This window comes from Bianquea renquensis (genome assembly GCF_014384895.1).
GTDB lineage: Bacteria > Bacillota > Clostridia > Lachnospirales > Bianqueaceae > Bianquea > Bianquea renquensis.
Genome location: NZ_JACRSQ010000012.1, coordinates 57,672 through 115,342 on the forward strand (window position 1 = coordinate 57,672; position 57,671 = coordinate 115,342).

Below are 57,671 nucleotides of genomic sequence, written 5' to 3' on the forward strand. Positions count from 1 at the left end.
CCCGAGGGAGCCACAGCGGGAGGAAGACGCGACCTACGCCCCCATCTTGACAAAGGAGGATGGCCGCATTGATTGGACCATGAGTGCAAGACAGATCGTAGACCGGATTCGTGCCTTTACTCCGTGGCCATCGTGTTACACCTATCTGCGAGGGCAAAAGCTGGCCATCGGGAAGGCCTCCCTTGTGGATCCAGAGAAGCAGGGAGAGCCTGGGCGAGTGCTCAAGTCTCCGAAGAAGATGTTCTGGGTTCAGACGGGAAAAGGTGTCATCGCGGTGGAAGAGTTGCAGCTTCAGGGAAAAAAGATGATGCCGGCCAGTGCATTTTTGTTGGGAAATAAAGTGGAGGGAGAAATCTTACAGGGAGAGTGATGCAGGATGTTTTATATCGACCCTTATTATCTGATTTTAGTGCTGCCCACACTGATCTTCGCCATGTATGCGCAATATAAGGTGAAGAGCACGTATCAAAGGTACAGTCAAGTTCCCTGCCGGATGGGATATACCGGTGCGCAGGCGGCGGATACCATCCTGCGCGGCGCCGGCATCTTCGATGTGGGAATCGAGCATGTGGTAGGACAGCTTTCGGACCATTATGACCCGAGAAAGAAAATGCTGCGCTTATCGGACAGCGTGTTTGACAGTACTTCCATTGCAGCGCTTGGCGTAGCGGCCCACGAAGTAGGGCATGCGATTCAGCATCATGAGGGATACCTCCCGTTAAAGCTGCGGAATGCGATTATACCCGTGACCCAGATCGCTTCCAACCTTTCGATGCCCTTGATTTTTCTTGGGATCCTTTTTGGCGGCGTGCGGGGCAATACGGATTTTGGGTATTTCTTGATTCAGATGGGAATTCTGCTCTTTGGAGCGGCGGTGGTCTTTCAGCTCATCACCCTGCCGGTGGAATTCAATGCGTCCAGGCGAGCCATCGCCATACTGGGAAGCAGCAATCTACTGCTGGAGGACGAGATTCCGCAGGCGAGACGTGTTTTGTCAGCGGCGGCCATGACCTACGTGGCAGCCGCGGCGACAGCCCTTGCAAGTTTGCTCAGGCTACTATTGCTTTTTGGCAGGAGAAATGGCAATGACCGATAACCGTTGGAGTGCCCGGCGGGAAGCTGCCCAGGCGCTTATGGAGATTTTGTATGACAAGGGGTATTCCTCCATCGTCTTAAACCGGCGGCTTCGAAATCTGCCCCCTGAGGCGGACCGAAAGGATCGAGCCTTTATTGCCAGCCTCGTCTATACCACGATATCCGAGCTGTATTATATTGACGCCGTGATCAACACCTATTCGAAAACTGCCGTTGTTAAGATGAAACCCTGGGTGGCGGTGGTTCTCCGCATGACGGTCTGCCAGCTCTTGTTTTTTGATAAAGTCCCCGACAGCGCTGCTGTCCACGAGGGCGTGGAACTCGTCAAGCAATCCCGCCTGCGAGGGCTTCAGGGCTTTGTGAATGGAGTGCTGAGGGGAATTCTGCGCGGCGATAAAAAGCCAGTGTTACCGGATTCCCAGGAGTCGCCGCTGGCCTATGTGTCCATCCGGCACTCCATTCCTGTCTGGATCTTGAAAATCTGGCTTGACGCCTATGGTTACTCCAAAATGCTGGAGCTGGCGGAGGTCTCCCACGGACCAAAGCGGCTCTGTCTGCGGTGCAATACCCTCAAGATTTCCCCGGAGGATTTTCTTGTGATGTTGCAGGACAAGGTGGGAGTGGAAAATGTCCGTCCTGGCGACGTTCTGCCGGAATGTGCATATATAACCGACGGCGGCGATATGGCGGCCTGGCCAGAATTCAAGCAGGGCTTCTTCATCGTCCAGGATGAAAGTTCTGCGCTGGCAGGACGCGCTCTGGGGGCAAAGCCCGGAGACCGAGTGCTGGACATGTGTGCCGCCCCGGGAGGAAAATCAACCCATATTGCCCAGCTCATGCAAAATACAGGCGTGATTATCAGCCGCGATATCCACGAACATAAAGTAAAGCTCATAGAAGAAAATGCAGCGCGTCTAGGGGTTTCCATCATCCAGACCCAATTTCGGGACGGCGTCGCCTGGGAGCCAGAGGAAGAGGGCAGCTTTGACGCGGTATTGCTGGATGCGCCCTGTTCGGGGCTGGGGATTCTGCGATCCAAACCGGATATCAAGCTCAATCGCTCGCCAGACCAGATGGGGGAGCTGGTCAAGCTGCAAACCGCTTTACTCGAAGCTGCATCCCATCTAGTCCGTCCCGGCGGTGCGTTGGTGTATAGCACGTGTACCATCAACCCTGCGGAGAATGAGGAAACCGTACAACTTTTTTTAGAAAAACATCAGGATTTTTTCATAGAAAATTTTGAAAAGGATTTGCCAAGGAAGCTGGAGTGTGATACTATAAAGGATGGATATGCCGTCCTTATGCCGGTGGAGGCAGGGATGGATGGCTTTTTTATTGCAAAGTTCAGGAGGAAAGCATTGGATGAACCTGGAACAACAGGACCCGCACAGTCTCCTGCCAAAAGAGTGGGAAGACCTGTGCGTGGGATGGGGGCTACCGGCATACCGGGGCCGGCAGATCTTTCAATGGCTACACCAGAAGGATGCCACATCCTTTCTGGAGATGACGGTTCTGCCGGAGGAGCTCCGCCGAAAATTGGAGTCGTCGATTCCAGTTTTCGAGATGCAGCTGGCGAAGAAGCAGCGATCGACGAAAGATGAGACAACAAAATTTTTATTTCGCCTGCGGGATGGACAGTGCATCGAATCAGTGCTTATGCGCTATGAATACGGGTATTCCCTTTGCATCTCCTCCCAGGTGGGATGCAGGATGGGGTGCCGCTTTTGCGCCTCCACTCTAGGAGGTCTGGTTCGAAACCTTACGGCGGGCGAGATGGTCCAGCAGGTATACGCGGCGTCCAAGGAGGCGTCGGTCAGAATCTCCCATGTGGTCGTGATGGGCTGCGGGGAACCATTTGACAACTATGACGCGCTGCTTCGATTTTTTTCCCTGATGCGGGAGGAGAAGGGGCGGGGACTTAGCCTTCGAAACATAACGGTATCCACCTGTGGGCTTCCCCATCGCATCCGAGAATTTGCCGATTGCCACGTGGGAGTGACGCTGGCCGTCTCTCTTCACGCGGCTGATGATGAACTCCGTAGGCAGTTGATGCCGGGGGCCGCTCGGTTTTCTCTTGACGAACTCCTCGATGCCTGTCAGTACTATACAAAGGAAACAGGGCGCCGAGTCACCTTTGAATACGCATTGATAAAGGGGTGTAACGATGGGCGGGACGATGCGGTGCGGCTTGTGCAAAGGCTGCGGGGAATGCTCGCCCATGTAAACCTCATCCCGGTTAATCCCGTGGAGGAGCGTGGGTTAGCCCGGTCATCGCCCCAGCGTGTCCGGGAATTTGCCAAGGTTTTAGAGATGGGACGAATTCCGGTGACGATACGCAGAGAGATGGGCGCCGACATTGACGGCGCTTGCGGTCAGCTCAGAAATCGGTACGCGCGTGCATAAGAGATTCGTCCAAGCCGGTTGGAATGAAAATAGTGAGGTGTTAGAATGTTTGCAGCTGCAAAATGTGATGTAGGCAAGCTTCGAAAGACTAATCAAGACTCTGTGTACTGTTCCATGGAACCAGTGGGGGATCTTCCCAACCTGTTTATCGTGGCGGATGGGATGGGCGGCCATTTAGCTGGGGAACACGCATCGTCGGAAGCGGTTCAATTTTTTGTTCAGGAAGTGGCCGAGAAGTCATTTAAAGAAGACAGCATTGTCAAGCTGCTGCGCGAAGGCGTGGAGAGCGCAAATCGATATGTCTACAAGCTATCCAAACAGTCTTCCGCCTGGACGGGCATGGGGACCACCTTTGTCGCCGCGGTTATCATGGAGGATACGCTTTTTTGCGTCAATGTCGGGGATAGCCGGCTATATCTTGTTCAGGCTGATGGACAAGGTGGCGTTGGCTTGAAGAAGCTGACCATCGATCACTCTGTCGTGGAAGAGCTAGTGCAGAAGGGAGAAATCACGGAGGAGGAGGCGAGAGTTCATCCTCAGAAGAATGTGATTACCAGAGCTGTTGGAATTGAGGAGCAAGTCAGCGTCGATGCGTTTGAGATTCCCTTGACAGGAATTCTGCGAGTGCTGCTCTGCTCCGATGGCCTCAGCAATATGGTTGAGGATACAGAACTCCTCCGCTTGTTGGGGACGACAGTGCCAAGCAGCCAGGATGAAATCGAGGGGCTAGCGGAACAGCTCATCGATAGGGCAAACGGTAACGGGGGGTATGACAATATATCGGTCATACTGATAGACTTATGGAAGGAAGGTGCGCAACATGCTTAATCCGGGAACTATTTTAGGCAACCGGTATGAGATTGTAGAGGAAATCGGTTCCGGAGGCATGGCGATTGTATATAAAGCAAAGGACTATAAGCTGCACAGGATGGTAGCGATCAAAGTTCTGCGCAAAGAGTACGCCAGTGACGAAGTGGTGTTGGCAAAGTTTCAAAAAGAGGCGCTTGCGGCTGCCAGCCTCTCCCATAACAATATTGTGGGGGTGTACGATCTAGGGCAGGAGAAGGACGTCTATTATATCATTATGGAATACATAGACGGCATCACGTTAAAGGAGTACATTCGGCGGCGCGATACCATGTCGTCGGAGGAAATCTTGAAGATCTCGTTGAAGATAGCGGACGCTCTCCGCGTTGCCCATGCGAATCATATCATTCACCGGGATATCAAGCCGCAGAATATTATGGTTACCCAAAAGGGTGCAGTGAAGGTTACGGATTTTGGAATCGCAAAGGCGGCAACCTCTACGACCATGACGAACCATATGGATACCATGGGGTCGGTGCATTACTTTTCACCTGAACAGGCGAGAGGCGGTTTTGTGGATGTCCGCAGCGATCTGTACTCTCTGGGAATCACCATGTATGAGATGGCGACGAAGAGACTTCCTTTCAATGGCGATACGCCGGTCTCGGTTGCGATGCAGCAGATTCATGATCCCATGCCCAATCCCCGGAAGGAGAATGCGGCTCTGTGGCCAGGACTCGCTGCGATAATTCGCAGGCTGACGCAAAAACGTCCGGAGCTTCGGTATCAATCGGCGGATGAGCTCATGGCGGACCTGCGAAAGGTCTATGTGGATCATGACTATATTGTGCCGCTCCCCGCACAGGTCGACGAGGAGACACCCTATGGGGAGCCACCGCGCCGCCAGGATGTTCACCCGGCGCCGCCGAAACGTCCCGTTCCCGAGACGGAGGAGGATGAGGAGGAGGAGAGGAAGCCGGATACCGCGGCAAAAAAGAAGAAGATCCTCATTTTTTCCGCCTGTGGAGCGGCGGTGTTGATTATAGCCCTTGTCTTGATCTTCAGTTTTGTGCTGAGGCAGGCTAAGAGCAATCTGATACCGAGCCTGACAGGGTATACCCTGGAGGAAGCGCAGGATAAGGTATCAGGGCTGAAGATTACAGTGGAAGTGGAGAGACAGGAATATAGCGATGAATACGACGCTGGAAAGATTACCGGACAGGATCCCGCCGTCAATACGGAAGCGGTGGAAGGCTCCGTGATCAAAGTCGTTCTCAGTATGGGAAAACGGCAGGTGGATAAGGTTCCGGATGTAACCAATCTGACCTATGCAGGTGCGGTGAAGGCTCTGGTCGATGCAGGTCTGCCCTACACCGTGGAGACAAGGGCGGACGAGACAGTTGCCATGGGCACGGTCATCTCCCAGGATCCGGTGAAAGACACGGATCTGACGGAGGGGACCATCGTTACCATCTACGTCAGCACAGGGACAGGGGAAACGCTGATTGAGGTGCCGGATCTGACCACAATGACGGAAGATCAAGCGAAGGAAGAACTGACACAGCGCAAGCTGACCATAGGCACCGTCAGCGAATCCTATCATGACTCTGTGGAAAAAGGCAAAATAATCGCCCAGGGGACGGAGAAAGGTGCGAAGGTCATGGAGGGAACGGCGGTGGATGTCACAGTCAGCCTTGGAACGCTGGACGCAGAAACGGTGGGCAAAGATGGTGGAAATATCATTCTGACCAGCCCCTTTTCAAAGAATGATACAGGTTCAAAACTTCTGACCATTCAAGCCACGGACAAGGATGGAAAGATGACGGAACTCTACAACAAGACTGTGACAGCGGCCACCTTTGGCTCCCAGGGAGGCATTTCCGTGGCCTACCCCAGAGGAACCGTGGTCATCAAGGTTTTCCTGGATAACTCGCCAGTTTTGACGCGGAATGTAAATGAATAACGGAGTGAAAGAGGACCGGCGGCGTGCGAGCGCTCCGGTCCTACTTAAGGAGGATGTATGGGGGAAGGAACCATTATCGCCGGCGTAAGTAGCTTTTATGACGTGTATCAGCAGGGCGCAGTTACGAGATGCAAGGCGCGGGGACTTTTTCGCAAAGAGAATATTACGCCAGTTATTGGAGATCATGTGCGATTTTCTGATCAAGGGTATCTGGAGGAAATTCTGCCAAGAAAAAATCAACTGGTGCGCCCCGCTGCTGCCAATGTTGATCAGGTTGTGGTTGTGTTTGCCATCAAAAATCCCAATCCGCATTATCCGCTGTTGGACCGGTTCTTGGTGGAATCTGCCCAGCAGTCCATTCAGGCCGTCATCTGCCTAAATAAATGGGACTTAAAGGAGGATGATCAGGCGGACGAAATGACAGCGGTGTACGAATCTGCTGGCTATCAGGTGATTCATACCAGCGCCTATCTCAAGGAGGGCATTGCAGAGTTGCGGCAGCTGCTGGAGGGCAAGGTCACGGTCTTTACAGGCCCTTCCGGCGCCGGCAAATCATCTCTGCTCAATGCAGTGGATAGCCGCCTTGTTCTCCAGACGGGACAATTGAGCGAGAAGGTACAGCGCGGCCGCAATACCACACGCCACGCGAAATTAATTCCTCTGGATAGTGGCAACGGCTTTGTCGCGGATACCCCTGGATTTACATCACTCCATTTGGAGCATATTCCCTATCCGGACTTGGGACAATACTATCCGGAATTCCTTCCCTGGCTGGGGGACTGTCGTTTTACCGGATGCAGCCATATCAGCGAACCGGATTGCGGCGTGAAACTCGGCGTTCGAAGGGGCGAGATTTCAGCGCAGCGCTATGACAGCTATTCGGAATTATATCAGGAGATACGGCGTGAGCAGGAAAGCAACCGATGGAAATAAAAGCAAGAAACCTTTGATTGACTGCCCACGAGGAGCTTGGAGGAAAATGAGATGATCGTATTATCACCGTCGATTTTGACGGCGGATTTTGGAAATCTGCAGGAAGAGGTGGAAAAGGCGGTCCGAGGCGGGTGTGATTGGCTACATCTGGATATCATGGACGGGCATTTTGTCCCCAATATCACCATAGGTCCCATGATTGTCAAGGCACTGCGGCGCTATGCCGCCATTCCCTTCGATGTACATCTGATGGTGGAAAATCCCGACGGCCTGTTAAAGCTGTACGCAGATGCAGGCGCGGACATCGTGACTGTCCACCAGGAGGCATCAGGGTGCCGGCATTTGCACCGGACGATTCAGCATATAAAAGAACTTGGGCTGAAGGCAGGCTGTGCTGTCAATCCGGGGACACCGGTGGAGCTGTTGGAGCCAGTCCTAATGGATTTGGACATGGTCTTGATCATGACAGTCAATCCAGGCTTTGGAGGCCAATCCTTTATCCCCTCCACGCTGCACAAAATTGCAAGATTGCGCGCCATGGCGGAGAAGTGGAAGCCAGACCTGCTGATCCAGGTGGATGGCGGCATAAATGCGGCAACCTGCGAATCCGTGATCCAGGCGGGAGCCAATGTTTTGGTGGTGGGTTCCGCGATTTTTGACGGCGTGGATCCGGAAGGCAATGTTCGAAAGTATAAAGCGCTGTTGGAACGGAGAGAAGATTAGATGAAAGTCTTAATTTTGACTGGCGGCCGGCTCAACGATTCGGGAAATCTGAGGGAGAAGGTACAGCGGTACAACCCAAAATGGGTGATCGCCGCTGACTCGGGGTTGGTACACGCCCAGCGATTTGGCCTCATACCCAACGAGATATTGGGGGATTTTGATTCCGTGGATTCAGCGCTGGTCAAGCAGTATCAGAATTTTCAGGGAGAGATAACCCAGTATCCTCCTAGGAAGGATTATACGGACACAGAGCTTGCCATAGAAGCCGCTATGGAGAAAGCCGGGCACACCGGCGAGATTTGGATCCTCGGAGGCACAGGGAGCCGGATAGACCACAGCCTGGCCAACGTTACACTTCTAAAACAGCCCACCGACGCGGGAGTGCGCTGCCGCTTACTGGATGGGCACAATACGGTTCAGATGGTCAAAGCGCCGGCGGTGTTGGACGTGGAAAAGGAAGAGGGAATGCGGTATATCTCCCTTATTCCCATGTTTGGCGATGTGGCTGGCGTTACGCTGGAAGGGTTTCTGTATCCATTGCAGGATGCGCTGTTGCCCAGTGGCCGCAGCCTTGGCATCAGCAATGAGCTGCTGTACCACCGGGGGCGGATCCGAATTATCAGCGGCTATCTCCTTATCATCCAGTCTTCCGACTGAATCAGCGATACATCTATAATGTAGTCACATGGAAGAGCCTTCCCTCATAAAATAGAGTATCAAGCTTCGGAGGGAGGGCGTCCATCGTATGGGCAGACCAGGTTGCAAGCCGTTCCGGCCCTGTTGTTCTAAGCCAGGACGGCAACAAGAATTTTTAAAACAATTGGCAGGACTTCTCCTCATCGCCGCGGGTATCGGTATCTTACTGGCCATTCTTTTCTGCAATGTTTTTATCCAATGGATTTTAGCGGTGGCGCTGATTGCCTTGGGGCTTTTTCTGCTGAAAGGGCGCCGGCGGTGCTGATTTCACGTTTTTGATTTGTCGCACAGCGAGAGCTTGCCAGGGGGCAGGCTCTTTTTGTCCTATCGGAAAGTCCGCCGAGAGCGGCAACGAGAATCGCAGGACGCCAAAGCGGGCGCCGTGCTGAGAAACTCAGCCTGGCGCCCGCCTGCCGCAATTCTTCATTTTTGTATAGGGATTGCTCTCCTCCTAAGGGCGATTACGCTCTTGTAACCTTATTGGATCTCAAACAACTGGCACATACATGAAGTGTTTTCGGGGTTCCGTTTACGATAGCTTTCACGGTACGGATATTGGGTTTCCATTGTCTGTTCGATCGTCTATGGGAATGGCTGACTTTGATGCCGAACTGTACGCCTTTTTGACAGATATCACATTTGGCCATGATTGCACCTCCTTTGTCCAACAATCAAATTCATGTTCATCACAAATACAACACTCATATTTTATCAGATTCATGAGCAGATTGCAAGGAAAATTTCTAAAAAAACGAAGAAAATTGTAGCGCCTGGGGGATGCTACAATTTTTTTGCATTTTCAAAAAAACCTTTTGCAAAATACGAAAAACTTGGTATAATACTAGTAATATGAAGTCAATAGGAGGAATGGATATGGCTGCGAAGATTAAGACGGATTTCGGTTCTGTTACGATAGATAGCGAAGTCATTGCCAGAGTCGCAGGACTGGCCGCCATGGAATGCTATGGGGTCGTGGGAATGGCCTCCATTAATGTGAAGGATGGATTTGTACAACTTTTGCTCGGTGACAGCCTGACAAAGGGGATCAAGGTGACAACCCAGGAGGATAACCAGGTCGTCTTAGAGTTCCACATTATTGTGGAGTACGGGACGAAGATTTCGGCCATCGCGGATAACCTCATGAGTACGGTTAAATACAAGGTGGAAGACATGCTGGGATTGGAAGTCGCCAACGTGGATATTTATGTGGAAGGTGTCCGCGTCGACAGTGGAGAACGCTAAATTGCAGATTGGTACCCTTAGGAGGAGAACGTTGTGTTGAAAAGCATACAGGTAGCGAAGTTTCGTCAGATGATCATTGCGGGGGCCAACCGTTTGGAGGAGCATAAACATTCGGTGGATGAGTTGAATGTTTTTCCGGTGCCAGACGGCGACACAGGGACGAACATGTCCTTAACCATGATGTCCGCAGCTCGCGAGGTCTTAAATGCCGAGGGCGCCGATATTCCCGGCGTGGCGAAGGCATTGTCGTCAGGCGCGCTGCGCGGGGCGAGAGGCAACTCTGGCGTTATCGTTTCCCAACTGTTTCGGGGATTTTATAAAGGTTTGCGTGATGTGCAGGAGATTGACACGGCCACACTGTCAACGGCATTGCAGCTTGGGGTGGAGACAGCGTACAAAGCTGTCATGAAGCCAAAGGAAGGTACAATTCTGACTGTGGCCAGGGAGATTGCAGACAAGGCGCTAGAACTGGCCATGCGGTCGGAGGACGTGGTGGAAGTTCTGGAGGAGGCACTTCGATATGGCAGTGAGACGCTGGCGAAGACGCCCGATATGCTTCCAGTTCTGAAAGAAGCTGGAGTCGTGGATGCGGGAGGACAGGGCCTTTTATATATCTATTATGGCATGTTGGATGCTTTGAAGGCGGAGGACGATACGGTTGGCAATCTGACAACTGTAGATGGAACCAAAGGTGAACATGGGAATTCATCTGCACAGGCGGTCTTCTCAACGGAGAGCATCACCTTCGGGTATTGTACAGAATTTATCGTCAATGGAGTCAAAGATGCTGAGGCAAAGGAAGATGAGTTCCGCGCCTATCTCAGCGGCATCGGGGATTCCCTTGTGGTTGTGGCGGATGAAGACCTTATCAAGATTCATGTTCACACCAACGATCCCGGACTCGCGATTCAAAAGGGATTGAGCTATGGATACCTGAGCAATATGAAAATCGACAACATGCGGCTGCAACATCAGAATACTCTGTCCATGGAGCCTGAGCACAAGAAGGAGGAGCCGCTTCCCAAGTCAAGCCCACAGGCACCCGCCAAGGAGATCGGATTTATCGCCGTGTCTCTGGGGGATGGGCTGGACGAGATATTCCGGCAGCTGGGGGTGGACTATGTGATCCCAGGCGGCCAGACGATGAATCCCAGCACAGAGGACATTTTGAATGCGGTGGACATGGTCAACGCCAAGACGATCCTGATCCTGCCCAACAACAAGAATATTATCCTGGCTGCGCAGCAGGCGGCCCTGCTTTTGGAAGAGAAAACGCTTCTCGTGGTGCCCAGCAAAAGCGTCCCGCAGGGAATCACGGCCATGCTGAATTATATGATGGATCAGGATGCCAATGCCAATTTTGAGGCGATGACCCAGAGCCTGGAGACGGTTACAACAGGTCAGGTGACCTATGCCGTGCGTGACACCCATATGGGTGACTTTGATATTAAAAAGGATGACATTCTAGCCCTTATGGACGGGGATCTACAGGAGGTCGGCAAAGAGCTGGATGAGACGTCCAAAAAGATCATGGATCGGATTATGGGGCAGGAGCCAGAACTGGTCACCATCTATTATGGGGAGGATGTCAAGGAAAGTCAGGCTCAGGAGTTAGCAAAGTATGTGTCGGACGGCTATGATGGGGTGGATGTGGAAGTACAATATGGTGGGCAGCCGCTGTACTACTACATTATCTCGGCGGAGTAAAGGCGGAGAGAGGGCGAAGGCAGCCCTCTTTTTTCCTATAGAAAAGGCCGCCGTAGGCGATAAAACTCGGGAGGAGTGAGGTGGAATGGAAGAGATACTCAGACAGCCTTTAGTTGCGATTCAGGGAATCGGACCCAGCAGAGCGGAGGCTTTTTATCACGCGGGTGTCGCATCGATCGAGGACCTTTTGAATTATTTTCCGCGAGATTACGAGGATCAGCGGAACCTCCTCTCCATCTCCCAAATCACCCTGGGGGAGGATGTGATGATCAGGGCTCGGGTCCTGTCCTCGCCTCAGAATTTTCGCAAAGGGCGGTACACCGTGTGTAAAGCCAGAATTGCAGATGAAACCGGCGCTCTTTCGGCAGTCTGGTTTAATCAGCCCTTCATCGCAAAAAATCTCAAGGCCGGTGAGACGTATTATTTTTATGGAAAGGTGGAGCGAAAATACAATCAAATCCAGATGAGCTCTCCCCAATACCGGTTGGCAGACCAGCAGAGTGAGACGCCATCCATTGAGCCGATCTACCCTTTGACAACAGCGTTGACGCAGAAGATGATACGGGGGGCCGTCAAGGAAGCGCTGCTGATGGCGGGCGACGCGCTGGAAGAATATCTCCCCTCTGCGATCTTGCAGCGGTATCACCTGGCGCAGCTGGGATTTGCCTACGCCAAAATCCACTTTCCAGATACCTTTGAAGCCGCAGGGCTGGCAAGGCGCAGACTCATTTTTGACGAATTTTTTATTCAGCAGATGGCGCTTCGGCAGATTAAAAAACTTTTGGATGACGAGACAAAGGGACAGATCATCGACTCCGAGGGAAAGGATGCAGAATTTCTGGCACAGCTGCGATTTCCCCTTACCAACGCACAGAAGCGAGTGTGGAGCGAGATACAGGAAGATCTGTGTTCGCCTCGGGCGATGAATCGGTTGATTCAGGGGGATGTAGGATCCGGGAAAACAGTTGTCGCCATGCTGGGGCTTTATGCAGCGGCGAAGGATGGCTATCAGGGGGCTATGATGGCGCCGACGGAGGTTCTAGCCCGCCAGCATTTCGCGGAGGCCATTCGACTGCTGGAACCCTTCGGGATTCGGGTGTGTCTTCTATCCGGCTCCCTGACGGCAAAGACAAAACGGCAAGTGTACGGACAGATTCAGACCCATGAGGTCGATGTGGTCATTGGAACCCACGCGCTCATACAGGAGGGGGTTCAGTTTGCGCGCCTCGGCATCGTCATAACCGATGAACAACATCGGTTTGGCGTGAGGCAGAGGGTCGCTCTGGCGGATAAGTCAGCGGCTCCCAACGTGCTGGTTATGACGGCGACGCCCATTCCCCGCACCCTAGCTATGATTCTATATGGTGATATGGACATTTCGATTCTGGACGAAATGCCGCCAGGGCGTAGTCCTGTGAAAACCTTCTGTGTGGACCACACGTATGATGAGCGCGTATACTCGTTTGTCCGCAGAGAAGTGACAGCCGGCCGGCAGGTGTATATTATTTGTCCCGCTGTGGAAGAATCGGAAGAGTCCGAGCTAAAATCAGCGGTGGAATACCAAAGTTTCCTACAGGATGTGGTCTTCCCTGATCTGAAAGTAGGGCTATTGCACGGCAAGATGAGGCCGGAGCAAAAAGACGAGGTGATGGAAGCCTTTGCATCGGGGGATATTCCAATCCTCGTGTCCACGACAGTGGTTGAGGTGGGAGTTAACGTGCCCAACGCGACACTCATGATCGTGGAAAATGCGGAGCGGTTCGGGTTGGCGCAGCTGCACCAGCTGCGCGGGCGCGTTGGACGGGGGCAGCACGAGTCATACTGCGTTTTAAAAACTGATAGCAAACAAGCGAACGTGCGAAAACGAATGAAAATTCTCGTGGATTCCCAGGATGGGTTTTATATTGCAGAAGAGGACTTGCGCCTTCGGGGGACAGGCGATGTGTTTGGACTGCGCCAGCACGGCTTGCCGGATTTTAAGCTGGCAGATTTGTATAAGGATCTGGATATTCTTAAAATCGCGCAGCAGGCCGCGGAAGAGGTATTAACCGCGGATCCGCTGTTAAGCCGCCCTGAGAATCTACGCTTAAAACAGAAGATTGAACAGTTTGTTGATGGCGACGTGTTAAAAAATTCCTTATAAAAAACCAAAAATTAGAAGCGTACGAAAAAATTAACACTTATAATGTGGAGGAATTGAGGCATTATAATAGTGAAGCCGATCCAATGCGGCTTTCCTATAAAAGATTCCGGACTTTTATAAGATTCTTAATTTAATTGTGAGCTGCCCTTTATGTGGGCAAGAAATGGAGGAACGAAACATGTCTAACAATAAGAAAGCATATCCTCAGGCCAGACAGGCTCTTGATCAGTTCAAGTATGAGGTAGCGAATGAGATTGGTGTACCTCTGAAGCAGGGGTACAATGGAGACCTGACTTCCGCTCAGAACGGATACGTTGGAGGTTATATGGTTAAGAAGATGATCGAAAAGGCTGAGCAGGAAATGGCTAGCCAGGGAACCGCGACCATGAATTCTACTCAGAAAGCTGGACAGCAGTTCTAATTGCGATTTGACGAGAGAGGCATTGCAAAGACGAAAGTCTAGCAATGCCTTTTTTTGCCTTTACTCGACGAGTTAATTTTTTTAAAACTCCTTTCATTTTAGAGAAAGACGAGGTATAATATGTGTGCGGCTTCGATTGCACACACTTTTTATATAGGATAGGAGGAACACAAGATGAAAAGATTCGCATCTCTACTTATCGCCCTTATGCTGACACTGTCGCTTGCAGCTTGCGGCGGGGAAACAACGCCAGATACAAATGATGGAACAAATCCGTCACAAAGCGAAAGCAATAAGGATGAAGAAAAAACAGACAAGAACGAAATATCGTTTACCGAGGTTGTCGCCGTTGACAATGCCGAGTGTTTGATTAAGATTACCGAAATTGATCCTGACAATATGTGGGGATTCACCTTAAAGGCACAGCTTGAAAACAAATCAACAGATAAAACATACATGTTTTCTGTTGAGAGTGCGGCAATCAATGGAGTTCAATGCGATCCGGTGTTTGCAACAGAAGTTGCAGCAGGCAAAAAGTCCAATGAAGAGATTAGTTTCTCTGACGATGAGCTTGAAGAAAATGGCGTTGGCGATTATACTGATATCGAACTGACTTTCCGTGTTTACGATAGCAATGATTGGGAAGCAGATGCAGTGGCAAAAGAAACGATCCATATTTATCCTTATGGGGAAGATAAAGCGGTTAAGTTCGTACGTGAAGCGCAGGCTTCTGACAATATCCTCATCGACAATGAATATGTTACTGTCACTGTAACAGGCTATGAAGATGATGAAATTTGGGGATATACCGTTAATCTGTTCTTGCTTAACAAAACCGATAACAATGTGATGTTTAGCGTTGATGAGGCTTCTGTAAACGGAATCATGGCAGACCCGTTCTATGCGACATCTGTATCAGCAGGAAAATGCGCATTTAGTTCTATGGCTTGGTCTGATACCACTTTAGAAGAAAACAGTATTACAGAAATTGAGGAGATTGAGTTCAATTTCCGAGCATACAATGAAGATGACTGGTCTGGCAATGATTTCGCAAACGAAACAATTACATTAAATCCGTAAGCAACAATCACGACCGAAACTCTTAAAGGGTCTTCGGTCGTGATCTCTTATCTGGAAATTTCCCGTAAAAAATGAAGCGGCAAGGGAAGCATAAACACAAATGAAATCGTATAAAGGGATAAGGCAGACACATTGCGATAAATCCTTTGTTTTCAATGGCTTTGGTTGCGGATGTAACAGTCACTTACATATATTACGAAGTTATGAAGCTTGCCATATGGCGGGGAAAAAATCCGGCGAAATCCTTGACATTTGTGGATTTTCCTATAAAATAGAAAGTAGACCACTAAATTGGTGGAGTGGAAAGGGCGATTGGATGCGAGTGATTGCCGGAAAAGCGAAGGGACGCAAGCTCGTGACGAGGGAGAGCGACGCCACGCGGCCGACGGCTGACCGTATGAAGGAAGCACTGTTCTCTTCCATTCAGTTTTCCATTGCGGGCAGCCGGTTTTTGGACATCTTTGCGGGCAGTGGCGCCATCGGAATCGAAGCCTTGTCCAGGGGTGCAGCGTACGCGGCCTTTATCGAGTCGGAAGAGGAGGCGCTGTCCTGTATCCGTCAAAATCTGAAAGCCTTGGATTTTCAAAACCAGGCGGAGCTTATAGGACGTGACGTTTATTCTGCTCTGCGTGAGCTCTCCGCGCGGGGGGAGACCTTTGATATCGTGTTTTTGGACCCGCCCTACCGACAGGGACATGAGACGCGATGCCTAGACGCGATCCGAGATTTTTCACTTTTGGCGGAGACCGGTTTTGCCGTCGTGGAGTCCGCCTCTGAGACGGAGATCGCGGTGGACGGCATGATCTGCGTTAAGGAAAAGCGGTATCGGACAACAAAATTTTCTTTTTTCGAGTTAGCGGAAGGCGGGGAATAGGTTGCGTATTGGAGTGTATCCCGGAAGTTTTGATCCCATGACCAATGGGCATTTGGATATTATCGAGCGGGGAGCCGAGGTAGTGGACAAGCTCATCGTAGGAGTTCTCGTGAATAGCACAAAGCATCCAATGTTTAACTTAGACGAGCGAATCCGAATTTTGACAGCTGGAACTGGGCACCTGGCCAATGTGGAGATCCTTCCGTTTCACGGATTGCTGGTGGATTTTCTGAGGGAGCAAGATGCCAAACTGGTCTTTCGGGGGTTGCGCGCGGTCTCAGATTTTGAATATGAGTTGCAGATGGCGCAGGCGAACCGAAATTTGTATCCGGAGATGGAGACGCTGTTTCTCTGCACGAATGTTCAGTATTCGTTCATCAGCTCTACCATCGTCAAGGATATCCTGCGCCATGGCGGTAGTATACAGCACTTTGTACCGGAAAGCGCAATCAAAATTATCGATGATATTAGGAGGAATCAAGATGGACCGGCAGATGGAAATTGAAGAAATACTGGCGAATATCGAAGAAATTCTGGAGCAGGCGAAATCCGTGCCATTTAGCGATAAGGCCATGGTGGACCGGGATGAACTCTTCGATTTAATTACCGATATACGGTTAAAACTGCCGACGGAGATCGAACAGTCCAAATGGGTTCTGGAAGAGAAGAATCGGATCATCGTTGAAGCGCAGCGGGAAGCAGAATTGAAGCTGAAGGAAGCGGAAGAAGAGCGCGGCCGGATGATCAACGAGAATGAGGTCACCAAGAAGGCGTACGCGCAATCGGAAGAGATTATCGAGACAGCTAAAAAGGTCGCTAAGGATATGCGCATGGGCGCCAAAGAATATGCGGACGACCTTCTGATGCAGATTGAAGACCAATTGAAAGAGTTGAACGCCTTCACAGAAGAGCGCCTGCGTGAGGTTTCCCTGGCCATTGAGGAAAAATCCAAAGAGTTCAATTCCATAATGGATCAGAAGATGAAGATTTTGCAGCAGAATCGCAAGGAGCTCAACATTCATCGGAAGTAATGGATCTTTCGGAACGTTATCGTCTGGCAGATTGCATATTTGCCGCCTTTGTCACATACATCTAAGATAGAAGCGTGAGGCGAGGCGAAAAAGATGATGCGAGATTCCATTCGAACGGCGTCAGCGGGGACTTGGATACTCCGGCTTGGCGCCGTCTTTTTTTTGACTGTACTGCTAGTATACCCTCAGACCGTATTTGAGGGAGCGAGGGAGGGACTGCTGCTCTGGTTTAACACGGTGTTTCCCGCACAGTTTCCATTTTTTGTTTGCATTTCGCTGTTGATCGAACTCGATGTATTGCCGATTTTTCAGCGAATCTTTGAACCGTTTATGCGGCGAGTTTTTGGTTTGCCCGGGGAGGCTTCCTTCGTATGGCTTTCAGGATGTATTTCCGGCTACCCGGTGGGGGCGAAAGCCGCCATGGAGCTCTGGAATAAGGGGGAGCTGACGAAAGGGCAATTTCAGCATCTTCTGTGCTTTTGCAATAATTCGGGCCCTCTTTTCATTCTTGGCACCATCGGTGTGGGCCTTCTACAGAATGTGACGGTGGGATACGTTCTTCTGGCGGCGCACATTCTGTCATCCCTCGTCAATGGGATCCTATTCCGGTTTGTCTACGAAAAAGGAGATGCCGGCCGGCGGGAAGGAAAACGCCGCCCGATATCCCCCCTGGAAAAGCCCTTTGGCAAAATGCTAGGGGACAGTGTCTACAGCGGTATGGAGTTGATTCTACAGATCGGCGGATTCATTATTTTATTTTCTGTCCTTCTGCGGCTTCTGGAGGGCTGGCAAGTAGCCGCGTATCCGGCAGCGCTGATCCACCGGCTTCTTCCTGTGCTCCCGGTGGATGTGGTGGAAAGTATGTTGTATGGGATTCTCGAGCTGACCAACGGGGTACGGTATGTAAGCCGGACATCCGCCGCTCTTCCTGTCATGGCCGCTGCCTGTGGTTTTTTGACGGCTTTTGGAGGACTTTCCATTCAGGCGCAGACAGCCGCTGTTTTGAAAGAGGGCCCCGTCTCCTTTGGAGCCTACCTCGGGGCGAAAGTGGTACAGGGGGTGATTGCAGGGGGATTATCGATGCTGTTGGCTCTTTTATTTCTCAGATAATATCTTCAAACTGCGGAATGCGGTTGCAATCTGACAGAAATCGTGATATAATGAAAAACCGAGAATCAACACGTAATGTTCGCTATGCGGCGCGGAAATTGTGCGATTTTGATAACGTTGACTGAAAGGATGAAGAGCTATGAGTGATACGAATTCCAAGATTGAAAAGCGCAAAGCGGAGGCGCGCAAGAGGCAAGCAAAGCTGAAGAGACGGGAGAAGCGGAAATTGAAGCCGTCTACGCGCCGGCACTTGATAACCGGGATTTGCATAGCCCTCGTCTGTATTGTAGCAGGTGGCTTGTTTTTCACTGGAACTGCCACTGCGCGGCGCGTGATTTCAGCCGTCAAGATCGGCGATGTCAATATTAGTTCCGCAGAATATAGCTATTATTACAGGACAGCATTTTCCAATTATTATACGACGATGGCCTCCTATTTTGGAGAGCAATATGTGGGGATCGACCTGACGAAACCCCTATCCAGCCAAAAATATTCGGACAACACCACCTATGCGGATTATTTCAGCCAGAGCGCGGTCCAGCAGCTGACCCAGATCGTCGTGCTGTCGGAGGAAGCTAAGGCCGCTGGTTTTACCATGCCAGAGGATGAGCAGGCCAGTGTGGATTCGCTGCTCCAGCAGATCGAGGAGAACGCAGAGTCGGAGAAGCTGTCTTTGGACAAGTACGTTGCCAAAACCTACGGAAAGGGAATGAACTACGAACTCCTCAAGAAGATCGTCGAGCGGGAATACCTTGCCAACGCCTACAGGACGGAAAAGATTGGAGAGCCGTCCTACGACGAGGCGCAGTTGGAATCCTACTATGCGGAAAATAAAGATCAATTCGCCATGGTGGACATCCGCTATCAGGCCTTCAACAAGGTAGAGGCGACGGATTCCACAGAGGGCAAGACCATAGAGGAAGCCAAGGCGGAGGCGGAGGCGTTTTTGGCGAAAGCCACAGATGAGGAAGGCTTCGCCCAGGCGGCGCTGGAATTGGCGAAGGAAAAAGCGGCGGCGCTGGCAGCGGAGGACTCCAGCAATTCTGGGTCCGATGATTCCGCAGAAGAGACGGAAGTTACGGAGACGACCCTCCACACAGCGACCAAGAAGTCGAGTCTTACATCCGTCGATGCCAACGTATCCAACTGGGCCTTTGCGGAAGGCCGGGTTGCCGGCGATAAGACAGTTTTGGAGAATGCGAGTCAGACGGGCTATTATGTAGTCTATCTTGTAGAGCCTGAGTACCGTTATGAGGAGAAGACTGTCAACGTCCGGCATATCCTGATCAAAGCGGAGGAGGGCGCGGCTCAAGACGTCAAGGATGAGGCGAAAGCCAAGGCGGAGGATATTTTGGAGCAGTGGAAAGCAGGAGCCGCCACAGAGGAGAGCTTTGCGGAGTTGGCAAAGGAATTCAGCGAGGATGGAAATGCGGCGGAGGGCGGCCTCTATGAGGACGTGAACAATGGCTATATGGTGGACAGTTTTAATGATTGGATTTTTGACCAGAGCCGCAAGCCGGGGGATACGGGTATCGTAGAGACGGAGTATGGATATCATGTCATGTACTATGTCAGCGACAGTGCTCCCTATTGGCAGGTGCAGGTGGAGAACGCCATGCGGACAGCGGATTACAATACGTTCTATGAGGGCGTAGCGGATCAATATAAAGTCAAGACCAAATGGCTGGGAGTGCAGCTCCGCGAAGAACCCTATTGAGAAAGAGAAAACGCTATGCAAGAGGTTAATCCGATGGCATAGCGTTTTTTTCAGCCCTCTCGGAAGGTGCGCCCTCCCGGTACGCCGTGGGGGTGCAGTGGTAGAGGGATTTAAATACTTTTGAGAAGTAATTGACGTTGTCAAAGCCCACATAGCCGGCGATATCTTGAATGGGGATTGCAGTTCGGCGGAGAAGTCCGGCAGCGGTTTGGGCGCGAACCTCATGAATATAGTTCACGATGGATTTTCCGGTCTGCTGTTTGAATAAGGACGAGACATAATTGGGAGACAGGCCTGTTTGTTCCGCGATTTCTGGGAGCGTCAGCGATTCACTGAGGTGGATATGAATATAATCGATGATGGTTCGTATTGTGGGGGTATAGCGGCGAAGGCCGAAACGGCGGACCAGTTGGCAATACCCGAGGATGATTTCCAACTGTAATTCTTTTACACGGCCCTGTGTAGGAGCATTTTCAATGCGCACCGCGTACTCCTCGGAGAGAATGTCAATGTGTACCGGATGGACGCCGCCCTGTTCCGCCGCTTTCCGGCAGAGGGTATTGAGTACAAAGGACAGGTTTTTGGCATTCCGCAGCGGCTCTTTTTGGCGGATCAGACGGGAGGTATCTCGAGACAGCGGCTTAAAAGCCTCGACCGCACTGGTATCATCCCCATTTTGGATCGCAGTTAACATGCGGTTTTCATATTCATAGCGCGTTTCGAGAAGATGCATTTTTGGATTCTTTTCAAGATGAAACTCTGACGTTGGTTCCCAGCTCAACAGCTGCAAAACTGGGGTGCGCCCCAGTCCAAGATGCCGGTACAACACAGAGGCGCTCTGAAATATGATATGAGGAGAGCAGATGGGAATGGTATTGCAGTAGAGAGGTAAATAGGACATGTACGAACTGGAGATACGATTTTTTGCCAGCAAAGCCTGCATACTTTGTTCTGTCAAGGCCTCCGGCAGAAAAGGGCCGAGCACAACAAATTCCTGAAGTCCTGTCAGGGGAAAGAGCATATAGTGAATCTGACAAAAATTCGTCCATTCATAGATATATCCTGATTCCAGCCGGCGTAGCTGATTGCGCAGCTGATTCATATCCGCTTCCGACGCTATATATCCAATGACAGGCACGGTACAAAGCTGTTGTAGCAGAGCAGCGGGAGATGAAGAGACATCCACTGAGACAGAGGTTAAGGTTTCTATATAATCTTTTGCGATGGTTAATTCGGTCATCATGACAATTTCCTCCAAAGAATCTGGCGAGTCGGATTTAGTTTTAGTATTCTATAATAGATTATCGTAAAATTTTGCTTTTTTCAAGAGAATTCTTCTAACGAAATGGGAAAAATGCTGATATGATAGAATCAAATATAAATTTGGTTCGTTCTAAAAAAGGAGTTGTTAGAATGTTATACCCCATCATGAATCATGCTCGCACCGCCATCAGTTTGGACGGTGTATGGCGTTTTCGAGCGCTGAGACAGCTGGAAGTGACAGAACAGGATACTTTGCGGTGGAACGGTTCCTATGATACCATGGCGGTGCCGGGATCGTATAATGACCAAAAAGAGGACGAGGCGCTGCGGGACCACTATGGCCTTGTGCTGTATCAGCGGGATGTGAGCATACCGAAGAGTTTGAGCAGGGAACGGGTAGTTTTGCGGTTTGGCAGTGTGACACATCACGCGGCCGTCTATTGGAACGGGAAGTTGATTGCCCGCCATCGGGGTGGATTTTTGCCCTTCGAAGCAGAAATCGATCCTCAGGATATGGAAAAAAACCATGTTCTGACAGTATCCGTGGACAATCGCATTGATCTGAGTACCCTGCCGGTAGGAAGCGACAATCCTGGTGGAATATTCGGCAGTGCATTGCCGGACATTCCAGGGGTTCAGCGGAAAAAGCAAAATTATCCCAACTTTGACTTTTTTAACTATGCGGGGATTGCGAGGCCGGTGCTCCTGTATTCGACGCCGAAGGACTATATTCAGGATATTCGCCTGCGATACACAGTCGAGGGCGGCGACGCGGTTGTCCAGTATGATATTGAGACTTCTGAGGAGTCCTCTGCCTGCCGGGTTGAACTGCTGGACGAAGGAGGAAATCGTATCGCGGAGGCGGAAGGAAGGCAGGGTGCGCTGAATGTACCCGGTGTGAGGCTGTGGCAGCCCCTGGACGCTTACCTCTATACACTGCGTGTCCAGTATGGAGATGACGAATACGAGGAACCCTTTGGCATCCGGACCGTGGAGGTGAAGGGAACACAATTCCTGATCAATGGCCGTCCTTTCTATTTTAAAGGATATGGCAAACACGAGGATTCGGAGTTTCGAGGTCGGGGATTGGACAATGTTCTGAATATCAAAGATATCGCCTTGATGAAATGGCAGGGAGCCAATTCCTTCCGCACCAGTCACTACCCGTATTCGGAGGAGATGATGCGCCTGTGCGACCGCGAAGGGATCGTGGTCATCGATGAGGTGCCCGCTGTGGGCGTCAATCTCAATTTTGGAAGCGCACAGGGGCGCGAGCCCGTGGATACCTTCGCCAGAATTCAGACACATGAGCATCACCGCGAAGTGATTCGGGACTTAATCCAGCGGGACAAGAATCATGCCTGCGTGGTTATGTGGTCCATCGGAAATGAATCCGATACCGCCACTTTCCCGGAAAGTGCGGTCTCCTATTACAAGCCTCTCTACGAGTTGGCCCATGAACAGGACCCGCAGAACCGTCCTGTGACATTGGTGGGCCTCCAGGGGCGGTATGGAAATGAGCCGGCGCTCCTCATGATGGATGTGATCTGCTTGAACCGCTACTATGGATGGTATGTGTACGGCGGTGATTTAGACGCGGCCAAGCAGGCACTGAAAGTCGAGATGGACTATTGGGCAACCACTGGAAAACCGGTGATGTTTACAGAATATGGAGCCGATACGGTGGCGGGACTTCGCCTTGCAACTTCGGTTATGTTTACGGAGGAATATCAGGTGGACTATTATAAAGCCAACCACGAAGTCCTGGACGAGCTGCCATTTTTTATCGGAGAACAGGCGTGGAATTTTGCAGATTTTGCCACATCCCAGGGGATTAACAGGGTAGAAGGCAACAAGAAGGGGCTGTTCACCAGAGATCGCCGGCCCAAGTTGGCAGCGCACTATTTTCGCCAGCGCTGGCATACCATCCCAGATTTTGAGTATAAAAACTGATTTGTTTGGGGAGGAGTGTTAACAATGGAAAAATCAGGTACGCAGCAGTATAATAACGCGAAAATATGGCAAATTGGACTTTTTTCATTAAATAACGCCGCGACGAATCTTGCACTGTTTTTGATGATGCAGTATTCCTACTTCACCCAAAACGTTCTAGGCCTGGTGGCGGTGGTCATTGGTCTGATTCTAACCTTTACCCGCGTATTCGACGGAATCACCGACCCCATCATGGGATTCATTGTGGATAAAACAAAGGGAAGATTCGGCCGCTTTCGCCCCTTCATGCTCGTGGGCAATATCGTCATCTGTCTCACTCTTTTGGCTATTTTTAATACGCCAACCCACTGGTCCTCGGGAGCGAAGTACGTGTATACCACAGCACTCTATTTTGTCTATGTTTTGGGATACACATGCCAAACCATCTGTACCAAGGCAGGACAAGCCGTACTGACCAACAATCCAAAACAGAGACCAATCTTTTCAGGGTTCGATGGGGTGTTGACCACGTTGATCAGCGCCTTAGTTCCACTGCTTTTAACCTCTATTCTGGCTGGAAAGTATTCCACCGGCGCGTTTGCGCCGGATAAGGGACTGATCAATCCGGCCATGTGGAAGGAAGCGGTGATCATCATCTGTGCGGTTTCGTTTGTCTTCACCATCCTAGCCATTATTGGAATCTGGAGGAAAGATCAGCCGGAATTCTACGCCAATGCCAGCGGAAGCCAGAAAGTTCGGTTTCGGGATTATTTGGATATTCTGTGCCACAACCGGCCGATTCAGATGCTGATCATCTCAGCGGCAACGGATAAGCTGGGACAGCTGCTGATGACAGGGGTTTCAACCTATATCTTTGCCAATCTCTTGCTCAATTCCAGCTTGCAGGGGACATTCTCCATGGTACAGATCATACCTTTGATCGCGGTATCCTTTGGCGGGGTTATGATTGCAAGAAAAATGGGCCTTAAGCGGACGTTTCTCATAGGCACCTGGGGATCTATGATTATGTTGGCCGTCATGTTTTTGGTGCGCCCCAATCCGTCTGCGCCCTGGCTCTTTCTGATCTGCTATTTGATTCAGAAGTGCGTCGCCAGCGTGGGAAATGCCAGCATCATCCCCATGATCGCAGACTGCACGGATTATGAAAATCTCCGGAGCGGGCGCTTTGTCCCCAGCATGATGGGAACCTTATTCTCATTTGTTGATAAGATGATCTCCTCTTTTTCATCGCTCATTCAGGGAATCGCGCTGGCCGCCGCCGGCGTTGGCAGCATCATCATAACGCCCAACGAACCGGTTGCCGGAAGTTTTAATACTTCGATCATGATCTGTTTCTGCATCGTACCGATTATCGGCCATGTTGCGACGGTCATCGCCATGCACTTCTATAAGTTGGATCACAAGAAAATGGAGGAAGTTCAACAGCAGCTGGCGGAGAGGAAAGCGATGAATGTAAAGGAAGCATAGAAAACCAAAACGTCTGGAGCGGTTCTCTGCTTGGCAGAAACCGTCCCAGACATTTTTTATCTAAAGGCCCCCTTTTTTATGAGCGCCAGATCAGCAGAGGTTGGGTTAAGTCCAACCCCCTCCGAACCTTAGCCTTGTTGGGCATATGCCCCATATAAAGGTCGGTAAAGCGAATTTCATCCTCCAACATGGAGCGAGCAGGCTCATCTAGCGAGGAAAACTGTCTGGCTAGATTCGTGATGACCGGAAGGGAAGCGCTTTGGCTGAGGCGGTGCAGCAATCCCTCCCGCTCCTTGCGAAAGCCTAATATACGAAGATAGGCTGGCCCTTCAGCGAAGGAAAGCTGCTGCCTTCGCTCTTGACTGATGTTCAACAGAATATTGAGGAGAATCCTCCGAATGCGAGCATAAGGGTAGCGCTTGCATGAAATGGCCGCCACCAATTCATCCAAATTCCATATGGTTTTCGCCTGCCTGAACAATCGATTTTCCAGGCCTTCCGCCATGTCAGCAATGCTGTGAAGTGTCTTAGGGGTATGCTGCGATAGCGCATAGTAAAAATCAGCCGACCAATCGGAAAAAAAGACGGGGCCCAGGCCTTGCGAAATGGCATCCTGGAGGGTGATGGCCGTCATGGGAGGCAGACAGGAGAGAATGTCCTCATTGCGGGCAAGGCCGAGGCGGATGGCCGAGGCCGAAGGCATGGAATGGTTCAAATCGGGATCGGAGTACCCTCCGGACATGCGCTGGACAGGAACGGGTTGGATGGGGGAGTGCAGGCGAAGGAGGGCCTTGTAGTATTCCATGGCCAGAATATTATTGGGATGCTCAATCAGAGATTGCCAGTTCACATTGGGATATTGTTGAGATAGGCAGTGGTGAAGCGCCCTTGCCCTAGCGGCGGCAAATCCAAAGCCCTGGGAGAGATACGTTTTGAGTGCACTGCGGTACGGTGCAGGCTCCTCATATAGGACGGCGGCGGCCGCTTGAAAGATATGGGAGCGATCCTCCTCGCAGCCGAAGCATAGAAAGTCGGTGATCCCTGTATGCTGGAGGAGAGACACAGCGCCGAAAGCGAAAAACTCTGCGCTGGCACAGGCATAGTAAGTCGGAAGTTCCAGTACCAGGGAGGCGCCGGCCTCCAAGGCCATGGACGTGCGGAGCCATTTATCCAGAATCGCCGGTTCACCCCGCTGGACATAATTTCCGCTCATGACACAGATAATATCGTCAGCGCCAGTTAAAAGACGGGTTTGCTCTATATGATATAGATGGCCCTTATGAAAGGGGTTATATTCACAGATAATGCCTGCGGCAGCCATACAAAACCATCCTTTCTTGATCCGATAGGAAAACCCGCCATGGGTGGACCTAGTTCTGTCTGTGGACCTGAACTTTTGATACTGTCTTTATTATACAAACCTTTTTATGTCAAGTCAATAAAAATAAGAAAAACTATAAAAATGGAAGAAAAATAAAGATAAACAGAGGATGAATGATTTAATCTGATATAATCGTTAAAAATCGGGTTTGATAACTGAAGCTAAAATGACTAAACTATACCGTAGAAATTAGCACTCGATGCAAGTGAGTGCTAACAAGATTGAAGTACCAAATCTATTATAGAGGAAATAAGGAGGTTCTTTTTCATGAAATTAATGCCTTTAGGAGACAAAGTTGTTGTTAAGCAGTTGGAAGCGATTGAGACGACGAAGTCCGGTATCGTGCTGGCTGGCAACGCGAAGGAAAAGCCCCAGGAAGCGGAGATCATCGCCGTAGGCCCCGGCGGAGTCGTCGATGGAAAAGAAATCAAGATGGAAGTTAAAGTCGGACAGAAGGTTATCTATTCCAAGTATTCCGGAACAGAAGTGAAGCTTGACGGCGAAGAGTATATCATCCTGAAACAGAGCGATATCCTGGCAATTGTAGAAGACTAATCGAGAAATCAAGGAGGAAATCAAGTCATGGCTAAGGAAATTAAATTTGGTGCAGAAGCAAGAGCTGCTCTTGAAAAAGGTGTCAATCAGCTAGCGGATACAGTTAAAGTAACATTGGGACCCAAGGGGCGCAATGTTGTATTGGACAAGAAATTCGGCACTCCCCTGATCACCAACGACGGCGTAACCATCGCAAAGGAAATCGAGCTGGACGATCCGTTTGAAAATATGGGAGCGCAGCTGGTCAAAGAAGTTGCCACAAAGACGAACGATGTCGCCGGTGATGGAACCACGACAGCGACCGTGTTGGCGCAGGCCATGATCCACGAGGGATCAAAGAACATCGCCGCCGGTGCAAACGCGATTATCCTGCGCAAAGGTATGCGCAAAGCGACAGAGAGCGCTGTGGAGGCGATCAAAGAGATCGGAATTCCCGTCAGCTCGAAGGAGCACATCGCACAGGTTGCGTCAATTTCCGCTGGGGATGAGGAAGTCGGAACGATGATCGCAGACGCCATGGAGAAAGTATCCAACGACGGCGTTATCACAGTGGAAGAGTCCAAAACCATGAACACCGAATTGGATCTTGTAGAAGGTATGCAGTTTGACAGAGGATATCTGTCCTCCTATATGGCAACCGATATGGATAAAATGGAAGCCAACCTTGACAATCCCTATATTTTGATCACCGATAAAAAGATCTCCAACATTCAGGATATTCTTCCTCTTCTGGAGCAGATCGTTCAGACGGGTTCTCGTCTGCTGATCATCGCAGAGGATGTAGAGGGAGAAGCCCTTGCCACGCTGGTTGTCAATAAGCTCCGCGGAACCTTTAACTGCGTTGCGGTCAAGGCTCCCGGATTTGGCGACAGAAGAAAGGCTATGCTGGAAGATATCGCCATCCTGACCGGTGGAACTGTCATCTCTGAGGAAGTGGGTCTGGATCTGAAGGAAGCATCTATGAGTATGCTTGGCCAGGCGAAGTCCGTTAAGGTTCAGAAGGAAAATACGGTTATCGTAGACGGCGCTGGCGACAAAGATCAGATTGCAGCCCGGATTGAGCAGATCAGAATGCAGATTGAAGAGACCACGTCGGATTTCGACCGCGAGAAGTTGCAGGAAAGACTTGCGAAGATGGCGGGTGGTGTAGCGGTTATCCGTGTCGGCGCTGCCACTGAGACAGAAATGAAAGAAAAGAAGCTCCGCATGGAAGACGCTCTGGCCGCAACCCGTGCCGCTGTTGAAGAAGGCATCGTGTGCGGTGGCGGAAGCGCATACATCCACGCAATCAAAGCCACGAAAGAGTTGGCCGAGACCTTGACTGGAGATGAAAAGACAGGTGCTATGATCATTGTGAAGTCTCTGGAAGCTCCTGTACGCCAGATTGCGTCCAACGCAGGTCTGGAAGGCTCTGTGGTTGTGAACAAACTGCTGGAGTCCCCCGCTGGTACCGGTTTCAATGCCCTGACAGAGGAATATGTCAATATGGTTGACATTGGTATCATCGACCCTGTGAAAGTAACCCGTACAGCGTTGCAGAATGCTACGTCTGTAGCGTCCACCCTGCTGACGACGGAATCCGTTGTGGCGGATAAGCCGGAGCCGGAAGCTCCCGCGCCGGCGGCAGGCGGTCCCGGAGCTGGAATGGGCATGATGTAAGTTAGAATCAATAAGACGGCGGTATGAGATTGTCTGGACAAGACGGTTTTGTACCGCCTTCGCTATATACGGGGCCGTTGAAGATTGAGGATAGATCGATGGGGCAACGGTCAGGCAAAAAAAAGGTGATGAAGAAGCGGAGGGCTTCCTCGTCACCGTTTTGCTTTTTCCATCGTCAGCTCAATTGCGCGCAGAAGGTAGGAGGCGGTATCTTGTGACTCGCTGGTTGTTGTGACAGCCTGAATATCTGTCCCCGATTCCAATTGCTTCCCTATGGAGCTGCATGTCGGCTCTACCAGAGGGTAGACAGATGAGATGCTTTCCGGGATCGCGTACTCGATGGATTGAATGCCATGGCTATCCATGACCATTTCCACGGTAAGCGCCTGAGATCCGAAGGAAACAGATGTCGTGTATACGCCGGGGTAATAGACCTCAGCTCCGTCGGAGCCCTTATTCCGACCTGTTAGAAAGAAAATCAGAACCAGCAGCAGCGCGATACCAGCCAGCGCTAACAGTGCGGCGTAGATAATCTGGTTCAGCTTGAGAGACACGATGCGCACAGACATGGGAGAACCCTCCTGTTCAAAGGAATGTGTTATAGTGTATATATATTGCCGCGCCTGGGAAAATATGCCGGAGTCCCGGAAAAAAGATGACAAGAGCAAGACATAGTGATATAATAATCGCGATAGGATGTGGTGGCGGCGGCGCGGGGGAATGCTGCCGGGCGCAAACCTGCGAAGCAATATCATGGACAAGGAGCCGACTTATGCGATTTCGATTTGTGGCCGGAGAGGCGAGAAGTGGAAAGACTTATGCTATACAGGAAGAGATCATCGCGCGTTCCATGGAGGATCCAGACCGCAAATTGATTTACATTGTGCCAGAACAGGCAACTCTACAAGTCCAGAGACAGCTGCTGGACAAGCATCCCCGCCACGGGATTCTCAATGTTGAAATCCTGAGTTTCAACCGCTTAGCACACCGGGTCTTCCAGGAGACGGGAGGGCCATCATGCGATATTCTGGATGATGTTGGGAAGAGCATGGTTCTCTACAAACTGGCCATGGATTGTCAAGAACAGCTGTCCTACTATCAGAACAGTATCCGGCAAAAAGGCTTTATCGGGCAGCTAAAGATCATGATCACAGAGATGATCCAGTATCGGATCCAGGTGGAGGACTTGGAGGCGGTGCGAAGCGGCTTGAGCCCGGACAGCGCATTGTATCACAAGCTAGGCGATATTATTGCCATCTGGAGACAGTTTGTGTCGTACACGGAAGCGCACACGGCGGCCTCTGAAAAGATACTTGACTTTTTGGCGGAGCGGATTGGTGAATCGGAATTTTTGAACCATGCGTCCCTCTATTTTGATGATTTCTATGGGTTTACGCCACAGCAATATACAGTGATCGCAGCCCTTCTGAGAAAAGTGGATGAGGTCTGGATGGCGTTGACCATGTCCAAGCGTGAATATATGGGGCTGACGCCTGGCATGTCTTGGCGAGACCTTGACAGCGGACTATTCTATGAAACGCTAAAAACCTATTTAAAGCTTGAGGAACAGTTGCGGACCGCCCATATTCCATATCGGATCCAGTGGTGCAGCCGAGATGAAGCAAATCCCATCCGGCATTTGGCCGGGCAACTTTTTCGGATTCCGCCGGCACCATGGCCAGAACCTGCAGACTGTATTACCCTTTACCAGGCCAGCACAGACGGGGATGAAGCGGATTGGATCTGCCGACAGATCCTGCATTTGGTGAGGGAAGAGGGGTATTCCTACGGGGATATCAGTGTAGTGGCGGGAGACTTGGAGGGCTGCCGTCATCTTTTGACGCGAAGATTGGAGCAGTATGGGATTCCAGCCTTTATCGATACAAAGGCGGATACGCAGGCCAATCCATTTATTCAGATGCTACAGTTCCTGTTTGGCATGGTGAACACAGGCTTTTCCTATGAGACCGTATTTGGCTTCTTCAAGACGGGTCTGACGCCGCTGTCCTTACAGGAGATTGACTACCTGGAGAATTGTGCCCTGGCACAGGGGTGGAGGGGATGGCCCAAATATAAAACAGAGTTAAGCGCGCTGCTGGAGACAGAGGACGGGGAAAGCAATTTTTTGAACGCCTTCATTTCGTTTGTGGAGGGAATGCGAGGGGCCGGACAGACAGTGGGGGAACGAGTGGAGAGACTATGGGTGTTTATGGAAGCCCTCTCCATGGAGACAATATTGGAAGAGCAGGCCGGCCGATTCCATGAACACGGCGCTTTTTTAAAGGAAATTGAATACAGACAGATCTACGAGCAGTTCCAGAAGATCTTACAGACACTTGACGCGGTGCTGGGAGACCGGACAGTCTCGGCCACCGACTTTGCCAATCTTCTGGAGGTGGGATTTGCACAGTGTCATATCGGTCTGCTTCCGCCAACCCTTGACCAGCTGTTAGTGGGGGATGTGAGCCGGTCCCGATTTCCCGAAGTGAAGGTTCTGTTTATCGCAGGCTTCACTGATAATAATTTTCCGAAGATGCAGGAAGAAAATGGTCTGCTGACACAGGAAGAAAGAGCGCAGGCCGAGCATATGATCGAAATGGTTCCCACTATGCAGAACAGAGTCTTCGAGCAGCAGTTCCTCCTGTATACGTTGATGGCCAAGCCGTCAGACAGGCTGTACATAAGCTATGGACAGAGTGATTCCGCGGGAAAAAGCAGAAGACCCTCGGCTCTATGGACACGGATAGGCAAGATTTTTCCACACGGATTGGGTAGCACAAGCGAAGAGTCAGACGTGACACTGCCAGAGCCATATTTGGCAAAGGGGGAGTGGATGACTCATAACGCGAAGGGCGCGGCGGCGCGGCGGTGGTATCGGCGGCACGGATTCCAGGAGCGGCTCCGAAAGCTTCGATGTGCCCCCCTTGAGAAGACGCCGCAGGAGCATCTTGAGCAGGAGGAGATGCGGGCATTGTTGGATATGGGAAACCGGATGTTCAGCATCACGCAGATGGAACGGTACGCCCGGTGCCCTTTCTCCTACTATCTGCGCTACGGCTTGACGCTCAAGGAGAGGCCGATTTTGCAAGTTCGGCCGCTGGATGACGGAAATGTACTCCATGAAATCTTGGAGGAAGCAGGGGAGTGGTTCGCCAAACTGTGGGATCAGGGGGCGACTCCGGAATCTTCGGCGGACATGGTAGAGGATCTGATTGCCAAACGTGAGGCGGAATACGGGGCCTATCAGAGTAGCAGCCGGTACCGGTATTATTGGAGTAAGCTCAAGCGCACGGCCCAGCGGGCCGTCCATATCATGCAGGAACAGCTGAAGGCGGGGAAGTTTCAGCCCAAATTTTTTGAATGGACCTTTGGCGCAGGGAGTGGGAGGAGCGCACGGCCTGTAGAGATTCCGCTGGACACAGGGGAGACACTGAGGCTACAGGGAAAAATCGACAGGGTGGATATTTTGCAGGAGGAAGAGAAATGCTATGTTCGCGTGATCGATTATAAATCGGGGAACACGAAGTTTGCGGAATCGGATATTTACGCGGGAATCGGACTCCAGCTGCCTGTCTATCTGGAGGCGGCTCAGGAGGCTGTAGAACAGAGCACCGGCAAGGAAGCAGTTCCAGCAGGCATATTTTATTTCCATCTTACGCCGGAGTATGTCAAAGGGCAGGAGATCAAAACGCCGCAGGAGCTGGCCGACGCGATCCTGAAAACGGGTCGCCTGGAGGGGCTCCTGTTGGAAGACCCCGCGCTTGCCCAGAAGATGGATGGGGATATCGCCGCATCTTCCAAAATTCTTCCAGTGCGCCTGAAAGCGGACGGAAGCTTCTATAAAGATGCGCCAGTGGCGAGTCAAGAAGAATTTCATATTCTGGAGGAATTTGTCCGGAAAAAGCTAAAGACCATGGGCGAGTCCATCGCCAGTGGAAATATAGAGGTGAGTCCTCTGAGGCAATCCAACAGAGAACAAACCGCCTGTGAGTATTGTGAATATAAAGGGGTCTGCCGATTTGAGCCAAAGTCTTCGCCTGATCGATACAGGCCCTTGGAAGCGGTTACGAGAGAGGAGTTCTGGGAACGGATCAAAAGGGAGGTCACATAATGGAATCACTGCGGGAACAGCAGGAAGAGCTGGAAGAGAGAATCTTGTCCCCCTATGCGGCGAAAAGCGCTGAAAGTCGTGGCAGGGATCGGAAGGAAGAGCCCTGTGAGATACGGACGGTCTATCAGCGGGACCGCGACCGCATATTGCACTGTAAAGCGTTTCGAAGGATGAAGGATAAGACGCAGGTTTTTATCAAACCGGAGGGAGATCACTACCGTACACGGCTGACGCACACGCTGGAAGTTGCGCAGATTGCCAGGACCATAGGGCGCGCCCTTCGGCTGAATGAAGATTTGGTGGAGGCAATCGCTCTCGGGCACGATCTCGGACATACGCCTTTTGGCCACAGCGGGGAGCGGGTTTTGAATCGGTTGTCCGCGAAAGGGTTTACCCATTATGAGCAGGGGATACGGACGGTGGAAGTGCTGGAGAAAAAAGGAAAGGGGTTAAATCTCACGTGGGAGGTTCGCGACGGAATCGTGAACCATTCTATGCAGCGAACTCCCGCGACTCTGGAAGGGCGCGTCGTAAGGCTTGCGGACAAGATCGCCTACATCAATCACGACATTGACGACGCTCTCAGGGGACATGTGATCACAGAAGAAGATCTGCCCAGTGAATATTTGGACGTGTTGGGGCATAGTTTTAAAGAGCGGATTAATACCATGATCCGGGACGTTATCTTTAGCAGTCTAGATCAGGATGACATCCGGATGTCACCGAGATTGATGGATGCCATGATGGCAGTTCGGGAGTATATGTTTTGCAGCGTCTACATCGGGTCAGAAGCGAAAAAAGAAGAAAAAAAGGCGGAGTTCATGATCGAGCAGCTATACAGAAAATTTATGGAGGATCCCTGTCGAATGCCGGAAGAATATGCCGCACGGGTCAGCGCGGAGGAGAAGGAAACTGTCATATGCGACTATATTGCCGGAATGTCGGATACCTACGCAATTCGGCTGTATGAACAGCTCTTTGTGCCGAAGGGCTGGGATATTTTCTGAAAATTTTCTTGAAAAAAAGGAATTTCGTTCTATTTGTCGAATAAAATACAAGGATACCAGTATTGAGGAGTGCCAAAGGGGAAAGGGGGCGTCAAGGTGTATTATCCGGAAGAGCTGATTCAGGAGATTCGGGAGCGAAACGATATCGTCGGCGTTATTTCCGAGTATGTGACCTTGACGAGAAAGGGGCATAATTATTTTGGCGTATGTCCATTTCACAATGAGAAGACGCCCTCCTTTTCCGTCAACGCTCAGGAGCAGTATTACCATTGTTTTGGGTGCGGCGCGGGAGGCAACGTCTATACGTTTCTCATGCAGATTGACAACATGAATTTCGTGGAGGCGGTCAAAGCGCTGGCGGACCGTGCCCACATGGATCTGCCGGAGGCGGAACTCTCCCCCCAGGAGAAAAAGAGGCTGATGCGGAGGAACCGGCTGTTGGAGATCACGACGGAGGCGGCGCGGTATTTTTATTATCAGCTGACGCGGACGGAGCAGGGCAAGCACGCTCTGGGATATCTGGACTCGCGGAAAGTCACAGAAGAATTTCGAAGACGCTTCGGCCTGGGTTATGCGCCCATCAGCAGAGACGGGCTCTACCGGTTCCTGCAGAGCAAAGGCTATGGTGACGACGAGATCCGGGGAGCGGGGCTGAGTAATGGCGGCGGTGAGAAGGTGTATGACCGTTTTTTTAACCGGCTGATGTTTCCCATTTTTGATGCGCAGGGGAGAGCGATTGCTTTTGGCGGACGGGTGATGGGAAGTGGAGAGCCGAAGTACCTGAACTCACCGGAGACGGAGATATTTAACAAGCGGAAGAATCTATACGGGATGCAGATTGCCAAGAAGAGCCGGCGGGGAAAGATACTCGTCGTCGAGGGATATATGGATGTCCTGTCCCTCCATCAGGCTGGATTCGATAACGCCGTTGCGTCCCTCGGGACGGCCTTGACCAAGGAACAGGCGCTCCTGATGAAAAAATATGTGTCGGATGTGGTTTTGATCTATGACAGCGATCAGGCGGGGACGAAGGCGGCGCAGAGGGCGATTCCCATACTGGAGGACACGGGCCTGTATGTCAAGGTTCTCCGCATACCCGGGTACAAAGATCCGGACGAGTTTATTAAAAATAAGAGCCGGGAAGAGTTTGAGGCGCTGATCCAGGAGGCGCTGGATCCCATCGACTTCGAGATGGTAGTCTTAAACAGCCAGACAGGCGCTGACACGGTGGAGGGCAAGGTCAAAACCTTGAAGGCTCTTGCACAGAGATTATCGGAGATTTCGAACCCTCTGGAGCGGGAGCTTCACATTCGGGATGTGGCGCAGAAAATGCAGGTCGATGAACAGTCGCTCAAGAGGGAAGTCGATGAAATCCAGCGGATGAGCGGTCTTCTAGAGCGCAGAGCGCCCGTGAATGCGGACAGGCGGCAGGAGAGGGAGGATGGGCTTGTAAAGGCGCAGAAGCTTGTGCTGGCAGTCCTTCTGCATCGTCCGGCACTGTATTCGACGCTCAAAGAGTACATAAGCCCCACAGATTTTCCGCTCAGAGAGCCGCCTACAAAAGATTTTCCCGATGGAAAGGATAATATATACAGAATTGTCGCAGACTATATCTTTGCAAAAGCGATGCAGGGAGAAACGCCCAGGTTGGCGGATGTGATCAGTCAGGTGGAGGAAGCGGCGGATCAGGAGAAAATTACGGCGCTGTCCGAGTATGAGATTCCATCCGATACGGCGGATTTAGAGAAACTGATGACGGAGACGATTCGGACCATTCGTCTGAACAGCCTGGAGGACGAGGTCCGGTCCAACGATGATTTACAGAAATTGCAGGAGATCATTAATCAAAAACGCGCGCTGCAAGCGCTGCGGATTGAAATCCTACCCTAGCGGCCCTAGCGCCATGGCGGATAGAAAAGATACTGCCTCGAAAGGATGAGAAAAATGCAGCAAGGAGATGCTCAGAAGTTCCGTGAGAAATTGAAAATGCTCCTGGAAACGGCAAAGAAGAAAAAGAATGTGCTGGAATACAGTGAGATTATGGATGCATTTCAGGACATGAACTTGAGCACCGATACAATCGAAAAGGTCTACGATTACTTTGAGAATCACAACATCGATATCATAGGATTTATTGATGAGGCGCCGGAGGAGGAAGAACTCGATCTGACGCTGCCGGAGGGGATCAGTATCGACGACCCTGTCCGGATGTATCTCAAGGAGATTGGAAAGGTTCCGCTGCTGTCCGCGGACGAGGAGATCGACCTGGCGAAGCGGATGGAGGAGGGCGATGTCACGGCAAAACAGCGCCTTGCCGAAGCGAACCTGCGCCTGGTCGTCAGCATAGCGAAGCGCTATGTAGGCCGTGGTATGCTGTTTTTGGATCTCATCCAGGAGGGCAATTTGGGTCTGATCAAGGCGGTGGAGAAGTTCGATTACCGTAAGGGCTACAAGTTTAGCACCTACGCGACGTGGTGGATACGGCAGGCGATCACCAGAGCCATCGCGGACCAAGCCCGCACCATTCGAATTCCCGTCCATATGGTGGAGACCATCAATAAGTTGATTCGAGTCTCCCGCCAGCTTCTGCAGGAGCTGGGACGGGATCCGACGCCTGAGGAGATCGCGGAGGAACTGGACATGCCTGTTGGGAAGGTGCGCGAGATTCTCAAGATTGCTCAGGAGCCGGTTTCCCTTGAGACCCCTATCGGGGAGGAGGAGGACAGCCATCTGGGGGATTTTATTCCCGACACAGAAATGATGATTCCCGCCGATGCGGCGGCCTTCACCTTGCTGAAAGAGCAGCTGTTGGATGTTTTGGGAACGCTTACGGAGCGGGAACAGAAGGTATTGCGGCTGCGATTTGGCCTGGATGATGGGAGGGCGCGGACACTGGAAGAGGTGGGGAAGGAGTTCAACGTCACGAGGGAGCGCATCCGGCAGATCGAGGCCAAGGCTCTTCGAAAACTCCGCCATCCCAGCCGGAGCAAAAAGTTAAAGGATTATCTGGAATAATCATAAGCAGCGGGATGCAAATCCCGCTTTTTCATCCTATAGGAAAGCCCACCGCAAGGTGGGCCTAGATCTAAAGTTCGCGAAGCGAATCAGGCAGGTGAATGAAGCAGATGGAGCTGACGGCGAGGCTGAAACAGATTGCGGATATGGTGCCGCAGGGGTTCTCAGTGGCGGATATCGGCACGGATCACGGATATCTCCCGATTTATTTGGTTGTAAAGGGGATCAGTCCCTGTGTGCTGGCGTGCGACCTTCGACCGGGACCGTTGGAGAGGGCGAAAGCCCATGTGCGGGAGTATGGCCTGGAAGAACAAATTCGTTGCAGACTGTCCGACGGACTGGAGGGCGTGATGTCGGGCGAAGCCAGTGTCGTGGTCATGGCTGGCATAGGGGGTCATCTATGTTCAGACCTGCTATTGCAAGAGTCACAGCGGGAAAAAAATATCTTGCCCACCCTGAAGGCGCTGCTGCTTCAGCCCCAGTCAGATTTGGCGGTGGTGCGGCATACGGTACATGGCGTGGGCTTTGGGATTGAGAAGGAAGCGATGCTCGAGGACAGGGGGAAGCGGTATACGGTCCTGTTTTGCCGTCCGGGGAATGAGGCGTATGCCCACGAGCTTGAGTACCAGTATGGCAAGAAATTGATCGAGGCAAAGGACCCAATTTTGCAGCAGGAGCTGCTGGAGCGGCGAAGAACTGTTGAGGGACTCCTGGAGCAGATCCGCCAGGGTGAAAAATGCGGCAGTGCAGCGTGTGCTGCCCGGTGTGGGGAATTAGAGCAGGAGAGGCAGGAAATCGAGGAGGTGCTGCGGCGATGGACATAACGGTTTCGCAGATTTGTCGATGGATGGAGGAGTGGGCAGATCCGACTATGGCGGAGAGCTACGATAACGTCGGGCTTCTCATAGGCCGGTGCGACCGCAAAGTTAAGACTCTCGTTACGGCGCTGGACGCCACGGAGGCGGTTATCGCCTATGCGATTGAGAAAGACGCGCAGATGATCGTCACGCATCATCCCATGCCGTTCCGGCCGGTTCGCCGGATAACGGATGAGAGCCGGGATGGCGGAAGGATTCTTTCCCTGGCGGAGCATCAGATTGCACTGTACGCGGCGCACACCAACCTGGACTGCGCTATCGGTGGCACCAACGACATGGTGGCTAGGCGGCTGGGGCTTCTGGGAGTTCACCCTCTTGTGCCAAAGCCAGAATTTGGCCAAGGGGCCGGTATGGGGCGGATCGGCACATTGCCGGAAGCCGTGAAGTTAGAGACCTTTCTTGATCATGTGAAGCGGACGCTAGCCATTCCCTATGTCCGGGTGGTTTCAGGGACGATTGACAGGGCAGTTCTGCGCGTGGCACTGTGCACGGGTTCCGGGATGGAGTTTGTGCAGAATGCGTATGAGCAAAAGGCGGATGTATATTTGACAGGCGATATCACATATCATGGTGCAGAGGAAGCATTAACCATGGATATGGTCTTAGTGGACGGGGGACATTATGGAACAGAGCAGATAGCCGCAGAAGAGATCCGCGAGTATCTCATGGGCAAAACATCGGATTTGAAAGTCATCCGGTATCCATCTGGACAGGATGTCTTCCAGATTTGCTAGGAAAGGAGAGGCGCAATGAAACAAATCCATGTACAACTGGGACAGGAGGAGATCCTTTGCCAATCGGGGATATCCCTTTTGGAACTGAGCCGTGAAAGGCAGAGGCCAGGGGCGTCTCCCATCATGATGGCGAAGGTCAATGGCAAACTGCGGGAACTCCCCTTTCAACTGGATGAGGATTGTTCGGTGGAATTTCTTGACATGGAGCATCCGGACGGTTACCGGGTGTACCGGCGCACAGTCTACTATCTGTTTATTCGCAGTGCCCATGAGGTGCTAGGCCGGCAGATTCAGATTAAGATCCGGCATTCCATCGGCCATGGCAGCTATTGTGAGATCTGGCGGCGCAAAGAGGAGGAGCAGGCGGACTGTCAACCGTGGATTACAGAGAAGGAAGTGGCGGATATTCGATCCCGCATGTGGGAGATCGTCCACAACAATGAGCCCATCATCAAGAAGGTGTATCCGCTGGAGGAAGCCATGGACCTGTTTGAAGAGGCGGGCATGGACGCGAAGGCAAGGCTGTTTCGGTATCGCCGGTTTTCCACGGTAAACCTGTATGAGTTTGGAGAAGAGAAGGATTATTTCTATGGCTTTATGCTTCCTGAAAGCGGATCCATTCAATTTTTTGACTTGATCCCGTATAAGGAAGGGGTTATTTTGTTGATGCCGGAAAAGGAATCTCCTCACCGGGTTCCGGCCTTTGCGCCAAGTGAAAAGCTGTTTCAGGTCTTCCAGCAATCCAAGGCGTGGAGCCGGATCCTGGAGGTTGAGGACGTAGGGGCATTAAACGATTCCATTGCAAAGGGGACAATCCAGGAACTGATTCACGTCTCCGAGGCGCTTCACGCCAAGCGAATCGCCAATATCGCGGAGGAAATCAAACGCCGGTCCAATAGGATCAAGCTTGTGCTCATTGCAGGTCCCTCCTCCTCCGGGAAAACGACCTTCGCCAGGAAACTTTCCATCCAGCTGCGAGCGGAAGGGATGCGGCCTCACATGATTTCAGTGGATAATTATTTTGTCGATCGGGATAAAACGCCCCTGGATCAATATGGAAAACCAGACTTTGAATCTCTGGAGGCCATCGATACAGCGCAGTTTAATGAGGACATTGTAAGGCTGATGAAGGGTGAGACCGTCGGGATCCCATACTATAATTTTAAGACGGGCAAGCGCGACGATCGGAGCAATGTATTTTCCATGGGGCCGCGGGACATCCTGGTGGTGGAGGGCATTCATGGGCTGAATGAAAAATTATCCGAGATGATCCCGCGGGATTCTAAGTTTAAGATCTATATCAGTGCGCTGACGCTGATCAATATCGACGATCACAACCGCATCCCCACAACAGACGGACGGCTGTTGCGGAGGATGGTGCGCGACAACCTGTACCGCGGCGCCTCAGCCGCCACGACAATTTCCATGTGGCCGTCGGTCCGCAGAGGGGAGGAGTCCAATATTTTCCCCTTTCAGGAGGAAGCGGATGTGATGTTCAATTCTGCACACATCTATGAGCTGGCGGTCCTGAAACAATATGCAGAGCCTTTGTTATTTGATATTGGACGCTATGAGCCAGAATACGGGGAGGCTAGGCGGCTAATCAAATTTCTCGATTATTTTCTCGGTGTCAGCTCCGAGATGGTGCCGAACAATTCCATCATCCGAGAGTTCATCGGAGGAAGCGTGTACGAAATCTAGATGAATCTGCCATGGTTTGAAAGGGTATAAAACAATTGCGTGAGGTGGGCAAATGGATAAAAATATAGACAAGACGCTGGAAGAAGAGTCACTTTTTTTAAAAGAGATTCAGGAACAGATTGGCGCCGAGATTGAAGGAAAATTGAGGGAGCTCAGCGATTTGAAGCAGGAAATCGTGGATTATCGAAAGTTCCTGTTTGAAGAGATACCGCAAAAACAGCATTTTATGATGGATCAGGACAGTCCAGTGCGGGAGGCACACTATACGGCTACCTACCAGCGAATCGGTGAACTCAGCAAAATGTACTATGCGCCGTATTTTGGTCTCATCCGTTTTCGCGATCCGGAGGAAGAGGACGAGGAGGCAGACGCATACTATATTGGGAAACACGGGTTAACGCGGGATAGTGAGCCAGTGATCCTGGACTGGAGAACACCCGCCGCATCGCTATTCTATCAGCAGAGGGTGGGCGTCCTGACCTATAAGGCGCCGTCGGGGCCGTTAACGGTGGATCTCTTGCAGAGGCGGCAGTATGTGATCAAAAATGGCGAGCTTAAAGGAATGTTTGATTCAGATATCGATATCAAAGACGACATTCTACAGATGGTTTTATCTGGAAGCAGTGGCAGCCGGCTTAAGGAAATTATCGCAACGATTCAGCGAGAGCAGGACGACATCATCCGGGAACCTCTGGAGACGAACATTATTCTCAATGGAGTGGCGGGCAGCGGCAAGACGACCATTGTTCTCCACCGCATCGCATACTTGCTCTACAATTACCGCTCAAAATTGCAGGACAATGTCCTCGTCATTGGCCCCAATCAGATCTTTATGGAATATATATCCGACGTTCTCCCGGATCTCGGGGAGCGGGAAGGAACGTTTCAGAAGACGATCAAGGGGCTTGCAAGGGAACTGATCCGGCCGAAGCGCCCGGTACTTAAAACAAGAGATTACTATGAGCGGATTTTGAGCCAGCGAGATCCAGCATTTTTAAAGGAGATCGATCGCAAGTCATCCCTTGCCTTTAAAAAGGAATTGGATACATGGTATAAGCAGCTGGAAACGCGTCAGCTCGCTGTGGAGCCCATCTGCTTCCAAGAGCATGAGCTTATGAGTGCAGAGGAGCGCAACCAACTCTTCACAAAACAGTATGCAAAGTTACCCTATCTCCGGCGATGTGAAAAGATTAAACGCCTGATCCGGCATCGGGTAAAAGAACTCCGCAATAAAACTGTCCGCTCCCTGGATAAGGCCTATCGCTTTCAGATTGCCAAGGCGAAAAAAGAGGCAGATTTTTATCGGGCCAATGATCTGGAATTTGAACGTCTGGATGTGCTGCGCAAGTATTTGAAGGAAGTGTATCACTTCTATGTCTGGCTGCGGGATCTATATACAATTCCGGATTTGGAAGACTGGTATGGCGAGATGGTGGGAAAAGGACCGGAGGACGAGTGGACGGAAGATGATCTCTGCGCTTTATTATATCTGATGTGCAAGCTGGAGGGAAAGGGCGCCTATCCCATTCGCCATCTCGTCATCGATGAGGCGCAGGATATGAGCGCGCTAGGTTTTTTGGCGGTCAAGCAGCTTACTGCCATGGATACCTTCACAGTGGTGGGAGATGTGCGGCAAAAGATCAAAGGCACCACCCATCACAGCATGATGGATGTGTGGGGGAAGGTTCTCTCCAGCGCCGAGCAGAAGCAGGTGCGGTATTATGAATTGCATCGAAGCTATCGGAGCACGAAGGAGATCATGGACTATGCCAGGGGGATTCTGGGCATCCAGGGGCAGGATCAGATTCAAGCCATCGATCGGAGCGGAAAGCCTGTGGATTTCTGGGAGGTCTCCTGTGAGGAGTCCCTTGTCCAGAAAATATCCAGTGCCCTCCAGGATATGGAGCAGAGCGGCTGTGAGCGGCGGGCGATCCTGTGCCGGACCTTGGAGGAAGCGGAGCGGATTGCAGCGATCCTGAGGGGACAAGTGGAAGTCTCCATAATTCGACAGGAGGAAGATGCCATATGCGAAGGTGTCGTTGTCCTGCCGGTATACTTTGCAAAAGGGCTAGAGTTTGATGGAGCCGTTGCGGTGGAATTAAAGGGAGTGCCGGAGAATTCACTGTTGACGTATATAATGTGTACGAGAGCACTGCATCAGTTGGCGCACATTCGAGAGATCGGGGCGCAGTAGGCGCAGTCGAGAGACAAATGCGGAATATGCCAGGCGATGGCGGATGGAGGTTACCATGAGAAAAATGTGGAAGTTCATATTTACAATCTTGCTTCTCTTTGTGATTGTGGCTCTGGTTAAGGCGTATTTTACGCCGGATCTCTTGGGGGAGGCCGTTGACAATATTCTATCCTATGATTTGCAGGCAAACCGGGTCGTACCAGAGGATTTGAATGCCACGCAGGACGGGAAGAAAGGAAAAGTCGAATACCCCATCTCGGATTCGGTTTTGGCCGATATCCAGGAATTTTCGTGGAAGAGCAAGGCTCCCGTCGCCTTATCTGAGCTCGCCCTTGTCAAAGTTCCCTATTTCGGCTTCGATGGGGAAGAGCACATGGGAGAAATTGTGGTACACCATGATTTGGCTCAGGAGGTTCTGGATATTTTTCGCGAGATGGACGATGCCCAGTATCCTATTGAGAAAGTTAAACGGATTGATGCATACCAGGGAGATGAAGAGACGAGTGTGCTGAATAATAACTCCATGGCCTTCTATTACCGGCCGTTGGTCATTCTCGAGGAAGTACAGCTCCATTCCTATGGCCGTGCCATTGACATCAATCCGTTCCAGAACCCCTATGTATCGGAGGGACTTGTATCGCCGGAGGAGGCTCAGGACTACGCGGATCGGGGGCAACAGGTGAAGGGAATGATCCAAAAGGGCGATGCATGCTATACTGCCTTTACAAGCCGTGGCTGGATATGGGGCGGTGAAGGACAAGAGTGTCAAGATTACGGACATTTTGAGAAACCTTTGTCCGCAAAATAGAAAAGAAAAACGGTATAGTCGTCAATGACTATACCGTACGCTTTGGCCTATAGGATAATTCCGATTCGCGGAACGCTCTTATGATTCCTGTTCCGGTGAGTATTTGTGTGCCAGCTCTAGGAGCTTGGCAGCGTGGTGTCCTTCATCCTCGGCAAATTTTGCAAAGATTTCCGCCACCTCTGGCTCATCGACGATTTTGGAATAGCTCTCAAAGTCGCGGACAAGTTCTTTGGAATCCTCCCAGGTCATTAAAATGCGGTCGTAAGTTGTCAATTCAAGTTTTTGAGTTGTATGCATCATAGTTTCCTCCTTATTCTTACAGTCCTCAAAAGTTCGCTCCCCGGCGATCTTTTTTATTTTGGCTGTGGAGAAAGGAAATTATGCATCTAACGCTTATTCAGATGCGTGTTAAAATACAGCTTTCGAAAGCTGGAGGGAGATAGGCCCTCATGGTAGCGAAAAAATTTTAAAAATTCTTTATAGTCATCAAAGCCGCTCATGGAAGCTATCTGTTTGATGGGATAGGAGGTGGTCAGAAGAAGTCCCTTGATTCGCTTTGTCCGCTCTTCGTTGATATAAGCCTTCATACCGATGCCAAATTGATCTTTAAACAGGCGCGTCATATAATCCTCATGGTATCCGAATTTTTGTGCGACAGTCCGGACGGTGATCTTGCTGTCTGCGTTGATGCGTATCCATTCACAGACCTTTCCTAAGGAGGCGGCACGGGTATCGGCGGCCATATCCTGCTGTGCGTTGAATTCCATTAGAATCAGGGCCGCGCAGGCATCCGAGGCTTCCACGGGATATTGAATGGTGTTGGAGTAGTGCAGCAGCTGGCGAAAGAGCAATTGAATCTGGTACGGCTGTGGAAGGGTACAGTATTTCTTTTTCCACTGGCCGCCACGAAAATGCACCCAATAAAATCCTACGGGTTCCTGCGCCTGGTTTTCTTTATATCCGCCGTGTTCTTTTCCCTTTTCCAATAACAGGGCATCGCCAGCGTGGAGCACATAGGAGGTCCCGTCCTCGTCAATATAAGCGTGTCCCTCCGTCATGACGATGATCTCATTGGAGTCTAACACGCGCCTTGGATGAATCCAACTTCCCTGGGAATGAAACTCTCCGGACGATAGATACTTCATGTCGGATTTTATCTCCTTTTTCTGATTTTTTGGGGATTGTTCGGCGGAACCGATTTCGCTATAATGATAGCAAATTTAGCTGGTTTGTCAAGAGGAGGAATGCTTTGTGATGGAATATATTCCATATTCCAGTGTTGAGATGAAGGACGGATTTTGGCACTCAAAACAGAAGCTGAACCGAGAAGTCACCATCTTCGCTGTATTGGAGCAGTTTCAGAAGACGGGACGCTTTGACGCGCTTCAGTGCAACTGGAAGCCGGGGATGCCCAATAAACCCCATATTTTTTGGGATTCCGATATTGCCAAGTGGGTGGAGTCGGCTGCGTATATTCTACAAAAGGGGCCTGATGAGAGGTTGGAGTCTATCTGCGAGTGGGTCATTGATCAAATCGAGAAGAATCGCACGTCGGAGGGGTACTTTAACAGCTTTTATCTTACGGTGGAGCCGCAGGGCCGCTGGCAGGGGCGCGGGAATCACGAGCTATACTGCGCGGGGCACTGGATTGAAGCAGCGGTAGCATACTATGAGGCGACGGGGCGCGACCGCTTTCTCCACATGATGGAAGAGTTTGCCAGGTATATTCAGCAGGTCTTTGTGAAAGAGCAAAGCGCGTCCTTTGTCACACCAGGGCATGAGGAGATTGAATTGGCCCTGTACAAGCTATACCGATGTACAGGAAAAACAGAGTATCGAGATCTATCAAAATTTTTCTTAGATAACCGTGGCGTGCGGCCTAGAGAGCCGGAAGCCATGGGGATACAGAGTCATTTGCCGGTGCGGGAGCAAAAGTCTGCGAAAGGGCACGCGGTCCGTGCCATGTATCTGTATTCCGCTATGGCGGATATCGCCAGAGACTGTTGCGACCAGAAAATGCAGGAGGCCTGTGAAGCACTGTTCCAGGATATCGTCCGGCATAAGCTGTACATTACAGGTGGGATTGGATCGTCCAAACACGGTGAGGCATTCACCATCCCTTACGATCTTCCCAATAAGGAGGCGTATACGGAGACCTGCGCTGCTATTGGATTGATCTTCTTTTCGTCGAGACTGTTGCTGTCGCAGGTGGATTCCATTTACGGGGATGTGGTGGAGCAGGTGCTGTACAATGGATTTTTGTCAGGACTTTCCCTGGATGGAAAGGCATTTTTCTACACAAATCCCTTGGAGCTATGTCCGGAATGGCTGGAAAAAGATGTAGATAAACCGAAAGAGGATCAGCCGTGGTTGCCATGGTTGACGCAGCGAGTGAAAGTATTTGGCTGTTCCTGCTGTCCACCCAATGTAACGAGACTCCTAGCTTCCCTGGGAGGCTATCAGTATACCTATGAGGGCGATGCGCTGTGGGTCCATCAGTATATGGACAGCGAAGCTGTCCACGGCGGTATGCAGATTCGTCAGGAAACACAATATCCCAATGATGGCCGGATCAGCATCACTGTAGACGGGGTGGGGAGGTTAGCATTCCGGATTCCCGGATGGTGCAGCGCCTACAAGATTTTTTTGGATGGACAACCGTGGGAGGGTGAGGAAAAAAGAGGCTATGTGTACCTTCGGCTGCCTCCTGGAAGACATAACCTTGAACTCCAGTTGGATATGCCTTGTGTCTTAGTGGAAGCTCACCCGCGGGTGCGGGAGGATGCGGGGCGAGTGGCCGTGAGACGCGGTCCGGTGGTGTACTGCGTCGAGTCGGTGGACAACGGGCCCATGGTCAGCGAGATTATGTTGGATGGAAAGGCGTTCTGGGAGGCAGAGTATGAGGAAACCTATGGAATGCACATACTCCATACTAAAGGTCTGCGGCGAAATCCGGATGGTTTTGGCGATTGTCTATATCGGGAAATGGTGGAGGACCGGCTTCCTGTCAAGATAACCATGGTTCCCTATTATGCCTTTGCCAACCGAGGTGTCAGTGAGATGCAGGTATGGCTGCTGCGTGCTTGATGAGAGAAATTATATGGAGATGCCCCGGCTGGTCCGGGGCATCTTGCATGCCGGAGAGGGGAAGAAAGGTGGAGGCCGGCGTGCATAAGGAGACAAAATCTCTGTCGGCAGAGGGGAGATGGGCAAAGCGGAGTGACAGCCGGGAAAAAAATGCACGCCGGGGATGGGAAGAAAGGTGAAGGCTGGCGTGCAAAAGGAGACAAAATCTCCGCCGACTGAGACGAAATAAGTAAGGCGGAGGAGAAACCGGGAGAAAAATCCCCGCCGGTGATGGGAAAAAAGGCGGAGGCCGGCGTGCAAAAGGAGACAAAATCTCCGTCGACAGAGGGGAGATGGGCAAAGCGGAGTGACAGCCGGGAAAAAAATGCACGCCGGTGATGGGAGGAAAGGCGTAGGCCGGCGTGCACAAGGAGACAAAATCCCCGCCGGCAGAGGGGAGATGGGCAAAGCGGAGTGACAGCCGAGAGAAAAATGCACGCCGGAGATGGGAGGAAAGGTGGAGGCCAGCGTGCAAAAGGAGACAAAATCCCCGCCGGCAGCATCGAGACGGCCAAGCCGGAGGAGAAATGGAAAGAAAAATGCACGCCGGGGAGTCGAGGAAAGGCAGGGGCGAACGTGCACATGGAGGGAAATTGCCCACCGGCATCGTCGAAACGGCCAAGCCGGCGGAGAAATGGGAAGAAAAATGCACGCTGGCGAGGCGAGGAACAGCAGGGACCAGCGTGCACACGCCGGTAAATTTCTCGCCGGCATCGTCGAAACGGCCAAGCTGGCGGAGAAACAGCATGAAAAATGCACGCCGGTGATGGGAAAAAAGGTGGAGGCCGGCGTGCACAAAGAGACAAAATCCCCGCCGGCAGAGGCGAGATGGACAAAGCGGAGTGACAGCCGTATAAAAAATGCACGCTGGTAATGAGAGGAAAGGCGAAAGCCAGCGTGCAAAAGGAGACATAATCCTCGCCGGCAGAGGCGAAACCGAGCAAGCCGGCGAGGCAACAGGATGAAAATTGTACGCCAGGATAGACAGTCTGATTCAGGACCGATGTGTGGCGCTGGAATGCGCGTAGAAAAATTTCTCGATGGCCTGGGCAGATCCCTGGACAGAGCCCTGTACCATGGAGGAAGAGCCGCCTCCGCGGCCCTGGAAGGCGTTCCCCAGCTCTTTACCCAAAGGTCGGACATCCTCAGTCTGGCTACCCAGGATATAGTGAAATTGAGAGGGAGAGACAGCAGAGAATACGCCGCAGATACCAGGAAACTTGTCCATGAGCAGATTGGCTAGAAACCGCATCAGAGGCTGTTCTAACGCCTCCACAAACAAACAGATGCATGACCGGTCTGCGGGAAGCTGGAAAACTTTTTCGGCCAGCGCTCGCTTCTGCAATTCTGTTATTGCGGCATGAAGCTGCCGGTTCTCATCCTGGAGCTTGCCGACCGCATCCGACACAGCGTCAGGCTTCGCGGACAGCATAGCCGATATGGAGGCCACGCTGTTCAACTTAACACGGTAGTCTGAGAGAGCACGGAATCCGCAGAGCATACTGATGCGAACACCGCCCTTATACCGCTGCGACCCCATGAGCTTGATGAGCCCAATTTCACCAGTTTTTTTCACGTGAGGAGCACAACAAGCACAGACATCGTATCCCTCGACGGTTACGATACGAACGGCGCCGGTGAGTTCCTTTTTGCTGCGATAGGGCATACTGGCGAGTTCAGCAGCATCGGGGTAGGCGACAGTGACAGAGACATTCTGAACGACAGCCTCATTGGCCAGACTCTCGATCTCCTCCAGCTGCGCATCAGTCAGGACTCCATTGAAGTCGACGGTCACCGCGTCGGATCCCATGTGAAAGCCAACATTGTCCAGACCGTAAAGACGGTGAACCAGCCCAGACACAATATGTTCACCAGAGTGCTGTTGCATATTGGAGAAGCGAACATCCCAGTCCAACTTGCCATGGACAGTCTGCCCAGGGGAGAGTGGCTTGCCAATCATGTGCAGGATTTCTCCGTCAAGCTCTTGGACATCGAAGACCGGGATGTCATTCAAGGTGCCTCGGTCCGAAGGCTGTCCGCCCCCCTCCGGGAAGAACGCTGTTTGATCCAGAACAATCCCATAGCCCTCTGCTGTTTCCTCGCAGCGGATGACGGCTGCGGTGAAAGACTGCAGATGACTATCAAGATCATAGAGCTTTCTCGTGTTTTTCATATACAACCTCCTCGTAATATGTTGAGCTCGAAGATGATCTCAAATTGTATACTAAGATGTATAAAAAGTCAATATAAAATATTGATAATCCCAGAGCACGGATAAGCCCGTTTCTATGAATTCAGCGGGATCCTGAACTGTAAAATGAGACAGATATGGACGAACAGACGGATTTGTGCTATACTTATACGAGAACTCATACACATAGGCAATGAGCAGTGCGGAGCCCATGAGTGAACAATGCGAAGCGCTGCGGCCCAGAACTGAAACAAAAAAGAAACACGACTATGCAGCGATGGGAAGGAAACGTATTATGTTTAAGTTTATCATTGTCGACGATGAAAAGATTATCCGCAGCGGATTGGCAAAAAGTTTTGACTGGTCTTCCATCGGATTCGAGCCGGTTGAGCAATTTGAGGATGGAAAAGAAGCGATTGAGTACTTGAAGAACAATGCGGTCGATGTAGTGCTGACGGATGTTCGAATGTACGAGGTGTCAGGTATTGAGCTAGCGAAGTATGTTTTTGATCATCACCCGCAGACAAAAGTTGTGATCATCAGCGGATATAAGGAATTCAATTATGCCCAGGAAGCCATGCGGTATGGAGTATGCGACTATCTTTTAAAGCCGTTGGACAGGGAAGAAATTCGGAAAGTATTTCTGCGAGTGGGGGAGATACTGGCAAAAGAGCGGGACGATCAAAATCGATCGTCAACCTTACCATTTCAATATTTTGATGAAAGCGCATACAAAGAGATCGTTTCCTACAATAATCAATTAGTTGCGGCAGTGGTTGCTGGAGCGGTGGAAGAAGCCGGTGCAATCCACAAAAACTGGTTTTCCCTGATTGATGCCGCGCCAAAAGAGATTCTTTTTTTCGCGATTCACAGTGTGATCGAGGAAATCTATATCCGCTTTTCCAGAATGGATGTCTACATAGAGGAGCGATTTGATAAGGACATTGTGTTAGGGCAGCTAAGCAATACAGAGACGAAAGATCTCTTCAAAGAGACAGGGAAACTAATCTCGAATTTATGCCAGTCCGCAAGCGTAATACAAGCCAACCCGGAAGACCGCATGATCCTCAAGGCAAAACAATATATCGACCGGCACCTATCGGAGAATTTCTCCGTCGAGGACGTGGCGAAATGTGTATATCTCAGCAGCAGTTATTTTTCACGGGAATTTAAAAACCGGACGGGAGAAAATGCCATCGACTATATCATCCGGTGCCGAATGGAAAAAGCGGTAGAATTGGCGGAGTCTGGCCGGTATACGGCGACAGAGATCTGCAAAATGGTTGGCTATACGGACAAAAAATATTTTAATCGCTCCTTTAAAAAATTTACAGGCCGCTCTGTAGAGGACTATCAGAATCATTATCAGCTTGGTAAGGGGAAGACGATTTTTTATGGGAAAGAAAAACAGAGGTGATGCGCCGGCGGACAGAAGGAAGCCGTGGCAGGTGTGGAAATATCTTAAAAATTACAAATTTAACAGCATCCTATTTCGCAATTTTATCATTATTGTTTTATTGGTTGTGTTACCAAATCTTCTCGTCAGTCTTGTGTACCACACAAATATGAAAAAGATTGTGCAGGAGGAAATCAGCGACGTCAATCTGAATGCACTGCACCGGAGTTCCGATGCACTTGAGACAGCGATGCGAGAGATGAAAACCTTTTCCTATAATCTGGCCCTCGACCAGGACACACAAGCCTTTATCTTTGCGGAGAAAGAGGAGTTAATCGAAACCGGCCTGGCGACAAGGCTGTACGACAATATCAAGTTCTACACCTTGATGTACGATTATGTAGACTCGATTTATATCTATTCGGAAAAGACAGATATTGTGATTTACAACGGTACCGTCGTGGATCTAGGGAATGTGAAAGATGACACTTGGCTGAGCGTGTACCGGGAGCTGGGCGATGACTATGTCATCCAAACCCGACAGAAAAATGATAAGTATCCTTATTTCATTACAATTCTCTGCCCCTTGACGCCAGGGTATCAGGAGAACATGGGAGCCGTGGTGGTCAATATCAATGTAGAGAAACTTGGAAGCGTAATGGGCAGGGCTCAAGGAATGACGCAGACCCTTTTGATACTGGACGACGAGGAACGGCTTTACTACAGCAGTAGCCGGGATATACTGGACAACAAAAGCTACATGCTGGAGGCTCTAGATTTTGTGCAGGACCGGCAGGAGGATTTCTCGGAGATTCGGATGATTCTCAATGAGGAGATGGTTGTGTCCTGCCTGGTATCAGAAAGCATGGACTGGAAGTATATCCTATTGAATCCCATGTCCGCCTACGATGAAAAGATCAACGATCTCAATGGCTTTATGTTTCAGATGATCGGGCTGTCTTTGATCTTAAGTTTATTGGTATCCTACATTTTAACACTCCGATCCTTTGAGCCGGTGCGGGATTTGATGGCAGTCGTGGACAATGATTCCGTTGTGGGAAAGCGGTATATTGAAGATGAGCCGCGCAGTAATGAACTTCGATATGTCATCTCGATGGTCCGCAATACCCAGGAACAGAACAGTAAGCTTAAAATGGAACTGGAAGAGAGGTTGGACAAGCTGAATAACTCCCAACTCCTAGCGCTTCAGAGCCAGATTGATCCCCACTTTCTCTATAACACGCTGGATACGATCAATTGGCTGGCGGCGGACAAATTGGGCGAAGAGAATGAAGTGTCGGAAATGATCTCCGCCCTGGCAAGGCTTTTGCGCAGCGCATTACAGCGCACATCCTATCTGGTAACGGTTGAGGAGGAGTTGGAGAGCGCGAAACAATTTATAAAAATTTTAGAATTGCGCTACCAGGATAAATTGAAGACAGTCTGGGATATTAAGCCGGAGGTTTTGCCGTGTAAGATGGTCAAGCTTTCGCTTCAGCCTCTGTTGGAGAATGCTGTAAATCACGGGCTTCGCAGTAAGCGCTATGAAGGGGTCATCACAATTTCCGGCGATTTGATCCATGACACGGTGGTGATTTCAGTGGAGGACGATGGAGTGGGTATGGAGGAGGAACAGCGGAGGAAAATGAATGATCATTTAAAGGAGGAATATCAATTTGACGACCGGCACGTAGGAATCCGAAATGTAAATCAGAGAATGAAACTCCTTTTTGGTGAAAAGTATGGCGTTGTCGTCGGGCCAGGAAAAAAGCACGGTTTGGCCGTCACCTTAGTCTTTCCCAAAAAGATCAGCTGAGAGATAGAAAAACTGTACAATGGCGTTTTCGTGAGATTATGTGGGAGGGAAGTCCTCCTTTTTTTATATTTTATACAAATAAAATACGGGAAAGAGGGCGAGAGTGCGCGTAATGATTTGAGAAGGAATAAAAATTTACAAGAAAGTCAAAATAATTCCAATGAAAGCAAAATTTTAACCTTTATTTTTGAACAGCAATTTGGTAAAATTGGATCAAGAAAGAATTTCATATGTGCATTTTGACCATAGTGATATGAAAAACGCAAAAGGGGAATGTCGAATGAGTCAAATGAAGATGTCATCATCCAAGCCCAAAAAGGTGAAGATTAAAACTTCGCAGAAGGGGCCGTGGAAGACGTTTAAAAGTAACTGGGAGCTGCTCTTGCTCTGCATGCCAGCGGTGATCTGCTACATACTGTTTAACTATGTACCTATGGGCGGCTTGGTTCTAGCATTTAAAAATTTCCGCTATGATCTGGGATTGTTCGGCAGTCCCTGGGCTGGAATGGCCAACTTTGATTTTCTATTCAAATCCGTGGATCTGGTTCGCATTGTGCGCAATACCGTCGGATACAGCGCATGTTTCATCGTTGTAAACCTGATAGCCAATGTGGGGGTGGCACTGCTCCTCTTTGAAGTCACCAACCGGAAGGCTCTCAAAGCGTATCAGACCATGATGACGTTGCCGAATTTTCTTTCCTGGGTTATCGTGGGTTTTATCACCTACGCCATCTTCAACCCCTCCCTCGGCGTCCTGAATCAGGTGCGGGAAGCCATGGGGAAGGAAATGATCGACGTGTACGCGGAGCCATCCTACTGGCCATTCATCCTTGTCTTTGTGAATACGTGGAAAGGAGTCGGCATGGGCTGCATCATGTACTATGCGGCGCTGATTGGCATTGATCCGGCACTCTTCGAGGCGGCGAAGATCGACGGCGCCAACCGGTGGCAGCAGACATTGCACATTTCGCTGCCCAGCTTGGTTCCGCTGATGACGATCATGACCATTATGGCGGTGGGAAATATGTTCCGCGGTGACTTCGGTCTGTTCTATCAGATCCCCCGGAATGTGGGTGTACTGTACCCGACCACGGACGTCATCGACACATATGTGTACAGAGGATTACAGCAAGGTAACTTTGGCATGAGCTCTGCGGTGGGATTGGTTCAGTCCGTAGTTGGACTGGTGTTAGTGTCTGCGACCAACTTCGCAGTGAAGAAGATCTCACCAGAAAATAGTATGTTCTAATGGGGAAAGGATGACAAAGATATGTCAAATATATTCAAGAAGGGCTATCGATATAAAATTGTGATTCATCTATTTTTTATCCTGATGTGCCTGACGTTTGTGGTTCCGATGATCCTGGTAATCTCCATCTCTTTCTCCAGCGAGGCATCGGTGACGGCAGTGGGAGCAGGATATAGCCTGATCCCGAAAGAGTTCAGTTTGGAGGCATATCAGCTGGCATTTGCAAATCCGAAGACGGTGACATACGGATATATAGTGACGATCAGCCAATCCTTTCTGGGAACCTTCCTGTCCTGTATCGTAATGGGAATGGTGGCGTACCCGTTATCGCGGAGCAACTTCGCGTACAAGGGAGTGATCACGTTCATCGTATTCTTTACAATGCTGTTTGGAGGAGGCATGATCCCGACATATATTGTATATACGCAGTTCTATGGGTTGCGGGATAACTTCCTGGTGTACATACTGCCAGGTTTGGCGGGAGGGGCCTACTACACGCTGATTGTGAGGACCTTTTTCAAGGGATTGCCGGAATCCCTGTTCGAGTCAGCGAAGATCGACGGGGCGAGAGAGCTGACGATCTTTTTCCGAATCGCAGTGCCGCTGTCAAAGCCGGTCTTCGCCACGGTGGCATTTATGATGCTGGTGGCGAAATGGAACGATTTCCAGACGTCGATGATCTATATTACGAATCAGAATCTGTACACGTTACAGTACTTATTGCAGCGAATTCTGAATGAGGCACAGTATTTGAATGGTTTGATGAGCAATCCCATTCCGGGTGTCGATGTGTCGCAGTTTAAGCAGCCGGCGGAGACGCTGCGGTACGCCATGTGTGTCATTGCGGCGGGCCCCATGCTACTGATCTTCCCCTTCTTTCAGAAGTATTTTGCCACTGGACTTACCATCGGCGCCGTCAAGGGGTAAACGGCGGCATACGGGTTTATTCATCAGTAAGTTCATCCCTTATCTTTGGGATCGACTTATATATATAAATATAATGAGGAGGATTCACGATGAAAAAAGCGACACGATTGATCGCACTGACCATGGCGTTACTGTTAGCCGTGGGCGCGGGACTGACTGGCTGTAAGAAAGAGGAGACCAACAGCAACAGCAGCAGTGCGGACAGCGGGAACAGCTCCGGAGACGGACAGTCAACCTCAACACCCGAAACATGGGAAGAGATTACGCTCAATTACTGGAATCTAGGCAATGGAGAACAGAAGGACTCCAAAAAGGTTTGGGCCGAGGTGGACCGCCTCGTGCAGGAACACCTTCCTAACACCAGCATCAACTGGACGCTGATCCCCGGCAGCGAGTACAAGGAAAAGTGGGCGCGCGCCATGGCGGCTCAGGAAGCCATCGATCTGGCCTGGACAGGATATGCAATTAATCTACAGGACGAAGTCAACAAGGGAGCCCTTATGGAACTGGATGATCTGATCGCAGAGTACGGTCAAGACATCGTCGCTACGCTGGGCGAGACAGTTATGGACATACACAGGTTCGTGGACGGCAAGACCTATCAGGTCATCGCCTGGCAGGGCCTCGTAGGAAGTCGGTCTGCATTCAGGCTTCCGGCGGAGATCGCGGAACTGGCGGGTGGCGAGCAGTATGCCAAGGAACTGCAGGAAATCTGCTATGAGAACTACAACATTCCCACAGCGGAAGCTAAGAAGAAGGTCTATGACAAAGTAGAAGAGTACCTGAAGGCTGCGAAGGACGGCGGCAAGCTTGGTCAAGGCTATCCCCCGGAAAGACTGGAAGGTTGGTATGTCGCAAAGGGAACCGTTGGATTCAGCCAGGGTGGCGGAAGTAATGACTCAACTTTCTATATTGAAAAATTTGACGATACCTTTACAGTCAAGAATTGGTTTGAGTCCGAGCAGATGAAGATGAACTATGAGTATATGGCCAAATGGTTCACAGAAGGCTATATCCGCAAGGATGCCGGAAGCTTAGAAAAGATCGAGGTTAGCTTCGCAAAAGATGGTTTGGATGGATACATTCTGGAAATGCACAACGGCTTCACCGACACCATTGCGGAGGAAGAGACAGTAAAAGCGGGCTTTGACGTGCTGGCCGCCTACACGCAGCCGGAGTGTGAGTACGTGCTCGGAACAGCGACAGGAACTTCCATCCCGAAGACGTCCAGACATCCGGAGCGGGCCATGCAGCTGATAAATCTCTTCTACTCAGAGGACGGAAAAGAAGCGTATCAGACGTATGTATATGGAATCAAAGATGAGCACTGGGTTGACAACGGAGACGGCACGGTGAAGTGGCTGTGCGGTGATGGCAGCCAGGGAACAGCGGACTGGGATTACGGCAACATGAAGTGGACACAGGGAACCTGCATGTTCTCGCTGGTCACCCAGGCGGACGTCAAAGGCTACTACGATGTGCTGAAGGAGAAGGAAGACAGTGCGTGGGTGAATCCGCTGCTGTCCTTCAAGTTCGACAACACAAACGTTCAGACTGCGGCAGCACAGGTCAATGCGGTCATCGAGGAATACAAGAAGACCTTGCAGAGAGGAACAAAGGGCGTTGACGGCTGGGAAGCCTACTACAACGAGTTTATCGACAAGTTGAAGGCGGCGGGTATCGATGACCTGAAAGCGGAAGCGCAGAAACAAGTGGATGAGTATGTAAAAGCGAATAATTCCAAGTGGACCCCTCAGGACTAACGGAACTCGCAAAATGCATGATCGGATGGGCTGCTGCGATTGAAATCGCGGCGGCCCATTTTTTCCAATCGAAAAGTCCGCCGAGAGGCGGACCCATTTTTCACCATTCTGCCAAAAAGGTATAGGGATTTATTCCAGGATATGCTTGACAGATGAGAGGCAGAATTCTATAATGAGAGGTACTTCACCATCTGTAGAGTTTATTTCAGAAGAGAAGGAGGAAGTGGACATGGCGTCTAACTATATTCCCAGCGCAGGGTATATGTACGATCTGTTGTTTATGTATAAGCTTTATTTCAATAAGGGAGAATGGATGACGGAATTTGTGCTTCATAAAAAGGCGGAACAGAACAGAGACTTTTACGTCGCCATCATGAAACTTTTTGATACCGCGCCGGAGGAAGGTGCGCTCTTTTTCTATGTCAAGGATGCCGGGCAGACATTTATGGATACGCTGCTATTTGAGATGATGCATTGTGGGGAGGGGCTCTCCTTTTCCGAATTCCGCGATGCCTTCAAGGATGGGGCTGTGACAAAGCGAAAGCTGTTTTTTTATTATTTGGATCAAGATATTGAGCAGATGAGCTTAGCTGAAGCCGTGGGCTGCATCGATAGGAGCGCGTATCCCGAGGGGATCAAACACTTACTCATATCCTTTTTGATTCGAGAAAAGGACTATGTACAGTCGATCGCCGCAGATTTGGCGGTAAAGGATGAGATCGTATCCTCCTACTATGAAGAGAATAAAGAGATACTTCCCAGTATTTGTGCTACTGTTTCGGACGAAACGCTCCAAGAGCTGACCGACAGAAAGGATGGAGCGGAGCTGCGCTATGGGATTTCACTCATCGGCCGGAATGAGATCGTAACAGTGGAGTCGGAGGAGGATTCCCTGGTCATCTTAGGCTGTGACTTTCAGGATGTTCTGGAGGAGCAAAAAGAGGGAACCACGAATTTGGATATCACCGGATTTGGTAAAGTCATGTCTGAGCCCAACCGCATGGTGATCCTGGATATGCTGCTGGAAAATAAAGAGCTCTCCACCAGCGAGATTGCCAAACGCCTGCGGGTATCGGTCAATGCCGCCTACTATCACTTAAATATGATGACGGATATCGGAATGCTGTATTCTCGAACGGAAGGCCGGACGGTCTACTTCAAAATCAATCCGAGTCATTTTGTCGCTGTAAGAAAAGCTTTGGAAAAATATTTGATCTAAATGTGGGATGGGGAAGAGGGGTGCCGTTTGCAGGGGCATCCCTCTTCCTTATCAACACGCAGCATAAGCAGATTGAGGAGAGGAAGGAGCAGCAGTGTACCCGTCGCTAGCGCTTCGGAATGGAGGTAAAAATGAACATAACACAGGACTTGATCCACTTGGTGGCGCCGAATGCCGCAGCCATCGCCAACGGTCAAAAAATTTCTGCACATCATGATTTTTCCGGCTTGACAAAATCAGAGGATGAAACCTTGATCTGGGGAGAATGCACTGGCAGTGGGAAGACTCCATACAGGACATCCATAGATTTTCTGGATTCGGAGAAACCCGTCTTTCGATGCACTTGTCCTAGCCGCCAGATTCCCTGCAAACATGCGCTGGGGCTTATGTTTGATTGGGTAGCCGGCAAATCCTTTTCCACGGCGCCAATCCCGGAAGAGATTCAGACAAAGAGGGATCGAAAGGCCAAACGGGAAAACCAAGACGGGGGAGCGGCCCCCCGTCCGAAAAAGAGGAACGCGGCAGCGCAGACAAAAAAATTAAAAAAACAATTGGCAGGACTGGACATGGCGGATCGGATGGTCCGAGAGCTTATGAAGGCTGGTCTTCATACGCTGGCGGGGACTGCGGTTAAAACCTATGAGAACTTGGCAAAGGAGTTAGGCAACTATTATCTTCCAGGACCACAGCTTTTCATTATGCGGTTAGTGCAGCAGATGCAGTTGCTACAGGCGAACCCGGAGGGCGAGGCCGCGCATTTCCAGAACGCGTCCACCATCCTGGTCCAACTGGCTTCCACCATCAAAAAAGCGCGGGTATACCTGGCGCAGAAACTTGAGAACGGCGATACCACGCCGGATGACTCTGTTTTGTTTGAGGCGCTGGGCGGGGTATGGAAGCTAGAGGACTTAAAGAGAATTGGCTCATATCGCCGAGATGTACGGCTAGTCCAGCTGTCCTTTGACGTTTCCTTTGACGAGGTTAGGCGTGAATATATTGATCGCGGCTATTGGATCGATGTGGACAGCGGCGAAATCTCGCAGACCCTCTCCTATCGGCCAATCAAGGCTCTGAAATACGTGAAGGAGGAGGACACAACTTTTAGTCTGGCAACAGTACCCGAAGCATACTATTACCCAGGCGATCTGAATCGCCGCGTCCGCTGGGACGCTTGCTCGCTGTCACCCCTCACGCAGGAGGGGATCGCCCAGATTCTGGGGAAGGCGCAGCCCGACATTGCAACAGCGGTGAAAGCTTTCAAAAATCAAGCGAAAAATACGCTGTCAGACAAATACGCGGCTATGCTGCTGCCC

At 50.8% G+C, this 57,671-nt stretch carries 48 protein-coding genes and 1 pseudogene (2 of these 49 cut by a window edge); 42 read left to right on the forward strand and 7 right to left on the reverse strand.

Annotated elements, in window-relative coordinates; genetic code table 11:
* The 10 genes and pseudogenes from fmt to H8730_RS09395 all read left to right on the forward strand — a co-directional run.
* Window positions 1-370, forward strand: the 3' end of a protein-coding gene (fmt, locus tag H8730_RS09350) for a methionyl-tRNA formyltransferase (protein WP_177716533.1). 566 nt of this gene lie to the left of the window's left edge; 370 of the gene's 936 nt are visible here — the last part of the coding sequence; its start codon lies beyond the left edge, outside the window; the stop codon is at window positions 368-370.
* A gap of 6 nt (window positions 371-376) precedes the next feature.
* Window positions 377-1,096 (forward strand): zinc metallopeptidase, encoded by a 720-nt coding sequence (locus tag H8730_RS09355; RefSeq protein WP_249289751.1) that lies wholly within the window; start codon window positions 377-379, stop codon window positions 1,094-1,096.
* A pseudogene (gene rsmB / locus H8730_RS09360) lies at window positions 1,086-2,441 on the forward strand (16S rRNA (cytosine(967)-C(5))-methyltransferase RsmB); the annotation flags it as partial. The gene H8730_RS09355 and the pseudogene rsmB, both read left to right, overlap by 11 nt.
* 16 nt (window positions 2,442-2,457) lie before the next feature.
* Window positions 2,458-3,498, forward strand: a complete 1,041-nt coding sequence (rlmN, locus tag H8730_RS09365; protein ID WP_177714278.1) for a dual-specificity RNA methyltransferase RlmN — start codon at window positions 2,458-2,460, stop codon at window positions 3,496-3,498.
* 45 nt (window positions 3,499-3,543) lie between these two features.
* Window positions 3,544-4,326 carry a Stp1/IreP family PP2C-type Ser/Thr phosphatase gene (locus H8730_RS09370; RefSeq protein WP_177714279.1) on the forward strand — a complete coding sequence of 261 codons (783 nt, stop codon included), beginning with the start codon at window positions 3,544-3,546 and terminating at the stop codon, window positions 4,324-4,326.
* Window positions 4,319-6,268, forward strand: coding sequence for a Stk1 family PASTA domain-containing Ser/Thr kinase (gene pknB, locus H8730_RS09375; protein WP_177714280.1), 1,950 nt, complete (start codon window positions 4,319-4,321; stop codon window positions 6,266-6,268). The genes H8730_RS09370 and pknB overlap by 8 nt, the downstream gene beginning before the upstream one ends.
* A 57-nt stretch (window positions 6,269-6,325) precedes the next feature.
* Window positions 6,326-7,201, forward strand: coding sequence for a ribosome small subunit-dependent GTPase A (gene rsgA / locus H8730_RS09380; RefSeq protein WP_177714281.1), 876 nt, complete (start codon window positions 6,326-6,328; stop codon window positions 7,199-7,201).
* Window positions 7,202-7,252: 51 nt separating this feature from the next.
* Entirely contained in the window at window positions 7,253-7,924 is a 672-nt protein-coding gene (gene rpe, locus H8730_RS09385; protein WP_177714282.1) for a ribulose-phosphate 3-epimerase, read from the forward strand.
* Complete coding sequence (locus H8730_RS09390; protein ID WP_177714283.1) at window positions 7,925-8,581, forward strand: thiamine diphosphokinase; 657 nt, start codon at window positions 7,925-7,927, stop codon at window positions 8,579-8,581. It abuts the gene before it with no gap.
* Window positions 8,582-8,669: 88 nt separating this feature from the next.
* Window positions 8,670-8,885: a hypothetical protein gene (locus tag H8730_RS09395; RefSeq protein WP_177714284.1), complete on the forward strand. Its 216-nt coding sequence runs from the start codon at window positions 8,670-8,672 to the stop codon at window positions 8,883-8,885.
* Between the two features lie 196 nt (window positions 8,886-9,081).
* Here the strand turns inward: H8730_RS09395 and rpmB are convergent, their stop codons facing one another.
* Window positions 9,082-9,267, reverse strand: a complete 186-nt coding sequence (gene rpmB, locus H8730_RS09400) for a 50S ribosomal protein L28 (RefSeq protein WP_177715590.1) — start codon at window positions 9,265-9,267, stop codon at window positions 9,082-9,084.
* Between the two features lie 226 nt (window positions 9,268-9,493).
* On the opposite strand from rpmB, the gene H8730_RS09405 reads away from it, so the two are divergent.
* The 10 genes from H8730_RS09405 to H8730_RS09450 all read left to right on the forward strand — a co-directional run bounded on the left by H8730_RS09405 (window position 9,494) and on the right by H8730_RS09450 (window position 19,945).
* Window positions 9,494-9,862 carry an Asp23/Gls24 family envelope stress response protein gene (locus H8730_RS09405; protein ID WP_177715592.1) on the forward strand — a complete coding sequence of 123 codons (369 nt, stop codon included), beginning with the start codon at window positions 9,494-9,496 and terminating at the stop codon, window positions 9,860-9,862.
* 33 nt (window positions 9,863-9,895) lie between these two features.
* Window positions 9,896-11,569, forward strand: coding sequence for a DAK2 domain-containing protein (locus H8730_RS09410; protein WP_346726566.1), 1,674 nt, complete (start codon window positions 9,896-9,898; stop codon window positions 11,567-11,569).
* An 85-nt stretch (window positions 11,570-11,654) separates the two neighbouring features.
* A complete protein-coding gene (gene recG / locus H8730_RS09415; protein ID WP_177715594.1) occupies window positions 11,655-13,712 on the forward strand; it encodes an ATP-dependent DNA helicase RecG in 2,058 nt (685 codons plus the stop codon).
* Between the two features lie 178 nt (window positions 13,713-13,890).
* A complete protein-coding gene (locus tag H8730_RS09420) occupies window positions 13,891-14,133 on the forward strand; it encodes an alpha/beta-type small acid-soluble spore protein (protein WP_346726567.1) in 243 nt (80 codons plus the stop codon).
* A 174-nt stretch (window positions 14,134-14,307) separates the two neighbouring features.
* A complete protein-coding gene (locus tag H8730_RS09425) occupies window positions 14,308-15,213 on the forward strand; it encodes an LptM family lipoprotein (protein WP_177715598.1) in 906 nt (301 codons plus the stop codon).
* A gap of 217 nt (window positions 15,214-15,430) precedes the next feature.
* Window positions 15,431-16,087, forward strand: coding sequence for a 16S rRNA (guanine(966)-N(2))-methyltransferase RsmD (gene rsmD, locus H8730_RS09430; protein ID WP_177715600.1), 657 nt, complete (start codon window positions 15,431-15,433; stop codon window positions 16,085-16,087).
* A gap of 1 nt (window position 16,088) precedes the next feature.
* Window positions 16,089-16,592 (forward strand): pantetheine-phosphate adenylyltransferase, encoded by a 504-nt coding sequence (coaD, locus tag H8730_RS09435; RefSeq protein WP_177715602.1) that lies wholly within the window; start codon window positions 16,089-16,091, stop codon window positions 16,590-16,592.
* Complete coding sequence (locus tag H8730_RS09440) at window positions 16,570-17,118, forward strand: ATPase (RefSeq protein ID WP_177715604.1); 549 nt, start codon at window positions 16,570-16,572, stop codon at window positions 17,116-17,118. The genes coaD and H8730_RS09440 overlap by 23 nt, the downstream gene beginning before the upstream one ends.
* A 93-nt stretch (window positions 17,119-17,211) precedes the next feature.
* Complete coding sequence (locus H8730_RS09445; protein WP_177715606.1) at window positions 17,212-18,228, forward strand: nucleoside recognition domain-containing protein; 1,017 nt, start codon at window positions 17,212-17,214, stop codon at window positions 18,226-18,228.
* A 139-nt stretch (window positions 18,229-18,367) separates the two neighbouring features.
* On the forward strand, window positions 18,368-19,945 hold the full coding sequence (locus H8730_RS09450; protein ID WP_177715608.1) for a peptidylprolyl isomerase: 1,578 nt from the start codon (window positions 18,368-18,370) through the stop codon (window positions 19,943-19,945).
* A 25-nt stretch (window positions 19,946-19,970) separates the two neighbouring features.
* Here the strand turns inward: H8730_RS09450 and H8730_RS09455 are convergent, their stop codons facing one another.
* Complete coding sequence (locus H8730_RS09455) at window positions 19,971-21,188, reverse strand: AraC family transcriptional regulator (protein WP_177715610.1); 1,218 nt, start codon at window positions 21,186-21,188, stop codon at window positions 19,971-19,973.
* 170 nt (window positions 21,189-21,358) lie between these two features.
* On the opposite strand from H8730_RS09455, the gene uidA reads away from it, so the two are divergent.
* Both uidA and H8730_RS09465 read left to right on the forward strand, forming a co-directional pair.
* Window positions 21,359-23,161 (forward strand): beta-glucuronidase, encoded by a 1,803-nt coding sequence (uidA, locus tag H8730_RS09460; protein WP_177715627.1) that lies wholly within the window; start codon window positions 21,359-21,361, stop codon window positions 23,159-23,161.
* A 24-nt stretch (window positions 23,162-23,185) separates the two neighbouring features.
* Window positions 23,186-24,628, forward strand: coding sequence for an MFS transporter (locus tag H8730_RS09465; RefSeq protein ID WP_177715629.1), 1,443 nt, complete (start codon window positions 23,186-23,188; stop codon window positions 24,626-24,628).
* A gap of 76 nt (window positions 24,629-24,704) precedes the next feature.
* Here H8730_RS09465 and H8730_RS09470 read toward each other — a convergent pair whose 3' ends face one another.
* Complete coding sequence (locus tag H8730_RS09470; RefSeq protein WP_177715632.1) at window positions 24,705-25,949, reverse strand: nucleotidyltransferase; 1,245 nt, start codon at window positions 25,947-25,949, stop codon at window positions 24,705-24,707.
* Between the two features lie 327 nt (window positions 25,950-26,276).
* On the opposite strand from H8730_RS09470, the gene groES reads away from it, so the two are divergent.
* Both groES and groL read left to right on the forward strand, forming a co-directional pair.
* The gene (groES, locus tag H8730_RS09475; protein ID WP_177715633.1) at window positions 26,277-26,564 is read left to right on the forward strand and encodes a co-chaperone GroES; all 288 of its coding nucleotides are present in this window, start codon (window positions 26,277-26,279) and stop codon (window positions 26,562-26,564) included.
* Window positions 26,565-26,591: 27 nt separating this feature from the next.
* On the forward strand, window positions 26,592-28,223 hold the full coding sequence (gene groL / locus H8730_RS09480) for a chaperonin GroEL (protein ID WP_177715635.1): 1,632 nt from the start codon (window positions 26,592-26,594) through the stop codon (window positions 28,221-28,223).
* 152 nt (window positions 28,224-28,375) lie between these two features.
* Here groL and H8730_RS09485 read toward each other — a convergent pair whose 3' ends face one another.
* The gene (locus tag H8730_RS09485) at window positions 28,376-28,792 is read right to left on the reverse strand and encodes a hypothetical protein (protein WP_177715637.1); all 417 of its coding nucleotides are present in this window, start codon (window positions 28,790-28,792) and stop codon (window positions 28,376-28,378) included.
* A gap of 203 nt (window positions 28,793-28,995) precedes the next feature.
* Here H8730_RS09485 and H8730_RS09490 point away from each other — a divergent pair, with 203 nt between their 5' ends.
* The 9 genes from H8730_RS09490 to H8730_RS09530 all read left to right on the forward strand — a co-directional run bounded on the left by H8730_RS09490 (window position 28,996) and on the right by H8730_RS09530 (window position 42,671).
* Window positions 28,996-32,334, forward strand: a complete 3,339-nt coding sequence (locus tag H8730_RS09490; protein ID WP_177715639.1) for a PD-(D/E)XK nuclease family protein — start codon at window positions 28,996-28,998, stop codon at window positions 32,332-32,334.
* On the forward strand, window positions 32,334-33,341 hold the full coding sequence (locus H8730_RS09495) for a deoxyguanosinetriphosphate triphosphohydrolase (protein ID WP_177715641.1): 1,008 nt from the start codon (window positions 32,334-32,336) through the stop codon (window positions 33,339-33,341). Before H8730_RS09490 ends, H8730_RS09495 begins: the two co-directional genes overlap by 1 nt.
* A 96-nt stretch (window positions 33,342-33,437) precedes the next feature.
* The gene (gene dnaG, locus H8730_RS09500; protein ID WP_177715643.1) at window positions 33,438-35,231 is read left to right on the forward strand and encodes a DNA primase; all 1,794 of its coding nucleotides are present in this window, start codon (window positions 33,438-33,440) and stop codon (window positions 35,229-35,231) included.
* A 54-nt stretch (window positions 35,232-35,285) separates the two neighbouring features.
* Window positions 35,286-36,356, forward strand: coding sequence for an RNA polymerase sigma factor RpoD (rpoD, locus tag H8730_RS09505; RefSeq protein ID WP_177715645.1), 1,071 nt, complete (start codon window positions 35,286-35,288; stop codon window positions 36,354-36,356).
* Window positions 36,357-36,457: 101 nt separating this feature from the next.
* A complete protein-coding gene (locus H8730_RS09510; protein WP_177720106.1) occupies window positions 36,458-37,180 on the forward strand; it encodes a tRNA (adenine(22)-N(1))-methyltransferase in 723 nt (240 codons plus the stop codon).
* Window positions 37,171-37,968 carry a Nif3-like dinuclear metal center hexameric protein gene (locus H8730_RS09515; RefSeq protein ID WP_177720105.1) on the forward strand — a complete coding sequence of 266 codons (798 nt, stop codon included), beginning with the start codon at window positions 37,171-37,173 and terminating at the stop codon, window positions 37,966-37,968. The genes H8730_RS09510 and H8730_RS09515 overlap by 10 nt, the downstream gene beginning before the upstream one ends.
* A 15-nt stretch (window positions 37,969-37,983) precedes the next feature.
* Window positions 37,984-39,669 carry a uridine kinase family protein gene (locus H8730_RS09520; protein WP_177720104.1) on the forward strand — a complete coding sequence of 562 codons (1,686 nt, stop codon included), beginning with the start codon at window positions 37,984-37,986 and terminating at the stop codon, window positions 39,667-39,669.
* Between the two features lie 52 nt (window positions 39,670-39,721).
* Window positions 39,722-41,863 carry a HelD family protein gene (locus H8730_RS09525; protein WP_177720103.1) on the forward strand — a complete coding sequence of 714 codons (2,142 nt, stop codon included), beginning with the start codon at window positions 39,722-39,724 and terminating at the stop codon, window positions 41,861-41,863.
* A 55-nt stretch (window positions 41,864-41,918) separates the two neighbouring features.
* The gene (locus tag H8730_RS09530; protein WP_177720102.1) at window positions 41,919-42,671 is read left to right on the forward strand and encodes a M15 family metallopeptidase; all 753 of its coding nucleotides are present in this window, start codon (window positions 41,919-41,921) and stop codon (window positions 42,669-42,671) included.
* 78 nt (window positions 42,672-42,749) lie between these two features.
* Here the strand turns inward: H8730_RS09530 and H8730_RS09535 are convergent, their stop codons facing one another.
* A complete protein-coding gene (locus H8730_RS09535) occupies window positions 42,750-42,971 on the reverse strand; it encodes a ferritin family protein (RefSeq protein WP_177720101.1) in 222 nt (73 codons plus the stop codon).
* A gap of 86 nt (window positions 42,972-43,057) precedes the next feature.
* Window positions 43,058-43,816, reverse strand: coding sequence for a helix-turn-helix transcriptional regulator (locus tag H8730_RS09540; RefSeq protein ID WP_177720100.1), 759 nt, complete (start codon window positions 43,814-43,816; stop codon window positions 43,058-43,060).
* A 109-nt stretch (window positions 43,817-43,925) separates the two neighbouring features.
* Between H8730_RS09540 and H8730_RS09545 the strand changes: the two genes are divergently transcribed.
* Window positions 43,926-45,758 (forward strand): glycoside hydrolase family 127 protein, encoded by a 1,833-nt coding sequence (locus H8730_RS09545; protein ID WP_249289753.1) that lies wholly within the window; start codon window positions 43,926-43,928, stop codon window positions 45,756-45,758.
* 508 nt (window positions 45,759-46,266) lie between these two features.
* Entirely contained in the window at window positions 46,267-46,671 is a 405-nt protein-coding gene (locus H8730_RS09550; protein WP_177720098.1) for a hypothetical protein, read from the forward strand.
* A 120-nt stretch (window positions 46,672-46,791) separates the two neighbouring features.
* Here H8730_RS09550 and H8730_RS09555 read toward each other — a convergent pair whose 3' ends face one another.
* Window positions 46,792-47,970 carry an alanine--tRNA ligase-related protein gene (locus H8730_RS09555; protein WP_177720097.1) on the reverse strand — a complete coding sequence of 393 codons (1,179 nt, stop codon included), beginning with the start codon at window positions 47,968-47,970 and terminating at the stop codon, window positions 46,792-46,794.
* Window positions 47,971-48,199: 229 nt separating this feature from the next.
* Between H8730_RS09555 and H8730_RS09560 the strand changes: the two genes are divergently transcribed.
* The 7 genes from H8730_RS09560 to H8730_RS09590 all read left to right on the forward strand — a co-directional run.
* Complete coding sequence (locus H8730_RS09560) at window positions 48,200-49,405, forward strand: response regulator transcription factor (RefSeq protein ID WP_177720096.1); 1,206 nt, start codon at window positions 48,200-48,202, stop codon at window positions 49,403-49,405.
* Window positions 49,383-51,200, forward strand: a complete 1,818-nt coding sequence (locus H8730_RS09565) for a cache domain-containing sensor histidine kinase (protein WP_177720095.1) — start codon at window positions 49,383-49,385, stop codon at window positions 51,198-51,200. The genes H8730_RS09560 and H8730_RS09565 overlap by 23 nt, the downstream gene beginning before the upstream one ends.
* 280 nt (window positions 51,201-51,480) lie before the next feature.
* A complete protein-coding gene (locus tag H8730_RS09570) occupies window positions 51,481-52,449 on the forward strand; it encodes an ABC transporter permease (RefSeq protein WP_249289752.1) in 969 nt (322 codons plus the stop codon).
* Between the two features lie 21 nt (window positions 52,450-52,470).
* Entirely contained in the window at window positions 52,471-53,376 is a 906-nt protein-coding gene (locus tag H8730_RS09575; RefSeq protein ID WP_177720094.1) for a carbohydrate ABC transporter permease, read from the forward strand.
* An 89-nt stretch (window positions 53,377-53,465) separates the two neighbouring features.
* Window positions 53,466-55,139 carry an ABC transporter substrate-binding protein gene (locus H8730_RS09580; protein WP_177720093.1) on the forward strand — a complete coding sequence of 558 codons (1,674 nt, stop codon included), beginning with the start codon at window positions 53,466-53,468 and terminating at the stop codon, window positions 55,137-55,139.
* Window positions 55,140-55,368: 229 nt separating this feature from the next.
* Window positions 55,369-56,358, forward strand: coding sequence for an ArsR/SmtB family transcription factor (locus H8730_RS09585; protein ID WP_177720092.1), 990 nt, complete (start codon window positions 55,369-55,371; stop codon window positions 56,356-56,358).
* Window positions 56,359-56,489: 131 nt separating this feature from the next.
* Window positions 56,490-57,671: the 5' portion of an SWIM zinc finger family protein gene (locus tag H8730_RS09590; protein ID WP_177720091.1), read on the forward strand. Its footprint extends 246 nt past the window's final position; 1,182 of the gene's 1,428 nt are visible here — the first part of the coding sequence; it begins with the start codon at window positions 56,490-56,492; its stop codon lies off the right edge, out of view.

What these genes read in the sequence shown, in the direction of transcription:
- H8730_RS09355 (WP_249289751.1), top strand. Translation starts at nt 377, where the DNA reads ATGTTTTATATCGACCCTTATTATCTGATTTTAGTGCTGCCCACACTG.
- rlmN (WP_177714278.1), top strand. Translation starts at nt 2,458, where the DNA reads ATGAACCTGGAACAACAGGACCCGCACAGTCTCCTGCCAAAAGAGTGG.
- H8730_RS09370 (WP_177714279.1), top strand. Translation starts at nt 3,544, where the DNA reads ATGTTTGCAGCTGCAAAATGTGATGTAGGCAAGCTTCGAAAGACTAAT.
- pknB (WP_177714280.1), top strand. Translation starts at nt 4,319, where the DNA reads ATGCTTAATCCGGGAACTATTTTAGGCAACCGGTATGAGATTGTAGAG.
- rsgA (WP_177714281.1), top strand. Translation starts at nt 6,326, where the DNA reads ATGGGGGAAGGAACCATTATCGCCGGCGTAAGTAGCTTTTATGACGTG.
- rpe (WP_177714282.1), top strand. Translation starts at nt 7,253, where the DNA reads ATGATCGTATTATCACCGTCGATTTTGACGGCGGATTTTGGAAATCTG.
- H8730_RS09390 (WP_177714283.1), top strand. Translation starts at nt 7,925, where the DNA reads ATGAAAGTCTTAATTTTGACTGGCGGCCGGCTCAACGATTCGGGAAAT.
- H8730_RS09395 (WP_177714284.1), top strand. Translation starts at nt 8,670, where the DNA reads ATGGGCAGACCAGGTTGCAAGCCGTTCCGGCCCTGTTGTTCTAAGCCA.
- rpmB (WP_177715590.1), bottom strand. Translation starts at nt 9,267, where the DNA reads ATGGCCAAATGTGATATCTGTCAAAAAGGCGTACAGTTCGGCATCAAA.
- H8730_RS09405 (WP_177715592.1), top strand. Translation starts at nt 9,494, where the DNA reads ATGGCTGCGAAGATTAAGACGGATTTCGGTTCTGTTACGATAGATAGC.
- recG (WP_177715594.1), top strand. Translation starts at nt 11,655, where the DNA reads ATGGAAGAGATACTCAGACAGCCTTTAGTTGCGATTCAGGGAATCGGA.
- H8730_RS09420 (WP_346726567.1), top strand. Translation starts at nt 13,891, where the DNA reads ATGTCTAACAATAAGAAAGCATATCCTCAGGCCAGACAGGCTCTTGAT.
- H8730_RS09425 (WP_177715598.1), top strand. Translation starts at nt 14,308, where the DNA reads ATGAAAAGATTCGCATCTCTACTTATCGCCCTTATGCTGACACTGTCG.
- rsmD (WP_177715600.1), top strand. Translation starts at nt 15,431, where the DNA reads ATGGCGGGGAAAAAATCCGGCGAAATCCTTGACATTTGTGGATTTTCC.
- H8730_RS09440 (WP_177715604.1), top strand. Translation starts at nt 16,570, where the DNA reads ATGGACCGGCAGATGGAAATTGAAGAAATACTGGCGAATATCGAAGAA.
- H8730_RS09445 (WP_177715606.1), top strand. Translation starts at nt 17,212, where the DNA reads ATGATGCGAGATTCCATTCGAACGGCGTCAGCGGGGACTTGGATACTC.
- H8730_RS09450 (WP_177715608.1), top strand. Translation starts at nt 18,368, where the DNA reads ATGAGTGATACGAATTCCAAGATTGAAAAGCGCAAAGCGGAGGCGCGC.
- H8730_RS09455 (WP_177715610.1), bottom strand. Translation starts at nt 21,188, where the DNA reads ATGATGACCGAATTAACCATCGCAAAAGATTATATAGAAACCTTAACC.
- uidA (WP_177715627.1), top strand. Translation starts at nt 21,359, where the DNA reads ATGTTATACCCCATCATGAATCATGCTCGCACCGCCATCAGTTTGGAC.
- H8730_RS09465 (WP_177715629.1), top strand. Translation starts at nt 23,186, where the DNA reads ATGGAAAAATCAGGTACGCAGCAGTATAATAACGCGAAAATATGGCAA.
- H8730_RS09470 (WP_177715632.1), bottom strand. Translation starts at nt 25,949, where the DNA reads ATGGCTGCCGCAGGCATTATCTGTGAATATAACCCCTTTCATAAGGGC.
- groES (WP_177715633.1), top strand. Translation starts at nt 26,277, where the DNA reads ATGAAATTAATGCCTTTAGGAGACAAAGTTGTTGTTAAGCAGTTGGAA.
- groL (WP_177715635.1), top strand. Translation starts at nt 26,592, where the DNA reads ATGGCTAAGGAAATTAAATTTGGTGCAGAAGCAAGAGCTGCTCTTGAA.
- H8730_RS09485 (WP_177715637.1), bottom strand. Translation starts at nt 28,792, where the DNA reads ATGTCTGTGCGCATCGTGTCTCTCAAGCTGAACCAGATTATCTACGCC.
- H8730_RS09490 (WP_177715639.1), top strand. Translation starts at nt 28,996, where the DNA reads ATGCGATTTCGATTTGTGGCCGGAGAGGCGAGAAGTGGAAAGACTTAT.
- H8730_RS09495 (WP_177715641.1), top strand. Translation starts at nt 32,334, where the DNA reads ATGGAATCACTGCGGGAACAGCAGGAAGAGCTGGAAGAGAGAATCTTG.
- rpoD (WP_177715645.1), top strand. Translation starts at nt 35,286, where the DNA reads ATGCAGCAAGGAGATGCTCAGAAGTTCCGTGAGAAATTGAAAATGCTC.
- H8730_RS09510 (WP_177720106.1), top strand. Translation starts at nt 36,458, where the DNA reads ATGAAGCAGATGGAGCTGACGGCGAGGCTGAAACAGATTGCGGATATG.
- H8730_RS09515 (WP_177720105.1), top strand. Translation starts at nt 37,171, where the DNA reads ATGGACATAACGGTTTCGCAGATTTGTCGATGGATGGAGGAGTGGGCA.
- H8730_RS09520 (WP_177720104.1), top strand. Translation starts at nt 37,984, where the DNA reads ATGAAACAAATCCATGTACAACTGGGACAGGAGGAGATCCTTTGCCAA.
- H8730_RS09525 (WP_177720103.1), top strand. Translation starts at nt 39,722, where the DNA reads ATGGATAAAAATATAGACAAGACGCTGGAAGAAGAGTCACTTTTTTTA.
- H8730_RS09530 (WP_177720102.1), top strand. Translation starts at nt 41,919, where the DNA reads ATGAGAAAAATGTGGAAGTTCATATTTACAATCTTGCTTCTCTTTGTG.
- H8730_RS09535 (WP_177720101.1), bottom strand. Translation starts at nt 42,971, where the DNA reads ATGATGCATACAACTCAAAAACTTGAATTGACAACTTACGACCGCATT.
- H8730_RS09540 (WP_177720100.1), bottom strand. Translation starts at nt 43,816, where the DNA reads ATGAAGTATCTATCGTCCGGAGAGTTTCATTCCCAGGGAAGTTGGATT.
- H8730_RS09545 (WP_249289753.1), top strand. Translation starts at nt 43,926, where the DNA reads ATGGAATATATTCCATATTCCAGTGTTGAGATGAAGGACGGATTTTGG.
- H8730_RS09555 (WP_177720097.1), bottom strand. Translation starts at nt 47,970, where the DNA reads ATGAAAAACACGAGAAAGCTCTATGATCTTGATAGTCATCTGCAGTCT.
- H8730_RS09560 (WP_177720096.1), top strand. Translation starts at nt 48,200, where the DNA reads ATGAGTGAACAATGCGAAGCGCTGCGGCCCAGAACTGAAACAAAAAAG.
- H8730_RS09565 (WP_177720095.1), top strand. Translation starts at nt 49,383, where the DNA reads ATGGGAAAGAAAAACAGAGGTGATGCGCCGGCGGACAGAAGGAAGCCG.
- H8730_RS09570 (WP_249289752.1), top strand. Translation starts at nt 51,481, where the DNA reads ATGAGTCAAATGAAGATGTCATCATCCAAGCCCAAAAAGGTGAAGATT.
- H8730_RS09575 (WP_177720094.1), top strand. Translation starts at nt 52,471, where the DNA reads ATGTCAAATATATTCAAGAAGGGCTATCGATATAAAATTGTGATTCAT.
- H8730_RS09580 (WP_177720093.1), top strand. Translation starts at nt 53,466, where the DNA reads ATGAAAAAAGCGACACGATTGATCGCACTGACCATGGCGTTACTGTTA.
- H8730_RS09585 (WP_177720092.1), top strand. Translation starts at nt 55,369, where the DNA reads ATGGCGTCTAACTATATTCCCAGCGCAGGGTATATGTACGATCTGTTG.